Source organism: Devosia sp. A369 (genome assembly GCF_054489345.1).
Genome location: NZ_JBTMWV010000011.1, coordinates 1 through 56,543 on the forward strand (window position 1 = coordinate 1; position 56,543 = coordinate 56,543).

Annotated in this window: 50 protein-coding genes, 5 tRNA genes and 2 pseudogenes (1 of these 57 running past the window's edge); 30 read left to right on the top strand and 27 right to left on the bottom strand. The window is 63.1% G+C overall.

Annotated elements, in window-relative coordinates; all coding sequences use genetic code 11:
* Nucleotides 1-127: 127 nt before the first annotated feature.
* Nucleotides 128-1,303, top strand: a pseudogene (locus ACX3OZ_RS14175) (AAA family ATPase); the annotation flags it as partial.
* A 241-nt stretch (nt 1,304-1,544) separates the two neighbouring features.
* Here ACX3OZ_RS14175 and ACX3OZ_RS14180 read toward each other — a convergent pair.
* Together ACX3OZ_RS14180 and ACX3OZ_RS14185 are read right to left on the bottom strand one after the other, a co-directional pair.
* Nucleotides 1,545-1,763: a hypothetical protein gene (locus ACX3OZ_RS14180; RefSeq protein WP_459104728.1), complete on the bottom strand. Its 219-nt coding sequence runs from the start codon at nt 1,761-1,763 to the stop codon at nt 1,545-1,547.
* A gap of 581 nt (nt 1,764-2,344) precedes the next feature.
* Complete coding sequence (locus ACX3OZ_RS14185) at nt 2,345-2,800, bottom strand: hypothetical protein (RefSeq protein WP_459104729.1); 456 nt, start codon at nt 2,798-2,800, stop codon at nt 2,345-2,347.
* Between the two features lie 807 nt (nt 2,801-3,607).
* Here ACX3OZ_RS14185 and ACX3OZ_RS14190 point away from each other — a divergent pair.
* The gene (locus ACX3OZ_RS14190; RefSeq protein WP_459104730.1) at nt 3,608-3,940 is read left to right on the top strand and encodes a helix-turn-helix transcriptional regulator; all 333 of its coding nucleotides are present in this window, start codon (nt 3,608-3,610) and stop codon (nt 3,938-3,940) included.
* On the opposite strand, the gene ACX3OZ_RS14195 is transcribed toward ACX3OZ_RS14190, so the two are convergent.
* From ACX3OZ_RS14195 to ACX3OZ_RS14205, 3 genes are all read right to left on the bottom strand, one after another.
* On the bottom strand, nt 3,937-5,100 hold the full coding sequence (locus ACX3OZ_RS14195) for a tyrosine-type recombinase/integrase (protein ID WP_459104731.1): 1,164 nt from the start codon (nt 5,098-5,100) through the stop codon (nt 3,937-3,939). The two genes, ACX3OZ_RS14190 and ACX3OZ_RS14195, sit on opposite strands and share 4 nt — an antisense overlap.
* A 144-nt stretch (nt 5,101-5,244) precedes the next feature.
* Nucleotides 5,245-5,321: transfer RNA gene (locus tag ACX3OZ_RS14200), tRNA-Arg, on the bottom strand.
* Between the two features lie 43 nt (nt 5,322-5,364).
* Nucleotides 5,365-5,553: a hypothetical protein gene (locus tag ACX3OZ_RS14205; RefSeq protein ID WP_459094528.1), complete on the bottom strand. Its 189-nt coding sequence runs from the start codon at nt 5,551-5,553 to the stop codon at nt 5,365-5,367.
* 205 nt (nt 5,554-5,758) lie between these two features.
* Between ACX3OZ_RS14205 and ACX3OZ_RS14210 the strand changes: the two are divergent.
* Nucleotides 5,759-6,226: pseudogene (locus ACX3OZ_RS14210) on the top strand (transglycosylase SLT domain-containing protein); the annotation flags it as partial.
* A 168-nt stretch (nt 6,227-6,394) separates the two neighbouring features.
* Here ACX3OZ_RS14210 and ACX3OZ_RS14215 read toward each other — a convergent pair.
* Complete coding sequence (locus ACX3OZ_RS14215; protein WP_459104732.1) at nt 6,395-8,722, bottom strand: hybrid sensor histidine kinase/response regulator; 2,328 nt, start codon at nt 8,720-8,722, stop codon at nt 6,395-6,397.
* A gap of 243 nt (nt 8,723-8,965) precedes the next feature.
* Here ACX3OZ_RS14215 and polA point away from each other — a divergent pair, with 243 nt between their 5' ends.
* Nucleotides 8,966-11,881 (top strand): DNA polymerase I, encoded by a 2,916-nt coding sequence (gene polA, locus ACX3OZ_RS14220; RefSeq protein ID WP_459104733.1) that lies wholly within the window; start codon nt 8,966-8,968, stop codon nt 11,879-11,881.
* A 77-nt stretch (nt 11,882-11,958) separates the two neighbouring features.
* On the opposite strand, the gene ACX3OZ_RS14225 is transcribed toward polA, so the two are convergent.
* The 6 genes from ACX3OZ_RS14225 to ACX3OZ_RS14250 form a co-directional block, all read right to left on the bottom strand.
* Nucleotides 11,959-13,005 (bottom strand): type I restriction enzyme HsdR N-terminal domain-containing protein, encoded by a 1,047-nt coding sequence (locus ACX3OZ_RS14225; RefSeq protein WP_459094531.1) that lies wholly within the window; start codon nt 13,003-13,005, stop codon nt 11,959-11,961.
* Nucleotides 13,006-13,746: 741 nt separating this feature from the next.
* Nucleotides 13,747-14,166 carry a tRNA (adenosine(37)-N6)-threonylcarbamoyltransferase complex ATPase subunit type 1 TsaE gene (gene tsaE, locus ACX3OZ_RS14230; RefSeq protein ID WP_459094532.1) on the bottom strand — a complete coding sequence of 140 codons (420 nt, stop codon included), beginning with the start codon at nt 14,164-14,166 and terminating at the stop codon, nt 13,747-13,749.
* Entirely contained in the window at nt 14,166-16,559 is a 2,394-nt protein-coding gene (locus ACX3OZ_RS14235; protein ID WP_459104734.1) for a sensor histidine kinase, read from the bottom strand. Before ACX3OZ_RS14235 ends, tsaE begins: the two co-directional genes overlap by 1 nt.
* Nucleotides 16,560-17,093: 534 nt before the next feature.
* On the bottom strand, nt 17,094-18,497 hold the full coding sequence (gene ahcY / locus ACX3OZ_RS14240) for an adenosylhomocysteinase (protein WP_459094534.1): 1,404 nt from the start codon (nt 18,495-18,497) through the stop codon (nt 17,094-17,096).
* A 98-nt stretch (nt 18,498-18,595) separates the two neighbouring features.
* Entirely contained in the window at nt 18,596-19,102 is a 507-nt protein-coding gene (locus ACX3OZ_RS14245) for a DUF2937 family protein (protein WP_459094535.1), read from the bottom strand.
* Nucleotides 19,103-19,171: 69 nt separating this feature from the next.
* Complete coding sequence (locus tag ACX3OZ_RS14250; protein ID WP_459094536.1) at nt 19,172-19,858, bottom strand: TetR/AcrR family transcriptional regulator; 687 nt, start codon at nt 19,856-19,858, stop codon at nt 19,172-19,174.
* 149 nt (nt 19,859-20,007) lie between these two features.
* Here ACX3OZ_RS14250 and ACX3OZ_RS14255 point away from each other — a divergent pair, with 149 nt between their 5' ends.
* Nucleotides 20,008-20,922 carry a shikimate dehydrogenase gene (locus tag ACX3OZ_RS14255; protein WP_459094537.1) on the top strand — a complete coding sequence of 305 codons (915 nt, stop codon included), beginning with the start codon at nt 20,008-20,010 and terminating at the stop codon, nt 20,920-20,922.
* Between the two features lie 3 nt (nt 20,923-20,925).
* On the opposite strand, the gene ACX3OZ_RS14260 is transcribed toward ACX3OZ_RS14255, so the two are convergent.
* Nucleotides 20,926-21,597 carry a GntR family transcriptional regulator gene (locus ACX3OZ_RS14260; protein ID WP_459094538.1) on the bottom strand — a complete coding sequence of 224 codons (672 nt, stop codon included), beginning with the start codon at nt 21,595-21,597 and terminating at the stop codon, nt 20,926-20,928.
* A 246-nt stretch (nt 21,598-21,843) separates the two neighbouring features.
* On the opposite strand from ACX3OZ_RS14260, the gene dctP reads away from it, so the two are divergent.
* The 8 genes from dctP (at nt 21,844) to ACX3OZ_RS14300 (ending at nt 29,298) form a co-directional block, all read left to right on the top strand.
* Nucleotides 21,844-22,824 carry a TRAP transporter substrate-binding protein DctP gene (gene dctP, locus ACX3OZ_RS14265; protein WP_459094539.1) on the top strand — a complete coding sequence of 327 codons (981 nt, stop codon included), beginning with the start codon at nt 21,844-21,846 and terminating at the stop codon, nt 22,822-22,824.
* A gap of 84 nt (nt 22,825-22,908) precedes the next feature.
* Nucleotides 22,909-23,427 carry a TRAP transporter small permease gene (locus ACX3OZ_RS14270; protein WP_459094540.1) on the top strand — a complete coding sequence of 173 codons (519 nt, stop codon included), beginning with the start codon at nt 22,909-22,911 and terminating at the stop codon, nt 23,425-23,427.
* Nucleotides 23,424-24,725: a TRAP transporter large permease gene (locus tag ACX3OZ_RS14275; RefSeq protein ID WP_459094541.1), complete on the top strand. Its 1,302-nt coding sequence runs from the start codon at nt 23,424-23,426 to the stop codon at nt 24,723-24,725. The genes ACX3OZ_RS14270 and ACX3OZ_RS14275 overlap by 4 nt, the downstream gene beginning before the upstream one ends.
* 4 nt (nt 24,726-24,729) lie before the next feature.
* Nucleotides 24,730-25,167: a type II 3-dehydroquinate dehydratase gene (locus tag ACX3OZ_RS14280; protein ID WP_459094542.1), complete on the top strand. Its 438-nt coding sequence runs from the start codon at nt 24,730-24,732 to the stop codon at nt 25,165-25,167.
* A gap of 239 nt (nt 25,168-25,406) precedes the next feature.
* The gene (locus tag ACX3OZ_RS14285) at nt 25,407-26,252 is read left to right on the top strand and encodes a CoA transferase subunit A (RefSeq protein ID WP_459094543.1); all 846 of its coding nucleotides are present in this window, start codon (nt 25,407-25,409) and stop codon (nt 26,250-26,252) included.
* A gap of 2 nt (nt 26,253-26,254) precedes the next feature.
* Entirely contained in the window at nt 26,255-27,037 is a 783-nt protein-coding gene (locus ACX3OZ_RS14290; protein ID WP_459094544.1) for a CoA-transferase subunit beta, read from the top strand.
* 2 nt (nt 27,038-27,039) lie between these two features.
* Nucleotides 27,040-28,242 (top strand): 3-oxoadipyl-CoA thiolase, encoded by a 1,203-nt coding sequence (gene pcaF / locus ACX3OZ_RS14295; RefSeq protein ID WP_459104735.1) that lies wholly within the window; start codon nt 27,040-27,042, stop codon nt 28,240-28,242.
* Nucleotides 28,243-28,251: 9 nt separating this feature from the next.
* On the top strand, nt 28,252-29,298 hold the full coding sequence (locus ACX3OZ_RS14300) for a 3-carboxy-cis,cis-muconate cycloisomerase (RefSeq protein ID WP_459094546.1): 1,047 nt from the start codon (nt 28,252-28,254) through the stop codon (nt 29,296-29,298).
* A gap of 181 nt (nt 29,299-29,479) precedes the next feature.
* Here ACX3OZ_RS14300 and ACX3OZ_RS14305 read toward each other — a convergent pair whose 3' ends face one another.
* Both ACX3OZ_RS14305 and ACX3OZ_RS14310 read right to left on the bottom strand, forming a co-directional pair.
* Nucleotides 29,480-30,478 (bottom strand): LacI family DNA-binding transcriptional regulator, encoded by a 999-nt coding sequence (locus tag ACX3OZ_RS14305; protein WP_459094547.1) that lies wholly within the window; start codon nt 30,476-30,478, stop codon nt 29,480-29,482.
* Nucleotides 30,479-30,501: 23 nt separating this feature from the next.
* Nucleotides 30,502-31,509, bottom strand: a complete 1,008-nt coding sequence (locus ACX3OZ_RS14310; protein ID WP_459094548.1) for a Gfo/Idh/MocA family protein — start codon at nt 31,507-31,509, stop codon at nt 30,502-30,504.
* 108 nt (nt 31,510-31,617) lie between these two features.
* Between ACX3OZ_RS14310 and ACX3OZ_RS14315 the strand changes: the two genes are divergently transcribed.
* A complete protein-coding gene (locus ACX3OZ_RS14315; protein WP_459104736.1) occupies nt 31,618-32,346 on the top strand; it encodes a ThuA domain-containing protein in 729 nt (242 codons plus the stop codon).
* Nucleotides 32,347-32,370: 24 nt separating this feature from the next.
* Here the strand turns inward: ACX3OZ_RS14315 and ACX3OZ_RS14320 are convergent, their stop codons facing one another.
* Both ACX3OZ_RS14320 and ACX3OZ_RS14325 read right to left on the bottom strand, forming a co-directional pair.
* Nucleotides 32,371-33,402 (bottom strand): cation diffusion facilitator family transporter, encoded by a 1,032-nt coding sequence (locus ACX3OZ_RS14320; protein ID WP_459094550.1) that lies wholly within the window; start codon nt 33,400-33,402, stop codon nt 32,371-32,373.
* A 77-nt stretch (nt 33,403-33,479) separates the two neighbouring features.
* On the bottom strand, nt 33,480-33,794 hold the full coding sequence (locus tag ACX3OZ_RS14325) for an ArsR/SmtB family transcription factor (protein ID WP_459094551.1): 315 nt from the start codon (nt 33,792-33,794) through the stop codon (nt 33,480-33,482).
* Between the two features lie 136 nt (nt 33,795-33,930).
* On the opposite strand from ACX3OZ_RS14325, the gene ACX3OZ_RS14330 reads away from it, so the two are divergent.
* Nucleotides 33,931-34,920: an acrylyl-CoA reductase family protein gene (locus tag ACX3OZ_RS14330; RefSeq protein WP_459094552.1), complete on the top strand. Its 990-nt coding sequence runs from the start codon at nt 33,931-33,933 to the stop codon at nt 34,918-34,920.
* A gap of 181 nt (nt 34,921-35,101) precedes the next feature.
* Here the strand turns inward: ACX3OZ_RS14330 and ACX3OZ_RS14335 are convergent, their stop codons facing one another.
* Nucleotides 35,102-36,979, bottom strand: a complete 1,878-nt coding sequence (locus tag ACX3OZ_RS14335; RefSeq protein ID WP_459094553.1) for an ABC transporter ATP-binding protein — start codon at nt 36,977-36,979, stop codon at nt 35,102-35,104.
* Between the two features lie 294 nt (nt 36,980-37,273).
* Between ACX3OZ_RS14335 and ACX3OZ_RS14340 the strand changes: the two genes are divergently transcribed.
* A complete protein-coding gene (locus ACX3OZ_RS14340; RefSeq protein WP_459094554.1) occupies nt 37,274-37,648 on the top strand; it encodes a VOC family protein in 375 nt (124 codons plus the stop codon).
* Here ACX3OZ_RS14340 and ACX3OZ_RS14345 read toward each other — a convergent pair whose 3' ends face one another.
* The 5 genes from ACX3OZ_RS14345 to argB form a co-directional block, all read right to left on the bottom strand.
* Nucleotides 37,649-38,353 carry a pyrimidine 5'-nucleotidase gene (locus tag ACX3OZ_RS14345; RefSeq protein ID WP_459094555.1) on the bottom strand — a complete coding sequence of 235 codons (705 nt, stop codon included), beginning with the start codon at nt 38,351-38,353 and terminating at the stop codon, nt 37,649-37,651.
* Nucleotides 38,354-38,442: 89 nt separating this feature from the next.
* Nucleotides 38,443-39,681 carry a hypothetical protein gene (locus ACX3OZ_RS14350; protein WP_459094556.1) on the bottom strand — a complete coding sequence of 413 codons (1,239 nt, stop codon included), beginning with the start codon at nt 39,679-39,681 and terminating at the stop codon, nt 38,443-38,445.
* 181 nt (nt 39,682-39,862) lie between these two features.
* Complete coding sequence (gene ilvA, locus ACX3OZ_RS14355) at nt 39,863-41,389, bottom strand: threonine ammonia-lyase, biosynthetic (protein WP_459094557.1); 1,527 nt, start codon at nt 41,387-41,389, stop codon at nt 39,863-39,865.
* Between the two features lie 128 nt (nt 41,390-41,517).
* Nucleotides 41,518-42,201, bottom strand: coding sequence for an outer membrane protein (locus ACX3OZ_RS14360; RefSeq protein WP_459094558.1), 684 nt, complete (start codon nt 42,199-42,201; stop codon nt 41,518-41,520).
* Between the two features lie 125 nt (nt 42,202-42,326).
* Complete coding sequence (gene argB, locus ACX3OZ_RS14365; protein WP_459094559.1) at nt 42,327-43,229, bottom strand: acetylglutamate kinase; 903 nt, start codon at nt 43,227-43,229, stop codon at nt 42,327-42,329.
* Between the two features lie 166 nt (nt 43,230-43,395).
* Between argB and ACX3OZ_RS14370 the strand changes: the two genes are divergently transcribed.
* The 5 genes from ACX3OZ_RS14370 to ACX3OZ_RS14390 all read left to right on the top strand — a co-directional run bounded on the left by ACX3OZ_RS14370 (nt 43,396) and on the right by ACX3OZ_RS14390 (nt 46,717).
* Complete coding sequence (locus ACX3OZ_RS14370) at nt 43,396-43,950, top strand: sigma-70 family RNA polymerase sigma factor (RefSeq protein WP_459094560.1); 555 nt, start codon at nt 43,396-43,398, stop codon at nt 43,948-43,950.
* A complete protein-coding gene (locus tag ACX3OZ_RS14375; RefSeq protein ID WP_459094561.1) occupies nt 43,947-44,660 on the top strand; it encodes an anti-sigma factor in 714 nt (237 codons plus the stop codon). Before ACX3OZ_RS14370 ends, ACX3OZ_RS14375 begins: the two co-directional genes overlap by 4 nt.
* 114 nt (nt 44,661-44,774) lie before the next feature.
* A complete protein-coding gene (locus ACX3OZ_RS14380; RefSeq protein WP_459094802.1) occupies nt 44,775-45,305 on the top strand; it encodes a fasciclin domain-containing protein in 531 nt (176 codons plus the stop codon).
* Nucleotides 45,306-45,440: 135 nt separating this feature from the next.
* A complete protein-coding gene (msrB, locus tag ACX3OZ_RS14385; RefSeq protein WP_459104737.1) occupies nt 45,441-45,938 on the top strand; it encodes a peptide-methionine (R)-S-oxide reductase MsrB in 498 nt (165 codons plus the stop codon).
* Between the two features lie 71 nt (nt 45,939-46,009).
* Nucleotides 46,010-46,717, top strand: coding sequence for a type 1 glutamine amidotransferase (locus ACX3OZ_RS14390; protein WP_459104738.1), 708 nt, complete (start codon nt 46,010-46,012; stop codon nt 46,715-46,717).
* A gap of 9 nt (nt 46,718-46,726) precedes the next feature.
* On the opposite strand, the gene yihA is transcribed toward ACX3OZ_RS14390, so the two are convergent.
* The 4 genes from yihA to rpmH all read right to left on the bottom strand — a co-directional run bounded on the left by yihA (nt 46,727) and on the right by rpmH (nt 49,831).
* A complete protein-coding gene (gene yihA, locus ACX3OZ_RS14395; protein ID WP_459094564.1) occupies nt 46,727-47,371 on the bottom strand; it encodes a ribosome biogenesis GTP-binding protein YihA/YsxC in 645 nt (214 codons plus the stop codon).
* Nucleotides 47,372-47,448: 77 nt separating this feature from the next.
* On the bottom strand, nt 47,449-49,281 hold the full coding sequence (yidC, locus tag ACX3OZ_RS14400; RefSeq protein ID WP_459104739.1) for a membrane protein insertase YidC: 1,833 nt from the start codon (nt 49,279-49,281) through the stop codon (nt 47,449-47,451).
* On the bottom strand, nt 49,278-49,682 hold the full coding sequence (gene rnpA, locus ACX3OZ_RS14405) for a ribonuclease P protein component (protein ID WP_459094566.1): 405 nt from the start codon (nt 49,680-49,682) through the stop codon (nt 49,278-49,280). Before rnpA ends, yidC begins: the two co-directional genes overlap by 4 nt.
* A 14-nt stretch (nt 49,683-49,696) precedes the next feature.
* Nucleotides 49,697-49,831, bottom strand: coding sequence for a 50S ribosomal protein L34 (rpmH, locus tag ACX3OZ_RS14410; protein WP_046136922.1), 135 nt, complete (start codon nt 49,829-49,831; stop codon nt 49,697-49,699).
* 235 nt (nt 49,832-50,066) lie between these two features.
* Here rpmH and ACX3OZ_RS14415 point away from each other — a divergent pair, with 235 nt between their 5' ends.
* The 9 genes from ACX3OZ_RS14415 to ACX3OZ_RS14455 form a co-directional block, all read left to right on the top strand.
* Complete coding sequence (locus ACX3OZ_RS14415; RefSeq protein ID WP_459104740.1) at nt 50,067-51,491, top strand: FAD-dependent oxidoreductase; 1,425 nt, start codon at nt 50,067-50,069, stop codon at nt 51,489-51,491.
* Between the two features lie 56 nt (nt 51,492-51,547).
* Nucleotides 51,548-52,978 carry an ATP-binding protein gene (locus ACX3OZ_RS14420; protein ID WP_459104741.1) on the top strand — a complete coding sequence of 477 codons (1,431 nt, stop codon included), beginning with the start codon at nt 51,548-51,550 and terminating at the stop codon, nt 52,976-52,978.
* Nucleotides 52,979-53,204: 226 nt separating this feature from the next.
* Nucleotides 53,205-53,281 (top strand) — tRNA-Arg (locus ACX3OZ_RS14425).
* A gap of 82 nt (nt 53,282-53,363) precedes the next feature.
* A tRNA-Arg gene (locus ACX3OZ_RS14430) sits at nt 53,364-53,440 on the top strand.
* Between the two features lie 38 nt (nt 53,441-53,478).
* Nucleotides 53,479-53,555 (top strand) — tRNA-Arg (locus ACX3OZ_RS14435).
* Between the two features lie 5 nt (nt 53,556-53,560).
* Nucleotides 53,561-53,637: transfer RNA gene (locus ACX3OZ_RS14440), tRNA-Arg, on the top strand.
* A gap of 108 nt (nt 53,638-53,745) precedes the next feature.
* The gene (locus ACX3OZ_RS14445; protein ID WP_459104742.1) at nt 53,746-54,981 is read left to right on the top strand and encodes a hypothetical protein; all 1,236 of its coding nucleotides are present in this window, start codon (nt 53,746-53,748) and stop codon (nt 54,979-54,981) included.
* A gap of 195 nt (nt 54,982-55,176) precedes the next feature.
* Nucleotides 55,177-55,368 (top strand): hypothetical protein, encoded by a 192-nt coding sequence (locus ACX3OZ_RS14450; protein ID WP_459104743.1) that lies wholly within the window; start codon nt 55,177-55,179, stop codon nt 55,366-55,368.
* A gap of 18 nt (nt 55,369-55,386) precedes the next feature.
* Nucleotides 55,387-56,543, top strand: partial view of an ATP-binding protein gene (locus ACX3OZ_RS14455; RefSeq protein ID WP_459104744.1) — the beginning only. Its footprint extends 1,906 nt past the window's final position; 1,157 of the gene's 3,063 nt are visible here — the first part of the coding sequence; the start codon lies at nt 55,387-55,389; the stop codon falls past the right edge of the window.

A 56,543-nucleotide genomic window follows, 5' to 3' on the forward strand; every position in this document is an offset into this window, starting at 1 on the left:
CCACGGTATAGATCCCCAACCCTCCTGCAAGCGTCGCAGAAGGAAGATAGGTGGCCGACTTTTACGCCGCCCGAAGCGGGACTATCCCGCCGCTACCGTGGACTAATTTTGCACCGCCGCTCTCAGCCAGTTGCACGACGACCTCGATATCGAGGCGCGGGCCATCGACAGCTGGACCGCCCGGGCGGCACACGGCAAGAGCTTTCTGACCGACAAGACGGTCCTGCTGGTCGACGAGGCCGGCCTGCTGACCAGCCGGCAGATGAGCAAGCTGCTGGCTGAGGTTGATCGCGCGCAACAGGCTGGTCTGCAGGTGGCCGTCAGACTGGTCGGCGATCGCCGCCAGCTACAGCCGATTGGAGGACCCGGATTGCGAATTGTCGCCGATGCGATCGGTGTGCACCGCGTTGATACCATCGTGCGTCAGCGCCACGCCTGGGCGCGCGATGCCGTCACGGCCTTTGGCCGGGGCCGGGCTCCAGAAGCTTTGGCCGCCTTTGTCGAGCAGGATCTGCTGCACTATGGCAGCGGGCCAATAGACACCATCAATCGTATGGCGCAGGCTTGGCATCAGCGCCGACAACTCCACGGCGACACCGCGGTGCTGATGATCGCCAAGTCAAACCGGCAGGTTTTGGCCCTGAATGCTGCCGCCCGAAGCTTGCTGCAGGCACAGGGACAATTGCCCAATGACAGGGGGATGATCTTCCCGGCCGCCACGCCGTCGGGGCAAAGTCATGCCCTCGAATTGGTGCCGGGCGATGCGGTGCGCTTTCTCAAGCGCGTCGATGCTCTGGGCGTCATCAATGGCACGACCGGTATCATCGACAAGGTCGTGCGCACCGGCAACGAGCGGTTTGAAATCACGGTGCGGGTCGGCGGCCGAAAGCTCCGCTTTGCCCCGGGCGAATTGGCCGATGACAAGGGCCGGCTGCTACTGGCGCATGCCTACGCCAGCAGCTGCTATGGCGCGCAGGGCCTGACCACCGAGCACGCCTTCGTGCTGGCCGATCCGGGCATGGATCGGCATGATATTTTCGTTGCGGCCAGTCGTGCCCGTGAGGCAACCCATCTGTTCGTTGATCAGAAGGGTCTCGATAGTCGCGCCATGTCGGCGCGGCTATTGAATGATCGGCAACGTGAGGTTGGTGAACAGGAGCGCCTCAGCGTGCTGGCAGGCAAGTTCAGCGCGGCACGGGTGAAGGTTTCCACCCTCGATTATCTGCCGCCGGCGCAACCGCTTGAATATGGCCCGGAGCCCCAGCGCCAGAGAAATAATGCGCGCGAACTCAGCCGAGATTAGCGATCAGTCCGTGAACCGGCTCCGGGTTCAACCCCGATCGGCGGAGAGAGCTCAACACATCCCTAACTGGCCACCATGGCAGCGCGCGGTTTTCGGCCTACCCGAGCATAGACACCTCGGCAGACGAAACGACCTGCGTCTTTGCCGGCAGCTATATTGAGGTGATGAAGATGCGTGACGGCCTCCACCCAAAATGCCTTGGCTCCCCGCTCCAGCGGGTTTTCTTGTCCTAAACGAGGTTTTATCTCGTCGATTGCACGAGTGCGTAGCCGTTTCTTGTGATCGCGGCCTCAACCCATGCGGGCGACATTCCCAGCAGTTTGTCATCGGTCATGGTCGTGGCGAGATTGCGCCAGTCTAAGTGCCGTAAGTGGGCAGGAATCCCACCTAGCGGTCCATAAGGCAGCACCAGCAATTCGTGCTGCGTCTTTTCGCCATCGGCCGCAATAAACACATTCACCCGCAATCCAATCCCCGTCACGTCGTAAGGCTGAGCAGCGCGTATCCATTGCTTCCCATCTCAGCCTCGATAATCGGTCCAGCTGTTACAAGCAACCTATCGGACAGCGTCGTTACGGCCAGGTGGCGCCAGTTTAAATTCTGCAATGATTGCGGTATTGCCTCACTTTCGGACCCTTGCGGAAGCAGTAACAACTGTCGTTGCGTTCGCTCTTCATTTTCCGTGATAAAAACGACTATTCGCATACAAGCATCTCCGACCTCCACATCAATGAGCATAGTGGAGCGGCGGGCGCAACTTCAACAGTAACAGATAACTGTCGCGCGCTCGTGATGTCGTGTGCATGCTGGGCGAACAGTTTAGGTTCAAGGCACGGGCCCTTCCAGTGGTTTGGCCGATAAACACAGGTTCAGTGACGTTTGCAGGTCGTCAAAAATTTTGTGCTGCTGGAGCAATTGCGCTGCCGGCGGGCTTTCGTGCTGCTGGCGTATTCGGCGGACCCGCGATGATGAATTTTGGCGAAGCCAGCGCGGCTATTTTGGGCGACCGAAGATGGACGTCTTCTGCGTGCAACTGCTTTTTTACGCCGCTTGTTGGCGCGCGTCAGTAAGCGTAAGGGTCTCAAACTCCGCGTCGCTGCACAGCGGAGACCCATCAGACTTTCTGACTGACGGCACTCCTGTCGCATTGTAAAAAAGGACCAGCTCGTCACGGCGAATGGTTGGGTCAAGCCATTCCTCTGCGATATGCCAAACCGGCTTTTTCTTTCGATTAGGCGCAGAGTTTGGAGCGCCTCTAACACAGACATACCAACGCTGGGGGCCAAAGGCGTTTGCCCCAACGACTATTTTAGGTTTCGAAATCTGGATCGGTACGTCCGCGGCGACTTGCCGTTCCAGCGCTCGCGCGGCGCGCATTTTATAGTCGTCGGGATACGGGATGGTCTCGCCCGAAAATTGCAGAGTGCTAAAATTGGTATTCTGGGCGGAGCACCCACACAACAACGCTGCAACCAGTCCAATCAGCGCTGTCCGCATGTACATCTCCCTGGTTAGCTTTTGCCGCGGAACGAGTGAATGGCCCCACTCGCGGATGGCTGCCGCAAAACACTGGCAATTTTTGCTGAAATAGAATGATCGACGCTGCCCCCTAGGGGGGCACTCGACACAACTGTTATGGTGGTCCCGCTTCTTGAAAGGTTGGCCGTGAAGTGTATCTGGTCGCCAGAGATGCGGGTAATTATCTTCATCGCCATGCCCCTTGGTCAGATAATTTGTAGACGGGGACACGTTCTGTTTCAACGTCAATAACTGCCACAGTATGGCAAAGTGGGGCCAGAAATACCCGGACACGTTCCTCGTTCGTCGCCTGCATCATTCTCGGCCTAACTGTAGATGACCGGAGCGTCGTGGCACCAGCGTGTAGCCCGCTCCAAATGCTCGCATAGATCCTCAAGTTGGTGGCTGGGAGGTTCGAAAGGACTGCGTTTTGATTTCTTCTACAAAATTGCGTTTGCCACGATAGCGAATCCGGGTCAGCGTCGAAGGGCATGCAAGGGTCGGATCCTATCCAGCCCTTGCATGCCGCTCGGGGGCAGGTGCCGAAAACTCCCCGCATCGACCAGCGGTCGATCCCTGAAGCGTAGACCGCTGGTTGGTGCGGGACCCCAGGTTCTTCATGGCGTCAAAAACTATTGGCCCGCTGGCTGATGGCGCAATGCGCGCTGTACAGTCGGGCAGATCTAGAATGCGCCTGTGCACCGGCGCAATGTCTGTCGCTTGGATGCCCACGGCCTTGGCCCTGGGCACGCGCCAGGCCGTGGTTTGTGTTGAGGGCGGCGCGGTATGACCAGCACCTATCTCACCCGAAATCAGGTCGCTGAACGCTATCCAATTTCTGCCCATACCTTGGCAAAACTGGCGTCGCAGGGGAAGGGGCCGCGCTATTTCAAGCCCACAGACAAGTGCCTCTATCGGCCGGAAGACATAGAGGCCTGGATTGAAGCCGCAGCGGTGTTGCCTGTGACGGCCGAGCCGTCTGGCCCGCGCATCACCCCACCCGGCGGCCGCGGCAGAGCCAAGCCCCCACTGCGGGCCACGTTAACCGAAGCCTCGCAACGAAATGGCCGAAAATCCCTGCCGCCATCAATAAATTCCTGGCTGCGCCGGACCGATTAGGCTTCGACGCGGGCTCGACCACCCAAAACCTTGCCGTTCAGCGTGCCGGGTTGCGTTATGGCTCGCGCAGGGCGGTTTTTGGCCAGAGCCCGCAGTCGTGCGACGCTCTCGTCCACTCTTGGATGGCGGTAGCGCAACAGGCTTTTGATGTCGACGTGCCCGGAAAAATCCATCACCTGTTCGGATGTCCAGCCAGCATCAAAGCACCGCGAAATCGCCTCGTGCCGGAAGTCATGCCAGCGCAGCGTGCCAACCGAAACCAGGTCCACCCGCCCCATCCCTTGGGCGCGTTTCGCCGCCCGGGCGCGGGCATATTCGAACGCTTTTTTCAACATGTTACCAGTGACCTTGAACAGCTTGCCGCCCTGGGCACGGTGGGGCAGCGATTCAACGATGGCCTGCGCTCGTTCGGTCAGCAAAATATGGCGTCCGCGGCCATTCTTGGCGTCCGCCAACCAAATGGTACCGCCCTTGGCATCATAATCGGGCCATTCAACGCGCAACATTTCGCCGCGTCGACAGCCCGTTTCCATAGCAAACTGGGCCGCCAACGGCGCGATCGGATCCTGCGCCGCAACCAACTCGGCGAACAGCAGGGTTTCCTCTTCGGGCTGAATGCGGCGGATGCGCTCGTCAATCGCGCGCGGCGCCTTGACATATTCCAGGGGTGAGCGTGCCAGATCATACTTTCGCGCTGCGGCCTCAAACAGCGGCTTCATCAGGCGGATGTCTCGGCCAATCGTGTTGGGTTTGACCTGTTCCAGACGCTCGACAATCCAGTCTTCGAACATGTCTTCGCTGGCATCGACTAACGCGGTGGCGCACAGCATCACGTTATTGCGGCGAAAGGCGCGCAGGCGATACAACTCGCTAGCCACGCCTTTGACGCGCCGCTTGCCAGTTTCCAGCGCGGTAATCCCCTCGTCAATGACATCGCCCACGCTGGTGCGGTGGCCGATCAGGCGGTCGATCTTGTGACCGCGGTCCTGGTCGCCCAGCACCTGGCGGACAAAGCGCTTGGCGTCGTCGAGACCATCGAACGAGGCGTTGTGGGTGGGAAAGCCCTTGCGGCGAATTTTGACCTGGTACGAGGTCAAGCGTCCGTCTGTGGAAATCCGCTCATAAATATAGTCGGTGCCCGGGAGTTTATAGGTCGGCATGACGGTGTTCTTCTCGCGCTGTGCGAAAAAGGGTCGTCGACATTCCGAGGATTCGCAAGGGGTGCGCGTTGATTCGCCTGGCGGGTGTGGTCCCAAAACCTGTCCCAAACTTAATGTGTTACATCAAGGACTTAGGGCAAGTATTGGCGCACCCGACAGAATTCGAATCTGTGACCTCTGCCTTCGGAGGGCAGCGCTCTATCCAGCTGAGCTACGGGTGCATCCGTTGCGCGGGGACGGGCCACCGGCTGAACTGGGCGCAACCTAACCAAAGCCGGTGATCGGCGCAACGGGCGTTTTGGCCAAAATGCTGCGACTCCACAGCGGCCTCTCGCTGCCGTCGGGCTGCGGGATTGTCGCCCAGCCAACCGGCGTGCCGCCATGGCCGGCGGGGCAGGGGCCGTGGAGTATCGGCATGGCCTGCACGCCGTGCCGCACGGCCATTTCTGCCAAGACCGGAATCTGGCTATATCCGGGCTGCTGCCATCAATCTGCCATCAGACTGCCGTGATTGGGCCCTATCGCGCCAGAACGATGAATCCGCTAGAGTGGTGGCATGGCATTTCCAACCAATTTTTTCAGCAGCGCCCGCCGCCTTGGCGCCGCTAGCCTGCTGGCCCTGCTCGTATCCGGCTGCTCGATGAGTGCGCTCAAGCCGGCGCCCGGCCCGGCCACTGCGGCGCTGGCGGCCTTCGCCAGTCCTGAAGCCACGCCGGAAGGCCATGTCCCCGATGCGGCTTTGGTGCCCGAGGCGCCGGTGGCGCTGGCCTATGCCGGTGGCGCCTATGATGGGTTGGTGGCCCATTATGCCGCGCAATATGCGGTGCCCGAATCCCTGATACACCGCGTCATTCAGCGCGAAAGCAAATATAACGCCGCCGCCCGCAACGGACCCTATTATGGCCTGATGCAGATCAGCCACGCCACGGCCAAGGGCATGGGCTATGGCGGCTCGCCCGCCGGGCTGCTCGATGCCGAAACCAATCTGCGCTATGCCGTGCGCTATCTGGCGGGGGCCTATGTCACCGCCCACGGCAATTCCGATCAGGCCATGCGCTATTACGCCCGCGGCTTCTATTACGATGCCAAGCGCGCCGGCCTGCTCGAAAAATCCGGTCTGCGCTAGCCGCCAGCCGACGTCGTTTCAATAGTTGGCACGCAGCAAGCTGTCGTCCTTGCCCGGCAACCTAGCACGGGCAGCTGTCCGCATGGACCACCCGGACAAGCCGGGTGGTGACGATGGGGTGAGTGGGAGAATGACCCGGTGAAGCCGGGCTAGCCCAGTCTAAAATGCCTAATCTGCTGTGCGTCCGGCCAGCAGCAGGGCAATCTGGGTTGCCAGTTCGGCCTGCTGATAGGGCTTGGACAGGCGGGGCAGGTTGGTGGAGGTGCCGCTGGGCAGGTCGGCATAGCCGGTGGCCAGCAGGATCGGCAGGTTCGGCTGCAACTCGCGCGCGCGCTCGGCCAGCTCCACCCCGGTCATGCCCGGCATGGCATAGTCGGTGATCAGAGCGTCGATTTGCCGGCCGCTGCCGAGAATTTGCAGCGCCTCCTTGCCGGAATAGGCTTCCAGCGCCGTATGACCCAAATCCTGCACCATATCGACGGTGCTCATATTGATCAGGGCGTCATCATCCACCACCAGAATGACCGAGGCCGGCGGTGTGGATGGCTGTTCGGGCTTCACGGACAAAACCTCCTTGGTCGGGGACAGGGCGACGGGCAGCCACAATTGGGCGGTAGTGCCTTCGCCCAGCCGGCTATCGAGTTGCAGGGCGCCGCCGAGCTGCACGGCCAGTCCATGCACCATCGACAGGCCCAGACCGGTGCCCTTGCCCAGCTCCTTGGTTGAGAAAAATGGCTCAATTGCGCTCTTGAGCGTGGATTCATCCATGCCGGTGCCGGTGTCGCCGACGCTGAGGCGCAAAAACGGCCCCGACAGGTCCAGCCCGCTGGTGGCGCCGTCCCGCAGGCCGAGCACCAGCCGCAGCCGCCCACCCTCGGGCATGGCGTCGCGGGCATTGACCGCCAGGTTGAGAATGGCCAGTTCGAGCTGGTTGGCGTCGACCCGGGCCGGCGGCAGATCCGGCTCGATGGCGAAATCCACCGCGATCAGCGGCCCGATCGAGCGTTCGAGCAGCCCGCGCATGCCGTCGAGCAATTGCGCCAGATCGGTCGGGGCCGGGCGCAAATCCTGCCGCCGGGCAAAGGCCAGCAGCCGCGAGGTCAGCGACGCACCACGCTGCGCGCCCTGCAGCGCCCCATCGATGAAACGCTGCATTTGCGGATCATTGGGCAGGCGCTTGCGCAGCAATTCCAGATTGCCCTGGATGGCGGCCAGGAGATTGTTGAAGTCATGCGCCACGCCGCCGGTCAGTTGGCCGATGGTTTCCATCTTTTGCGCCTGCCGCAGCTGCTCCTCGGCCCGCCGCCGTTCGGTCATTTCGCGGAAAAACGCTGCCCCGCCGACGATTTCGCCATCGCCGCCGCGCAAGGGCGCATGCTGGCTTTCCAGCACCACCTGATTGCCGGTCAGCGTGTGCAGTTCGATTTCCTCGATCGGCCCGGAAATCCCGGCCAGCGCATCGCGCAGCCGCAGCTCGATGGTTTCGTTCTGGCCGTCGCCGACAATGCGCGCCAGCGAGCGCCCCAGCACCGCCGGCGCCGGCAGGCCGAAAATCCGCTCCATCACCGGGTTCCAGATCGTCACCCGGAAATTGGTGTCATAGGCGACAATGCCGGCCGGCACGCTGGTCAGCAGCAGCCCGGACAGCGCCCGCTCGCCACGCAGCGCCTGCTGGGTGCGCTCGCGTTCGGCCGCCACCGCTTCGAGCAGCTTTTCCCGCTCGGCCTCGGCCAGCTTGCGCGCGGTAATCTCCGAAGCCACGCCGATCAGCGTCTGCGGCTGGCCAAAGCGGTCGGTCAATACCCGGGCGCGCGCATCGATCCAGTGCACGCTGCCATCGGGCCAGTGAATGCGGTATTCCAGCACCAGATCGGCGCCTGCCATGGCGTCGTCAAAGCCGCGCTGTACCCGCTTTTGCTCGGGCAGCGCCACCGCCTCGATCAGATCGGCAAACAGCAGCGTCTCGTCGGGGCGGCGGCCGAAACAGGCCTTGAACTGGTCCGAGCCGGACAGCACCTGCTCGGCAATATCGAGTTCCCACGAGCCCATGCGCCCGGCCAGCAGCGCCGTTTGCAGCCGTTGCTCGGCCTCGCGCATGCCTTCGAGATCGCGCCGTGCCTGATATTGCCGACGGCGGCCCCGCAGCGCATTGTCCACCATGTTGAGCAGCGCCACCGGCTGCCACGTCCCCGCCAGCACCAGCACATTGCCCAGCGCCGAACAGGGCTCGCCCGCCAGTGGACCGAGGATGATCAAGGGGAAATCCGACCACGGCGCCTGACCCGCGATCCAGCCCTGCAGCGCCGCCAGCTCGGCGCCCTGCAAGACCGCGCTGGCGATGATGGCGAGGCCCGCGCCGCTCTGCATTTCCGCCAGCAGCCCATCCATCGTCGTGACGGCATCAACCTGGCGCCCGGCCTCGCGCAGCAACGCGATGGCCTGGGACCCGTCTTGCCCCTGTGGTGTCAGGATCAGTGCCCGTTCCGAACTGATCACGCCCGGTCATCTCCGCTTCTGGCCGCCACGCCGGCCGTCTATGGCGCCGCGTCGGGATGGGTTTGTCCCAGTGTAGGGCGTGCCGCCGCGCAATACACCCGCAAATCTGCCGGTGCTGCGCCGCCCCAGCCCGCAATTTCCGGGAACGCGGCCAGTTGTGCCCCGGTTCCCGTCCCCCAGGCCTTTTTGCCGGGGCCAAACTCGCCTAAAGTCGCGCCTCGCTCGTCGAATGGAATCGGTTTCATGCATTTGCTGCTTGTCGACGGCTCGGGCTATATTTTCCGCGCCTTTCACGCTCTGCCCCCGCTCAACCGCAAGTCCGATGGCTTGCCGGTCGGCTGCGTCCAGGGTTTCTGCAACATGCTGTGGAAGCTGATGGAGGATCTCAAGGGCGACGACGAGCCCACCCATATGGCCGTCATTTTCGACCATTCGGGCAAAACCTTCCGCGACGATTTCTATGCCGAATACAAGGCGCAGCGCCCGCCGGCGCCGGCGGACCTCGTACCGCAATTCCCGCTGACCCGCTCGGCCACCCGCGCCTATAATATCCCCTCCATCGAAATGGAGGGCTGGGAGGCCGATGACATCATCGCCACCTATGCCCGCATGGCCCGCGAGGCCGGCGGCAAGGTCACCATCGTCTCCTCCGACAAGGATCTGATGCAGATGGTCGAGCCCGATGGCTCGATCCGCATGCTCGACACCATTGCCCGCCCCGGCCAGCCGCCCTTGCGCTGGATCGGCGTCGATGAGGTGATCGCCAAATTCGGCGTCACCCCGGACAAGGTGATCGACGTGCAGGCGCTGTGCGGCGATAGCGTCGACAACGTCCCCGGCGTCCCCGGCATCGGCGTCAAGACCGCCGCCGAGCTGATCAATACCTATGGCACGCTGGAAACCCTGCTCGAGCGCGCCAGCGAGATCAAGCAGAACGCCCGCCGCGAAAAGCTCATCGCCAATGCCGACCTCGCCCGCATTTCCAAGCGCCTGGTGACGCTCGAACAGCAGGTGCCGGTTACCCTTGATCTGGGCGCGCTGTCGCGCCAGCCGGTCGAGCCGGGCAAGCTGTTTCCGTTCCTCAAGGCGATGGAATTTGCCACCCTCACCAAGCGCCTCGCCGGCCTGCTCGGCGCCGATCCCGACGTCTGGGAACCCGATCCCGAGATTGCCGCCAAACCCTCCAGCCCCATCGGCTTCAACAATGAAGCCCGCGCCGACGCTCGCGCCGCCCGCCACGAAGCCGCCGGTACTGCCGGCTCGCCTTTGGTGCTGCATGCCGCCGCCGAACATGAGCGCATCAAGGCCATTCCGTTCAATCCGGCCGCCTATGAAATCATCCGCGATGCCGCCCAGCTACAGCGCTGGATCGACGCCATCGAAATGACCGGCTATGTCGCCACCGACGTCGAAACCACCGGCCTCGATAACCAGACCGCCGATCTGGTCGGCCTGTCCTTTGCCATCCAGCCCGGCACCGGCGCCTATCTGCCGCTCGGCCACTCCGTGGGAGAGGGCGATATCTTTGGCGGCGGCCATGCCGAAGGCCAGATGGATATCCGGCTGGCGCTCGACATGCTGCGCCCGATCTTCGCCAATCCGGCGATCCTCAAAATCTTCCACAACGCCAAATACGATCTCGGCCTGCTCGCCCGCTATGACGTGCCGGTGAACTCCATCGATGACACGCTGCTGCTGAGCTATTCGCTCGACGGCCCGCAATACAACACCATGAGCGAGCTGGCCGATCACTGGCTCGGCGTGCCCGGCACCCCGATCAAGGAGCTGATCGGCTCCGGCAAATCCCAGATCACCTTCGCCCAGGTGCCGATCGACAAGGCCGCGCTCTATGCCGCTGAAGACAGCGACATGACCATCCGCCTGTGGCGCATCCTCAAGCCCCGCCTCGCCGCCGAGAGCATGACCACGGTCTATGAAACCCTCGAGCGCCCGCTGGCCCCGGTGCTGGGCCGCATGGAAGCCCGTGGCATTTCCATCGACCGGCAGATTCTCGCCCGCCTCTCGGGCGATTTCGCTCAGCGCGCCGCCGCCTTCGAGGCCGAGGCCTATGAGCTGGCCGGCTCCAATTTCAATCTCGGCTCGCCCAAGCAGCTCGGCGAAATCCTGTTTGATCGCATGGGGCTGGAAGGCGGCACCAAGACCAAGACCGGCGCCTGGTCCACCGGCGCGGATGTGCTGGAAGACCTCGCCCTCAAGGGCGTGCCGCTGGCCCGCACCATTGTCGACTGGCGCCAACTGACCAAGCTCAAGGGCACCTATACCGACGCATTGCCCGAATATATCAACGCCCGCACCAAGCGCGTCCACACCACCTATTCGCAGCACTCGGTGCTGACGGGTCGCCTCAGCTCCAACGATCCGAATTTGCAAAACATCCCCGTGCGCACCGCTGACGGCCGCAAGATCCGCACCGCCTTCGTCGCCGCCCCCGGAAAAATCCTGATTTCCGCCGACTACAGCCAGATCGAGCTGCGCGTTCTTGCCCATATCGCCGATATTCAGGCGCTCAAGGATGCCTTCGAGGAAGGCCTCGACATTCACGCCATGACCGCCAGCGAAATGTTCGGCGTCCCGGTCGAAGGCATGCCGTCCGATGTGCGCCGTCGCGCCAAGGCGATCAATTTCGGCATCATCTACGGCATTTCCGCTTTTGGCCTGGCCAATCAGCTCGGCATTCCGCGCGGCGAGGCGGGCGACTACATCAAGACCTATTTCGAGCGCTTCCCCGGCATCAAGGACTATATGGACGAGCAGCGCCGCCGGGTGAAAATCGACGGTTTCGTCACCACCATTTTTGGCCGCAAGATCAACTTCCCCAACGCCAATTCCAGCCACGCCGCCGAACGCAGCTTCGTCGAACGCGCCTCCATCAACGCCCCCATCCAGGGCTCCGCCGCCGACATCATCCGCCGCGCCATGATCCGCATGGAGCCCGAGCTGAAAAAGGCAGGCGTCGAAGCCGACATGCTGCTGCAAGTCCACGACGAACTGATCTTCGAAGTGCCCTTGGGCACCGAGGAGGTCGCCATGGCGGCGATCAAGCGCATCATGGAAGGCGCGGCGGAGCCGGCGGTACGGCTATCGGTGCCGATTCAGGTCGATGCCCATGCGGCGAATAATTGGGACGAGGCGCACTAGGTTTTGGTGTGACGCTGATGAAACAGCCCCCGGCTTTCGCCGGGGGCTTTCTGATTCACTTCATGAATTCGTACGTTCTACGCCGAGGCCGTGTAACCTCGGATCACATCCTTCAACGGACCTGCGAGGCTGAAGATGTCCTCGACCTGTTCGACGTCGTGGCGCACCGCCTCCTTGTTCGCGTCAAACACCATCACAAACTTCGTTTTCCCGTTGAAGTGCATCCGGGCGATCGGCTTGCGGTTATTGTCGTCGAACAGGATGGAGCAATAGGACTGCGCATCGCGCATGGTGATGCGCGAAACAGGCGCCACCTCGGCGGCAATGGCGCGGACGATATTGAAGCCGTGCAGTTCTTCCGGCGTCGTATCGAGCTTGCTTTCGTCCACCATCGGGACCTCATCCTCGGCTCCGCCGTCGAAAGCCACATCGATCTTCTGCTTGGCGCGTTGCCTGAACAGGTCGTCAAAGGCCCGTTTGACGATGGGTTTTAGGCCGTCCACAACCGCGCCGGTGAGCTTGCCGGTGTAAAAGCCGCGCGCCACGAAACGCACGAAATCCTCGTCGGGATTGGCCCATTGGGTTTCGATGACGCTCATTGCCCCACGCAGATATTTCAATGACGAGGCCGCAGCCTGAACATTCTCGATGCTGAAATTGCTTTTGTGGAATTTCTCCAGCTCTTTCAGATCGTTGTCGTCATAGGACAGCAGGTCGAATTTGAAGAAGGGTGTCGCATCCATCTTGTTGGGCGCATCCAGATCGGTGAAGAACCAGATATGCAGCCCATTGGTCAGGATGCCGATATTGGCATCGCAGGTGTGGAAGTAGCGGAATAGCTGGCTGAACTGTGCGTCGCGCAGATTGACCGAGACCGATTTGGCCTCCACCAGATATTCGATCCGGTTGCCTATCTTGATCGCATAGTCGATCTTTTCGCCCTTCTTCAGGCCGACGTCGGCGACGTATTCCGGAATAACCTGTGTCGGGTCAAAGACATCGAAGCCAAGGACCCGAAGAAACGGCATGACGATAGCGTTCTTGGTTGCTTCTTCGGTTTGCGCGATTGCCTGCGCGTTAATAGCCCGCTTCGCCAGATCGGCGACATCTTCCTTAAATGACATTATTGCCCCCACAATATTGGGAGCCTAGGTGGTGTCAGGACAGATGTAAACCAACGGATATTTGCGGCCCTCCCTGCACCATCACCACCCACGGTGTCACCCCGGGCCTGACCCGGGGCCCATCCCGGAAGCACCCCACAGCCGCTAGGTGGATCAAACCGTCACCCCCTCCCAACCTCCCCCATCAAGGGGGAGGTGTCGTTCTGTGGTTGTGACTAGATCGTGCCCAAACCCGATCTGATACCTCCCCCTTGATGGGGGAAGTTAGGAGGGGGTGGAGCCAAAGGCACCGCGCCACGGATACCCACCGCGCGTCACCCTCGGGCTTGACCCGAGGGCTCTACACTTCCGGCGGCAAGGTCAGTGCAACCCCCTCGGGTCAAGCCCGAGGGTGACGTGTCGTGGGTGAGGTAAAATGCTGAAACTTATCCATCTTATCCCCGCCCCCAAAACCTCCCGCATACTCCACCCATCTTCCGGGATACGGGCGGCGCTGCAGCGACCGGTGTCCGGATTGACGGTCGGGAGGGTGGAGGTCGCGCTCCGCCCTGGGCTGTGCGGATGGGGCATTCGGGCATGGGGCTACGGGTCCATGCTGGGGCTTGCGGTCTGCCTTCCGAGAAAAACCCGACGCCCCGAGGCGGTTCTCGTCTCATTATTTTAACTTAACCAGAGGCGAAAACCGCCTCGGGGCTCCGCTCGTCTTCTGAAACCCGCATTGCAGGCGGCGCTTGCGCACGCCTATCGGCGGGTCACCGAAACACTCCGTCCTTCGCCGCCGGGCGGAATCGCCAGCTCCACCACCAGCGTCGCCGCCGCGACCAGTTCCGGTGCCCGTTCGGCCCATTCGACCAGCACGATGGCATCGGGATTGTCGAGCAGGCCCAGTTCATCCACCTCGCGCGGATCGCCCAGCCGGTAGAGGTCGGCATGCAGCACCGGGCCCTTGGCCGTGTCGTAGGGCTGCACCAGCGCAAAAGTGGGGGAGGGCACGTCGAGCGCCGGATCGCCGGCCAGATGGCGGATGATGGCACGGGCCAGCGCCGTCTTGCCGGCGCCGAGATCGCCATTGAGCACCACGAGGTCGCCTGGCGCCAGCATGGCCGCCAGCGCGGCCCCGAGGGCGGCAGTCGCGGCGTCGTCGGCGAGCAGGCGCTCCATTATTCGGCGACGCCGGCCATGGCGCTGTCGCGCGGCAGGTTGACGATGATGCGGCTGCCGCGCGGCTCGCGCTTTTCGGCCGAGATGGTGCCGCCATGCAGATTGACGAAGGTCTTGACGATGGCGAGGCCAAGGCCGGCGCCGCGCTGGCGCCCCGAGGGGGTGTCGATGCGGGTCTGGATCGCGGCGCGCATTTCGGCGGTGATGCCGGGGCCTTCGTCTTCGATGACGAACAGCATGCGGTCGGCGCGATGGCTCACCGTCAGCCGGATTTCGCCACCCGGCGGCGAGAAGCGGGCCGCGTTGGACAACAGATTATACAGCACCTGCACGATGCGGGTGCCATCGGCGATGAAGGGCGGCATGCGGTCTTCGATATCGACCACCAGATTGATCGGCTTCTCGCCCGAAATTTCGGGGAAAGTGGCCGATAGCCCAGCCCGCGCCTTGTCGACCAGCGTCACCACATCGAGCAGTTCGGGGCGCAATTCGGCAATGCCGGCATCGACCGAAGCGAGGTCCAAAATATTGTCGATCAGCACGCCCAGCGTTACCGAGGAGGCGCGGATATAATCGATATAGGCACGCTGCCGCTCATTGAGCGAGCCGCCTTCGCTGCCGGCCAGCAGATCGGCGAAGCCGATAATATTGGTCAGCGGGCTGCGCAGCTCATAGGAGACATTTTCGACGAAAGCGTCCTTGAGCACGTCGGCGGCCACCAGCGCATCATTGCGCTCCTTGAGCACCTTCGAATAGCTGGCGCTCTCGGTGACGTCGAGAAAGGTCATCATGGTCTGCCCGTCGGGCAGGCGGGTGATGGCATAATCCAGCAGCCGCCCATCCGAGCGGTTGATCCGCCCGGTCTGGTCCGAACGGGTCGGATTGAGATCAATTATCCCCCGCTTCAAATCCCGCCATATAGTGGAGCCATCTTCTGGAATGGCGCGGCCCGAGGCCTCGGCGATCTGGTCGATATGGGGATTGTGGCCCAGTTCATTGACCGGCAGCTTCCATAGCGCCAGCAGGCGCGGATTGGACAGCGTCAGCCGGCCATTGGTGCCGAACACCGCCACCGCTTCGCTGAGCGCGTTGATGGTTTCGCGCTGCACATTGGAAAACGCCTTGTTGGTCGATTCCAGTTTGAGCCGTTCGGTGATGTCCTCGAACACATAGATCACCCCACCCGCCGGGCCGGCCGGTGCCGAGATCACCTTGATGGTGCGGCCATCGGGCAGATGCCAGGGCTCGTTCTCGTGCGGTTCCTTGCGGGCGTAGCTTTCCAGATGCTTGCTGCGCCAGATTTGATAATCCACCTGGCTGGGCAGCATGCCCTCGGTGCGCAGCTTGTCGAGAATGGCGCGCTCATCGAGCCCCGGCACCAGGAATTTGCGGTTCAAATTCCACAGCTGGGCATAGGCCTCGTTGAACTGGATCAGCTCGCGCCGAGCATTGAAAATGGCGATCGGCGTGGCCAGCGCGCCGATAATGCCGCCGATATGGGCAATGCCGGTTTCGGCGGGGCGGTTGGCCTCGTCTTCGACCGGACGCAGATAACCGGCACGGCCACCGGCGATGGGGAATTCCACCAGTTGATAGGGCCCCTGTCCGGGCCAGGCGACGGTCATGGTGCCCGGCTTGTCGTCTTGGGCGCAGGCCAGCAGATGCTGTCGCAATTGCGCGGTGTCGAGCAGTTCGGGCGGCGCGTTTTCAGTGCCCTTCTTGCCCAGCGTGCCGGCCAGCCGCAGATAGGCCGGATTGGCATAGATCAGCCGGTCGCTGTCATCGCGGGCAAAAGCCGGTTTGGTGAGCGCCGACAGAATGGCCCGGACACTGGCATGATCGCCGGTGGCGGCAGCGGCGACCAGGGTGGGCTCGGCGCCGGGCTGCAGGAAAGCGGGGCGCAGGCGCATCGCGGCGCCGCCGCCCAGCACCCAGCCATTGGCGCGGATCAGCCGGCCGTCGAGGGCATTCAGGCTCACGGCAAAGCCATGGCCATGCACGCGCAAATCTTCCAGCAGGCGCGCCAGCTTGTCGGCGTCGCCATGCGACAGCCAGCTGGAAAGCTTGAGTACGCTCGAGGGCTGGCGGCCGACCGGCAGCACCGAAGCGGCCTGACCGAGCAGGCGCGGCGCGCCGTCGCTATTGTCGGTCCACAAAATGGTGACTTCGCGGGTGCCCGACAGCAGCCCCTCATATTCATCGACCAGCGCCCGCAGCCCGGCGATCTGTTCGGCGGCGTGGCGGCGCGTCGCCTTGCCGTTGACCAGCGTGGTGCGCACCACCGCCATGGCCAGCAGGGCAAAGGCTCCGGCGCCCACGGCAACAGCCAGCGGCGCAGCACCCGCAAAGCTGGCCGCGTTGATGCCCTGCGCGAGGGCGGGGACCGCCGTCATCAGGGTAAGAGGGGCTGCCGCGACTACCGCGAATCCCCAATGCTTCCGGAAGTGATCCGGCGCCATGCGCTGCCCTCTAAGGTCAAAATTGTTGATGCCAGCCCGGATGCCGAGGCAATCCGGTACGCCTGCACAAAAAGAAGTGGCCAAACGCGGAGTCCATCTGGACTCCGGCCAACTCCGATCCGGTCACTTGTCCCCGAGCTCCCGAATCACCCTGACCATACCGGCCCGGTGAATCGGCTAAAAGAGGGTTAATGGCTGTGCTTTGATGGCAAAGGGGGGATATCGGGTCTTGACCGTGAACGAAGCAGCAACGTTCGCGAGCGCTTCGGCATGCTGGGCTCCACCCCCTCCCAACCTCCCCCATCAAGGGGGAGGTGCCGTCCGGTGGGTTAGGCTCGATCCAGCCAGAAACTCGATCGATACCCCCCCTTGATGGGGGAGGATAGGAGGGGGTGGGGCAGCAAACACCGCACAAGCAAACGCCCGCAGCCAAGGCCACGGGCGCTCGCGATTGCAAGTCGCAGTCGATTAGTAGCGGTATTCGCCCGACTTGAACGGCCCGTTCTGGCTGACGCCGATATAGTCGGCCTGGGTCTTGGTCAGCTTGGTCAGCTTGGCGCCGAGCTTGGCCAGATGCAGCTCGGCGACCTTTTCGTCGAGATGCTTGGGCAGCACATGCACCTTCTTTTCCAGCTTTTCGCCATTGGTCCACAGTTCGATCTGGGCCAGCGTCTGGTTGGCGAAGGAGGCGGACATGACAAAGCTCGGGTGACCGGTGGCGTTGCCGAGATTGACCAGGCGGCCTTCCGACAGCAGGATCAGACGCTTGCCATTGGGCTGCTCGATCAGGTCGACCTGCGGCTTCACATTGGTCCACTTGAAGTTGCGCAGGCCGAGCACGTCGATCTCGTTATCGAAATGGCCGATATTGCAGACGATGGCCATGTCCTTGAGATTGCGCATTTCGTCGACCATCAGCACGTCACGGTTGCCGGTGGCGGTGACGACGATGTCGGCGCGATGGGCAGCATCTTCGAGGGTCACGACCTCAAAGCCTTCCATGGCGGCCTGCAGCGCGCAGATCGGATCGACTTCGGTCACCAGAACGCGAGCGCCGGCGCCGCGCAGCGATTCAGCCGAGCCCTTGCCCACGTCGCCAAAGCCGCAAACGATGGCGACCTTGCCGGCCAGCATCACGTCGGTGCCGCGACGGATGGCGTCGACCAGCGATTCACGGGTGCCATACTTGTTGTCGAATTTCGACTTGGTCACCGAGTCATTGACGTTGATCGCCGGGAACGGCAGCTCGCCCTTGGCGTGCAACTGATAGAGGCGCATCACGCCGGTGGTGGTTTCTTCCGACACGCCGCGGATGGCGGCGCGGATATTGGAGAAGAAGCCGGGGGTCGATTCCAGGCGGCGCTTGATGGTGGCGAAGAAGATTTCTTCTTCCTCATTGCCCGGCTTGTCGAGAATGGAGATGTCCTTCTCGGCCTTGGCGCCATTGAGGATATACATGGTGGCGTCGCCGCCATCATCGAGGATCATGTTGGGGGTGAGGCCATTGCCCCAGTCCATCATGCGGTCGGTAAACGCCCAATATTCTTCCAGCGTTTCGCCCTTATGGGCAAATACCGGGATGCCGGCGGCAGCGATGGCGGCAGCGGCGTGGTCTTGGGTCGAGAAGATGTTGCAGCTGACCCAACGCACTTCGGCGCCGAGCGCGACCAGTGTCTCGATCAGCACGGCGGTCTGGATGGTCATATGCAGCGAGCCGGCGATGCGGGCGCCCTTGAGCGGCTGGGTCGCGGCATATTCCTCGCGGATCGACATCAGGCCGGGCATTTCGATTTCGGCGATGGTGATTTCCTTGCGGCCAAAATCGGCGAGGGAAATGTCCTTGACCGCATAATCGGTCGATTGGGTGGTCATCGGCAGGCTCCGGCAATTGCAATGGGGGATCGTGCTTCAGCTATACGCAAGCGCGCGGGCTGGATCAACGGGGGACATAAAGAAATGCTTATATGTGCTTACCGATAGGCTGCATAACGCCTGCGTTTGAACGGCAGCGTGAGGAAGCGCCACAGACCCGACAGCACCAGATAGCCCAGGATGAAACCGCCCCCGGCATAGAGAATGCCTTCCATGGTGACGGGGATGGCGGGCTGGTAGCTCTCCAGCGTGCGCCGGCCGATATCGCTATCGAGATAGGCCGGCAGCAATTGAAACCGCTCGACCGGATTGGCGCCTTCGATGCGGGCCAGCGTGGCGCTCAGCGTGTCATAGCGCTGGAAGGTTGCCGCCATCGAGCTGCCGCGTCCGGCGAGAAAACCGTCATTGGACGCCTCGTAGCGCTGCAGCGCCGCGATGCGATCAAGGCCACCCGCCACGGCCGCCCGGTCGAAATCCTCGGTGATCACACGCAGTTCGTCCACCGCGCCGCCCAGCCGCTGGGTATATTGCTGGGCATATTCGGGGAACTGGCTGAGCGCCATGGCCAGTCCCAAGCCGCCGACACCGGCAATGATGCGCCGCATAGATTCGCCTCCGCCTTGCCCGTGCTCAATGTGCGGGAGCGCCGGCCGTTCCGCAACCGGGGCGCGTCGTTACAGATCGCTCAGCTTGTCGGCCCGCACCACAAAGCGCTGCACCATGTCGATGGTCTGTCGGCGCAGCGACTCCTGATAGGCGGCGCTGCCGACATCCTTGCCGAAAATCTTGGAGAAGGTGGCGCGGTTGGAAACATTGAAGAAACACAGAGCGCTGATCTGCCAGTGGATTTCCAGCGGGTCGAGCCCGGCCCGGAACAGCCCAGCGGCGACGCCCTTGGCATAGACCGCCTCGATGCTGCCAATGGCGGTAACGTTGAGGTCGCGGATCACGCCCGAACCCTCGAGGTACTGCGCGTGATGGATATTCTCGATCATCACCATGCGGATGAATTCTTCATGCTGGTGATGGTGATCGAAGGTGAATTCCACCAGCCGCCGCAGCGCCTCCAGCGGTGGCAATCCGTCGATGTCGAGCTTGGCTTCGCCCTCGCGCACCTGGCGGTAGGCGTTTTCGAGGGCGCTGACATAGAGGCCCTCCTTGCTGCCGAAATAATAATAGATCATCCGCTTGGACGAGCGGGTCTTGGCGGCGATGTCATCGATGCGGGCGCCCGCCAAACCATTGAGCGCAAACTCCTGCGCCGCCACTTCGATGATGTTCTGCTTGGTGCCCTCAGGGTCTTGCGTGCGGGTGCCGCCGTCCCGTGCTTTGGATCGGGATGATGAAACTGGGGTGCTCATACAATCGCAGCCTTCCATGGCGGCAATTGACTAAACTAACCAGTTCGTACATTTTGCCGCAAATCGCCTTTCAGCATTTATCGGGTGCGGTGAGGGAAAGACAAGGCCGCTGCCGTTTTTCGGCGGCGGCGCATGGGGAGACCTGAGCTTTGCACATTGCCAGCAACCAGCCGGAGCCGCCGCTTCGTGGCACGGTTCTGCAGCACCGCCTGCCGCATCCCGACGGCATCACCATCGGGCTGGTGGGGCGGGGCATCGCTGCATCGCTGTCGCCGCTGATGCATGAGCGCGAAGGCCAGCGGCTCGGGCTCGACTATCGCTATCACCTGATTGATTTCGACCAGCTGCAACTCGATGACGCCCAGCTCCCCGAGATCCTGGCCGAGGCGCGCGAGCTCGGCTTTGCCGGCCTCAACATCACCTACCCCTTCAAGCAGGCCATCCTGCCGCTGCTCGATGATCTGGCGCCGGATGCGGCGGCCATCGGCGCCGTCAATACGGTGGTGCTGGGTGGCGCTAGGACGCTGGGGCACAACACCGATTGCTGGGGCTTTGCCGAAAGTTTTCGGCGCGGTCTGCCGGCGGTGAAGACCGACCTGGTGCTGCAACTGGGTTCCGGCGGCGCCGGGGCGGCGGTGGCGCGGGCGTTGCTGCAATGCGGTGTCCAGCGGCTGGCGATCTACGACACCGAGCCGGGCCGGGCGCAGGCACTGGCCGGCCGGTTGCGCAATTTGCTCGGCGCTGATGTCGAGGCCGTGGATGACGTGGCCGATATAGCCCCCCTGGCCGACGGCATCGTCAACGCCACGCCGGTCGGCATGACCAAATGCCCCGGCCTGCCCATCGCTGCGGCGCTGATCGAGCCGCATCACTTTGTCGCCGATGTGGTGTATTTCCCGCTCGAAACCGAGCTGATCCACCTCGCCCGGGCGCGTGGCTGTCAGGTGCTGCCCGGCGGCGGCATGGCGGTATTTCAAGCGGTGCGGGCGTTTGAACTCTTCGCCGGCGTGCAGCCAGACGCCGATGCCATGGCGGAAACATTTCGGGCGGCGGTTGCGGGCTAGGCCTTAGATCTTGCCCGTCGACAGCACATAGTCGACGCCGCTCTTGATGTGGCTGGTCAGCTTGCGGACGCTATTGTCGATGTCGCGCTGCATCGCCAGCTCGAACAATGCCTTGTGGTCATCCATCACCGCCGAGCCGCGAAAGCTCTCGGCCAGCATGTGGTAGCGGATGAAGCGATCGAACACCGAGGCGTGCAAATCCAGTAGCGTGCGCGAGCCGCAGGCCGAAATCAGGGCGTTGTGGAAGGCGAAGTCGTAGCGGACCCACTGGGCAGTGCGGTCCATGTCGCCGCTGAGCAATTGCGCCTCGACCACCGAGAGCTTGTGATGGGCGGCCACCACCCGGCCTTCCCAGTCGAGATCGCCAGTCTCCAGCGAGAGCCGTAGCGCGTGGCTTTCCAGCAGCAGCCGCAAATCGGCCACTTCGCGCAGATTATCCGCCGTTGCCGCCGCCACTTCAAAGCCGCGCTGGCCTTCGGCCATCACCAGATTTTCGCTGGCCAGCCGATTGAGAATTTCGCGCAGCGTGCTGACGCTGGCGCCATACTGGCTTTTGAGCGTGTCCAGCTTGAGCTTTCTCCCTGGGGGCAACTGGCCGGCTATAATGTCGTCGCGGATACGCCGGAACGCCAAATCGCCGACGCCTTCTTCCACTGTCTGTCTATCGTCGCTCAATGCCGCCTCCACTTGCCTTTCTTTTAGCCAATGGAACGACGCTCGTCAAAGTGATCCAGAAAAATCATAGAAAACAAAAATTACATGACTAAATGAAATTAAGCAGCTAGTTTGCAAGCGCTCCGAAGGGGCATTGACTTGAACGAACTATTTCGTACATTGTGCTTCAGGACGGAAAACGACGGTGTTCAACCGTGCGTCCGCTGAGGATGCCTGGGCTTACAGGCGACATTTGGGAGGATAACAATGCGTTTTGGATTTACGCGCCGCGCCGTGCTGCTTGGCAGCCTGCTGCTGGCCACTGTTGTGCCGGTCATGGCGCAGGACAAGCCGGTGCTGCGGTTTTCGGCAGTGTTCTCGGAGCAGGACATCCGCGCCGAGATGATGGATCTGTTCGCCGGCCAGATCGTCGACGACTTCACGCTTGAGCCCTATTACGGCGGCAATCTGTTCAAGCAGGGCACCGAACTGGTGGCGCTGCAGCGTGGCAATCTGGAAATGGGCAATATCGCGCCCCAGGATATTTCCAACCAAATCCCGGCCTGGTCGGTGCTGACTTCGGCCTATCTGTTCCGTGATGCGGCGCATCTGCGCACCTTCTTCGACAGCGATGTCGGCGCTGAATTCAAGCAGATGGCCGAAGACCAGCTCGGCGTTCACATCCTCGGGCCGACCTATTTCGGCGCCCGTCAGGTGGGCCTGCGCATCGACAAGGAAATCAAGACCCCGGCCGATATGGCCGGCATCAAGCTGCGCATGCCCGGCGGCGACGCTTGGCAGTTCCTCGGCACCTCGATCGGCGCCAACCCGACGCCAATGGCCTATGCCGAAGTCTATACGGGCCTCCAGACCGGCGCCATTGACGGCCAGGACAATCCGCTGCCCAACGTCGAGAACATGAAGTTCTACGAAGTGATGAAGCAGATCGTGCTGACCTCGCATCTGGTGGGCTATGACCTGCTGGTGATTTCGAGCGAAAAGTTCAACGCCATGACGCCCGAGCAGCAGGCCGAAGTGCAGGCCGCGGCAACCGCCGCGATTGACTTCAGCCAGAAGGCGCATCTGGATCGTGAAGCTGAACTGCTGACCCAGTTCGAAGCCGCCGGCCTCAAGATCTATGAGCCCGACCTCAACGCCTTCCGCAGCTATGCCCAGCAGATGTATCTGGACTCCGATCTGGCCAAGGACTGGCCGGCCGGCGTGGTTGAACGCATCAACGCACTCTGAGCTAGACTTCCGCCCCTCAGGGGTGGCGCGCGCAACTTGCGGCGCCGCCCCGTCCTTGGCAGACCTCCGCTCCGGAGCCAGACAATGAATCCTCGACTTGCCGGCCTCGGCGCGTGGTTATACGCCCGCGCCGAAAATATTCTCGCAGCCATGCTCGGCGTAATGTTCGCCGTCTTCATCCTGCAGATCGTCTTCCGCTACGTCATCAATCTGCCCATCGGCTGGACGCATGAAATCAGCGTCATGATGTGGCTGTGGATCGTGCTGTTCGGCACCGCCTTCGTGGTGCGCGACAGTGAAGAGATCCGCTTTGATATTTTCTATGCCGCAGTGGGCAATCGCACCCGGCGGGTCATGGTCTTTCTCACCGCCGTCACGCTGGTGGTGCTGTTCTCCATCTCGCTGCCGGCCGTGGTCGATTATGTGATGTTCATGAAGGTCGAAAAGACGGCCTATCTGAAAATCCGCTTCGATTATCTCTATTCCATCTATGCCATCTTCGCTGTGGCGATGATCGTTCGTCAGTTCTGGCTGGCCTGTCAGGCCGTCTGGGGCAAGGACAGCGAAGGCTTTGATCCAACCAAGGCAGGGTCGGGCGTATGACCATTTCCACTCAGTTTACCGCCGCGCTGATCCTGATCACGGCGCTGGCCTTTCTCGGTCTGCCGATGGGGCTGTCCATGCTCTGCGGCTCGATCCTCTATCTGCTGTTCACCGGCCAGGATATGGGCATCGTCGCCGAGCAGTTCCTCAACGGCATGTATTCCAACTACATCATGCTGGCCGTGCCGCTGTTCATCCTCGCCGCTGAAATCATGAATTCCGGCTCGCTCTCCGAGCGCCTGCTGCGCTGGTGCGATGCGGTGGTCGGCCGCTTCCGCGGCGGGCTGGCGCAGGTCAACGTGCTGCAATCCATCGTCTTTGCCGGCATGTCCGGTTCGGCTGTCGCCGATGCCGCCGGGTCGGGCAAGATGATGCAGCACATGATGACCAAGGACGGCAAATACACGCCGAGCTATGCCGCCGCGCTGACCGCCGTCACCGCCGTGATCGGGCCGATCATTCCGCCCTCCATTCCCATGGTGCTCTATGCGCTGGTGGCCGACACGTCCATTGGCTACCTATTCCTCGCCGGGGTCATTCCGGGCCTGCTGATGGCGGGCGTCATGATGGTGCAGATTGCCGTCACCGCCCGGGTCAAGAACTTCCCGGTCGAGCCGCCGGTGCCGTTCCGCAAGCTGCCCAAGATGACCTGGGAAGCCATGCCGGTGCTGATGATGCCGGTGGTGCTGATGTATGGCATTTACGGTGGCATCACGACGCCTACCGAAGCCGCTGCTGTGGCCGCCTTCTATGCGCTGGTCATCTCGATCATCGTCTATCGCAGTGTAAATGCTCGTGAATTCTACCTGTCGCTGCTGACCAGCGCCAAGACCACCGCCACCATCGGCATGCTGATCGCCGGGGCGCTGGTGTTCAACTATGTGGTGACGGTGGAGAATATTCCGCGCACCATCAGCGCGATCTTGATCGGTTGGAACCTCGATCCGATCACCTTCCTGATCATCGTCAACATCATGTTGCTGATCCTGGGTTGCGTGCTCGAAGGCACGACCATCCTGCTGGTCATTGTGCCGGTGCTGATCCCCACCGCCCAGGCGCTGGGCATCGACATGGTGCATTTCGGCCTGGTCGTTATCGTCAACATCATGCTCGGGCTGATCACGCCGCCCTATGGCTTGCTGCTGTTCATCATGACCAAGATATCGGGCTCACCGATGCGCAATATCGTGGCCGATGTGATGCCGTTCCTCGGCGGGTTGTTGGTGGCGCTGATGGTGTTCACCTTCGTCCCCGACATCGTGCTCTGGCTGCCGCGCCAATTCGGTTATGGGGGCTAAGAACATGCAGCCGCTCTATATTTTAAATGGTCCCAACCTCAATCGTCTCGGCAAGCGTGAGCCTTCCATCTATGGCACCACCACGCTGACCGAGGTGGAACAGCTCTGCCGCGATGCGGCGGGGCAGCACCCGGTCATTTTCCGCCAGACCAATAGCGAGGAAAACCTGATCAATTGGGTGCATGAGGCGATCGATGAGGGGGCGGGGATCATCATCAATCCCGCCGCTTTCACCTTCACCTCGCTGGCCCTGCTCGATGCGCTGAAAATGTTCGAGGGGCCGGTTATCGAGTTCCATATTTCCAATGTTCACAAGCGCGAGTCGATCTATCATCGCTCCTATGTGTCGATGCGGGCCGATGCGGTGCTGGTGGGGTTGGGGGCGCAGGGCTACGCGACAGCGGTGCAAGCCATGCTGAAAATGCTGGAAACCCGCCTCTAGCGCTAGCGGCGGCGATGGCCGAAAAAGACTTTGCGATAGAGGGGCTTGGCTGCGGTCAGGCCCCTTTTTCGTCCAAGCATGGGCTGCAAGCATGCTGCCACTTTTCTTGCGCTTATCTGCCCGGTGCATCTGTCAGGCCCATGATTTGGGCGATATGCGAACAAATATCGTAAATCGCACAAATCCGTTGACCGGGCGCGGTCCTTTCTGTTTGCTCCGGCATAAATCAGGAGAGCGCTATGGCCGAATTCTTGCCGCTTGCCGAGGCTGTCCGGCACAATCTGAACGATGGCGACATGGTCGCCTTCGAGGGCTTCACCCATCTCATTCCGCATGCCGCCGCGCATGAGGCGATCCGTCAGGGCTTCAAGGATTTGACCCTGCTGCGGATGACGCCGGACATCGTCTATGACCAGATGATCGGCATGGGCATGGCCAAGAAGGTGATCTTCTCCTATGCCGGCAATCCCGGCGTAGGTCTGCTGCGCCGGATGCGCGACGCCATCGAAAACCAATATCCGCGCGGCATCGAGACGGTGGAGCATTCCCACTCCGCCATGGCCCAGGCCTACGAAGCCGGCGCCGCTGGCCTGCCATTGGCAGTGTTCCGGGGCTATCGCGGCGCTGACCTGCCCAAGGTCAATCCGACCATCAAGTCCATCACCTGTCCCTATACCGGCGAAGAGCTGGCGACGGTGCCGGCGCATCGCCCGGACGTGACCTTCATCCATGCGCAAAAGGCCAACGCCAAGGGCGATGTGCTGATCGAGGGCATTGTCGGGGTGCAGAAGGAAGCGGCGTTGGCGGCCAAGCGGGTCGTGGTGACGGTCGAGGAAGTGGTGCCCGACTTCAAGGGCCTGCATCCTAATCTCTGCATCCTGCCGCATTGGACGATCAACGCCATCGCTGTGGTCAAGGGCGGGGCGCACCCCTCCTATACCCATGGCTATTATGCCCGCGACAACGCCACCTATCTGGCGTGGGACAAGATTTCGTCCGACCGTGAGCTGTTCGCGGCCTGGATGGACGAGCATGTGCTCAAGGCGACGCCCGAGGCGTTTGCCGACCGCATCAAGGGGCTGTGACCATGACCGACTTTACCCCCAATGAAATGATGACCATCGCCGCCGCGCGCCAGCTTTCCAGCAAGGATGTGTGCTTTGTCGGCATCGGCGCGCCATCGGCCGCCTGCAATGTGGCGCGACTGACCCATGCGCCCGACATCACGCTGATCTATGAGAGCGGCACCATCGGCACCGCACCCGATGTTTTGCCCTTGTCGATCGGCGATGGCGAATTATGCGAGACGGCGGTGTCGACTGTCTCGGTGCCCGAAATGTTCCGCTATTGGCTGCAGGGCGGCCGCGTTTCCATCGGCTTTCTGGGCGCGGCGCAGCTCGACCGCTTCGGCAATATCAACACCACGGTGATCGGCGATTATCACCACCCCAAGGTGCGGCTGCCCGGTGGCGGCGGCGCGCCCGAGATCGCTACCTCCTGCGGCGAAATCTACATCACGCTGAAACAGGCGCAGCGCTCGATGGTGGAGAAGGTGGATTTCTTCACCTCCTTCGGTCACGGCGAGGGCGGCGATCATCGCCAGCGGCTCGGCATCACCACCAAGGGGCCGACACTGCTGATCACCGATCTGGCGATCTGGCGGCCCGATCCCGAAACCAAGGAATTCGTGGTGCGCTCGCTGCATCGCGGCGTGACGCGTGACATGGTGCAGGAAACCTGCGGCTGGAAAGTGCGCTTTGCCGACGATCTGGACGAAACCCCGGTGCCGAGCGAACTCGAATTGACCACTTTGCGCGATTTGCAGGCGCGCACCGCCGCGGCCCATGGCGGCAGCAAGAAGGACAACTGAGCATGACGGAAGCGTATATCTGCGCCTATCTGCGCACCCCCATTGGCCGCTTTGGCGGCGCATTGTCCTCGGTGCGGCCCGACGATCTTGGGGCCATTCCGCTCAAGGCGCTGATGGCAGCGCATACTGGCGTCGACTGGGACGCGGTGGATGATGTGATCTTCGGCAATGCCAATCAGGCCGGCGAAGACAACCGCAACGTCGCCCGCATGAGCCTGCTGCTCGCCGGCCTGCCGGTGGGGGTGACCGGCACCACCATCAACCGGCTCTGCGGCTCGGGCATGGATGCGGTGATCGCTGCCGCCCGCGCCATCAAATCCGGCGAGGCCGAGCTGGTGATTGCCGGCGGCACCGAGTCGATGTCGCGTGCGCCCTTCGTGATGCCAAAAGCCGAAACGGCGTTTTCGCGCAACGCGGAAATCTATGACACCACCATCGGCTGGCGCTTCGTCAACAAGCAGATGAAGGCGCTCTATGGCGTCGATTCCATGCCTGAGACCGGCCAGAACGTGGCGCAGGATTTTGAGGTGAGCCGCGAGGCGCAGGACGCTTTCGCGCTGCGCAGCCAGGACAAGGCCGTGGCCGCGCAGGAAAATGGTCGGCTGGCGCGCGAAATCGTCCCGGTTAGCATTGCCCAGAAAAAGGGCGATCCGATCAGCGTCGACAAGGATGAGCATCCGCGCGCCGGGTCGAGCCTCGAAACGCTGGGCAAGCTGCGGCCGTTATTTCCCAATGGCTCGGTGACGGCCGGCAACGCCTCCGGCGTCAATGATGGTGCGGCAGCGCTGATTATCGCCAGCGAAGCCGCCGCCAAAAAGCATGGGCTCGTCCCGATTGCCCGCATTCTCGGCGGCGCTACCGCTGGCGTTGCACCGCGCATCATGGGCATGGGGCCGGCCCCGGCGACGCAGAAGCTGTGCGCCCGGCTGGGTCTGACGCCGGCGGATTTCGATATCATCGAACTCAACGAGGCCTTTGCCAGCCAGGGCATCGCCGTGTTGCGCGAACTGGGCATTGCCGAAGACGCCGACCATGTGAACCCCAACGGCGGCGCCATTGCGCTGGGCCATCCGCTCGGCATGAGCGGCGCACGCATCACCGGCACGGCAGCTTTGGAGCTGGCGCTGACCGGCAAGCGCCGGGCGCTGGCCACCATGTGCATTGGCGTCGGGCAGGGCATCGCCATCGGGCTTGAGCGGGTCTAGATTGCACGCATGAACAGCCAGCGCCCTTTGCTCGACGCCCTGACCGGCGATATCGAAACCGAAACCCTGCTCGCTGATCCGGCCCGGATCGCGGCCATGGTGCGGTTTGAGGCGGCGCTGGCACAAGCCGAAGCCGATGCCGGCCTGATCGGGGCTGACGCGGCGGCCGCCATTGCGGCCGGGCTGGTGGGGTTTGAGCCCGATTGGGACGATCTCGCTTCCGGCATGGCGCGCGATGGGGTGGTGGTGCCGGCGCTGGTAGCGCAGCTGCGCCGTCGCATCGCCGCGCCGCATGCCGAGGCTTTGCATAAGGGCGCGACCAGTCAGGACGTCATCGACACCGCACTGGTGCTGCAGCTGGCTGCGGTGATTGGCCTGTTCGAGACACGATTGTCCAGCCTGCTCGATGGCATCGACCTGCTGCTGGAGCGCCATGGCACCCAGCCCATGATGGCGCATACCCGCATGCAGCAGGCGTTGCCCTATAGTGTGGGGGCAAAACTCGCCACCTGGATTGCCCCGCTGCGGCGGCATCTGGTGGCGCTGGAAGCCTGCCGGCGCGGCTTGCTGGTGATCCAGCTCGGCGGGCCGATTGGCGACCGCAGCAGCTTTGGTGCGCAGGGCGAGGCCATTGCCCGATCCTTGGCGCGGCAGCTCGATCTGGGGCTGGCTGAACCGTGGCAGACGGCGCGCGACCCACTGGTGGGGTTTGCCTCGCTGCTGGCTCTGCTCAGCGGCACGCTGGGCAAGATCGGGGTCGATGTGACCTTGTTGGCGCAGAACGAGATTGGCGCGGTGGCCTTGGCCGGCGGTGGCGGCTCATCCTCGATGGCGCATAAATCCAATCCGGTGAACGCCGAGGTGCTGGTGGCGCTGGCGCGGTATAATGCCGGGCTGGTCGGGACCTTGCAGCAGGCCATGCTGCATGAAAATGAACGCTCCGGCGCCGCCTGGACGCTGGAATGGCTGACCCTGCCGCAGATCGTGGTGGCGACGGGGGCGAGTCTGCGGCTGGGCAATCTGCTGGTGGGGCAGCTGAGCTTTCCGGCGCGTTGAGGCGACTGAATTTAGAGAGCCGCGATAGGCTCCCTCCCCCTTGAGGGGAGGGCGGGGGTGGGGGTGTCGTGGTTCCCGCTGGCTCGGTGTGCTTGGAGGGCACGACACCCCCACCCTAACCCTCCCCTCAAGGGGGAGGGGATGGTATCGGGGCTCGCAATCGGCAGGGATAATATGGGCTCTAAACCCGAGGCAATGGCCCGGTGCTGCGGCCCCAGCGGACGACGCAGCTGATCGTGCGATGGACGCAAGCGTCGTTCGGATCGCGCTCGATGATCTCGGCCAGCGCCGCGCTGACCGCGCCCGGCGGCGGCATGATGGTGGTGATCGAGTGGCAGTCCCAATTGGCCAGGGCGACGCCGTCATGGCCGACAATGGCCAGGTCCTCGGGGACTTTGAGCCCCAGTGAAGCGGCGGCGTCCTGCACGCCGATGGCCATCAGGTCGTTGGCGCAGACGATCACGTCGGGGCGTGAGCGGCGGAGCAGCAAATCCGCTTCCTGGTAGCCAGACTCGTAGGAATAATCGCCATGCTCGACGATGGCGAAGGCCAGTCCATGCGCCGCGAGCGCGTCGGCAAACCAGCCCATGCGTTGCTTGTCGATATGGCTCGAGGCGCGGCCCGACAGATAGACGAAATGGCGACGGCCAAGGCCGACCAGATGTTCGACGATTTCCCCCGTGGCGGCGCTGGCATCGAGCCGCACCTCGGACAGGTCGCGCCCCGCCAGCGGTTCGGAGGAGGCGATCACCGGCACGGCGGAGCGGAAGATGCGCACCGCGTCGTCAATCGACACGGCGTCGGAATACAGCACCACATGATCGACCTGATAGGTCGAAGCCAGCCGCATCAGCTGGCTGCGATCGGCATGGTCGGCGCAGCGCAGCACCAGCGGCATGCGCTCCTGCTCCTGCAGCCTTGTGATCAGTTGGTCGAGCCCTTCGGCCTCGGCCGGATTGGCCACGGTATTGACCACCAGCGCCACCAGCCGCGACTGGCTGTTATTGAGCGAGCGGGCCATCGCATTGGGGCGAAAGCCATGCTCGTCGGCCAGCGCCAGAATGCGCGCCCGGGTCGTCGGCTTCATGCTGGAACCGGCAGAGAAGGCGCGCGAAATGGTGGCAGAGGACACGCCGGCAATTTTGGCCAGTTCGACCGACGTCAGTCCCTTGCGCTGCATGCCATCTCCTCGTCGCCCCTCGCTCAGGGCTGGCCCAGCTCTAGCGCAATCGGCGCGCCATCGCGAGCCGCCGATGCCTTGATGGCGTCCCACAACCGGGCAAAGCGCAGGCCATTGGCGACGGTGGAGGGATTGGCCAGCCGCCCGTCGCGCACCGCCTGGAAGGTGTGCATCGGCGTGTCGCGGGTTTCGCCTTCTTCGCGCGGCTCGGCCACGCCATCAATGCTGACCTCGCGCCATTTGCCCCAGGCGTCGATGCGGATGATGGCCTTGCTGTAAAAGAAGGTGATGGCGGAGGCGCAGCCCGGCGGGCCTTCGCCGGCGGCATTGAAGGTTACCAAGGCGCCATTGCTGAGCCGGGCGGCGACGGCAGTGGCCAGATCAACGGCGAGACCGCGATTATTGGTATAGGCCGAGACGCGTTCGAACTCGGCATCGGCCAGCACGCAGACGGTGTTCATCATGTGTGCGCCGGTATCGAACATGAAGCCGCCGCCGGAAATGGCGGGGTTCTGCTTCCACTGGCCGGCATAGTTGTTTTTCCAGCCCTCCCAGATCACCGCGTTGACGCTGACCAAATCGCCGAAATCGCCGCGCCGCGCCCGGTCGCGCGTGTCGTGCACCAGCGGCGACAGCCCGCCCTGAAAGGCAATCACCACGGTCCGGCCGGTGCGTTGCTCGGCCTCGACCAGTGCCAGCGCTTCGGCGACGGTGGTCACCATCGGCTTTTCCAGCAGCAGATCGTAGCCCGCCTCGATCACCGCCAGCGCATTGGCAGCGTGAAACACATGCGGCGTCGACACATAGACGGCGTCCATCTGGCCCTGCATCGCTGCCAGCATGGCGTCGGCATCGGGATATTCGGCGGGGCGGGGCGCGCCGGCGGCTTCGCAGGTATCGGCGAAGCGCTTCCGCGAAACGTCGCTGACTTCCGCGGTGGCGACGATGGCGACATCGTCCATGGCGGCCCAGCCGCGCGCATAATCGGCGGCCTTCAACCCGGCCCCGATGACTCCCAGACGCAAGACCATGCTCGTTCCTTCCCCAGCGCAAATTTCATATTGCCGGCCGAATGTAAACGTGTACATTTTGGCGCGTCAAGCTGGCAGATGACCAGTTTCGCCGACAGGAGGGCAGTCGTGACGATCCGCGTGACCATCTGGAATGAAGGGCGCCATGAGCAGCGCGATGCGGCGGTGGCCGCGATCTATCCCGACGGCATGGACGGCGCCATCGCCGCCGGCCTCAAGGGGCGCGACTTCACCATCGAGCGCCGGGGGCTCGACGATCCCGAACAGGGGCTGACCCAGGAACTGCTCGGTCGCACCGATGTGCTGACCTGGTGGGGCCATGTGGCGCATGACGAGGTGCGCGACGAGATCATCGACCGGGTGCAGCAGCGGGTACTGGCGGGCATGGGGCTGGTGGTGCTGCATTCGGGGCACCATTCCAAGATGTTCCGCCGCATGATGGGCACCAATTGCAACCTGGCCTGGCGCGAACTGCCCGAGGGCGATCTGGAGCGGGTCTGGGTCACCAATCCCGGCCATCCCATCGCCGATGGCGTGCCGCCATTTTTTGAGATTCCGCAGTCGGAAATGTATGGCGAGCCCTTCGACATTCCGGCGGCCGACGAGATCGTCTTCATGAGCTGGTACAAGGGCGGCGAGGTGTTCCGCTCGGGGCTGACCTTCCAGCGTGGGCTGGGGCGGATCTTCTATTTCTCGCCGGGCCACGAAACCTTCCCGATCTACCACCATCCCATGGTGCAGCATGTCATCGGCAATGGCATCGAATGGGCGATGCGGCCGCATAGTGGCGCACGCAAGCTGGACAATTGGCACCGCGCTGAGCCGATCCACCGCTGAGAGACTGGGGCGCGCTGCGCCGCGTTAGGGGATTTCACTATCCCAGGCGCAGGCCGGCGCGCTGCTGTCCCAGACGATTTCGACGGTGGCGTGGCTGATGCCATAGTCGGCGGAGAGCGCGGCTTTGACCGCCTGGGTCACCGCATTGGCATCAACGCCTGGATCGAGCAGGATTTCCAGCGTCGCCACCGGGCGGCCCGAGGTGATCGACCAGACATGGACGTGGCGCACTGCGGCGAGCCCCTTCACCTTGGCGACCAGCGCCGTGCTGAGATCTTCCACCACCACATTGCCGGGGGTGCCTTCCATCAGGATATGCAGCGAGTTGCGGAACAGCGCCCAGGCGCTGCGCAGCACCAGCAGGCTGACCAGCACGCTGAGAATGGGGTCGATCGGCATCCAGCCGGTCAGCCAGATGGTGATGGCGGCGGCGATAGCGGCGACCGAGCCGAGCAAATCGCCCAGCACATGCACCATGGCGCCGCGGATATTCACATGGTCCTTCTCGCCGCGCGACAGCACGAAGAACACCACCATATTGATCACCAGCCCGAGCACGGCGACGATGAACATCGGCCCGGCCAGCACCTCATGCGGCGTCATGAAGCGCTGGATGGCCTCATAGATGATCCAGCCGACCAGGGCGAACAGGGTCACCGCATTGATCAGCCCGGCCACCACTTCGAGCCGCATATAGCCGAAGGTGCGCTTGCCATCCGAGGCGCGGCGGCCGAAGCGGAAGGCGGCCCAGGCCAGCAGCAACGCCGCTGAATCGGTCAGCATGTGCCCGGCATCGGCGATCAGCGCCAGCGAGCCCGAGAGCATGCCGGCGATGATTTCGGCAACCATGAAGGTGGCGGTGAGCAGGAAGCCGATCAGCACCACACGTTCATTGCTGGCGCTGACAGTGGGGGCGTGGCTGTGGCCGGCGTGATCGTGATCCGCATGGTCGTGGTCGTGTGCGGCGTGATCATGCTCGTGGTCGTCATGCGGCGCGTGCTCATGGCCGGCATGGCTGTGGCTCATGCTGCCGGTTTTTTCGTGGTTGGCCGTCATCGCGCCGCTCCGATCAAATCTCGTCATATGAATACATGTTCATATGTTTGAATCAAGCACTTTGCGCAAGGCTGCGCTCAAGCGTCGCTGTCGGCCTCCTGCTCTTCCATGGCGTGCTCGATCATGTCGGTGAGCATATGGGCGATGTGCTCATCGGCGGTTTCGTAGAACACCTGCTTGTTCTGTCGTGTGCCGCGCACCAGCCGCGCGCCGCGCAACAGACGCAGATGGTGGCTGACCAGCGAGGGCGAGGCATTGACCGCCTTGGCGATGTCGCCCACCGCAATCGGCGCCGGCAGGCAGGCCAGCAGCACCCGCAATCGGGTGGGGTCGCCGAGCAGGCGATAGGTTTCGGCAATGACGGCGATCTGGCTGTCGCTGGGTGCGTTCACGGCAATCGTCTCGGTGGGGCAAGCTGGCTCAACAGGTAAGACGCTTTGCCGATATGCGCCAGAGCGCGGTGAGCGTATTGAAGTTTCCACGCCTCGCCGGGGAGGGCTAGGGTGGGGCGCATTGGAGGAGGATCTCATGAATTTCCGCGCATTGGTCACCGAGAGGGATGGTGACGGCAAGGTCAGCTCAGCGGTTCAGATGCTGGATGATGCTCGATTGCCCGAGGGCAATGTGACGGTCGATATCGACTGGGCCGGGCTCAACTACAAGGACGGGCTCTGCCTGACCGGTGGCGGCGGGCTGGTGCGCCTCTACCCCCATGTGGCGGGGATTGATTTTGCCGGTGTTGTGCGGGCCAGCGAGGACGCGCGCTATGGCGTCGGCGACAAGGTGGTGCTGACCGGCTGGCGGGTGGGGGAAACCCAATGGGGCGGCTATGCCGAGCGGGCGCGGGTCAATGGCGACTGGCTGGTGCCCCTGCCACAGGGCCTGAGCACGCGCGACGCAATGATTGTCGGCACGGCGGGGCTGACGGCGATGCTGGCAATTGATCGGCTGGAAGCGGCGGGGCTGACGCCGGCGGGCGAGGTGCTGGTGACCGGGGCGGCCGGTGGTGTGGGCACCATTGCCACCGCGCTGCTGGCGCGGCTGGGGTATCAGGTGGCGGCGCTGTCCGGGCGGCCGCAGCATGCCGAAGCGCTGCGTGCGCTGGGCGCGACCAGCATCATCGACCGGCATGAATTTCTGGCGCAGCCCGACAAGGTGCTGGAATCGGCGCGCTGGGATGCGGCGATCGACAGCGCCGGCGGCAAGGTGCTGGGCAAGCTGCTCAAGCAGATCAAATATGGCGGTGCGGTTGCCAGTCTCGGCAATGCCGGCGGCATCACGCTCGAAACCAATGTGCTGCCCTTCATCCTGCGGGGGGTGACGCTGATCGGCATCGATAGCGTGATGCAGCCTTATGCGACGCGCGTGGCGGCCTGGCGGCGGATTGCCGAGACTTTCGATCTGGCGGCGTATGCCGGATTGGTGCGCGAGGTGGGGCTGGAGGAATTGCCGGGGGCGGCGAGTGAGATTTTGGCGGGTGAGGTGAAGGGGCGGGTGTTGGTGCGGGTGGGGGTGTGAGCGTCTGAGCGCCCGAGCGCCTGAGCATGGGCGAGCGCAGCCCCCTCACCCTGCTTTTCTGCTGAACGCAGAAAAGCTGTCCCTCTCCCACAAGGGGGCGAGGGGGCTCCACTCTTGGACGGGCACTGAGCCCCCTTCTCCCCTCGTGGGAGAAGGTGCCCGAAGGGCGGATGAGGGGGCCCTACCGATACCCCGCCGCCTGCAGCTCGAACAACTCCGCGTAGCGGCCGCGGAGGGCGACGAGGTCTTCGTGCGAGCCGGATTCGAGGATCCCGCCATTGTCGAGCACCAGGATGCGGTCGGCCATGCGGACGGTCGAGAAGCGGTGGGAGATGATCACCGCGGTCTTGCCAGCGGCGAGGCTCTTGAAGCGGGAGAACACTTCGGACTCGGCCTTGGCGTCGAGGGCGGCGGTGGGCTCGTCGAGGATGATCAGATCGGCGTCGCGCATATAGGCGCGGGCGATGGCGACCTTCTGCCATTCGCCGCCGCTGAGGTCGCGGCCCTTTTTGAACAGGCGACCGAGCTGCTGGTTATAGCCCTCGGGCAGCTTGGCGATCACCGCATCGGCGAGGCTGCGCTCGGCGGCGTCTTCGATGCGGACCATGTCGTCCTGATCTTCGATGCGGCCCACCCCGATATTCTCGCGGGCGGAGAGGCTGTAGCGGATGAAATCCTGAAAGATCACCCCGATATGGGCGTGGATATCGGCGACGGCAAAATCCTTGAGGTCGATGCCATCAATGGTGATGCGGCCCTCATCGGGGTCATAGAGCCGGGTCAACAGCTTGACGATGGTGGTCTTGCCGGCGCCGTTTTCGCCGACCAGCGCCAGGGTTTCCCCGGCATGGAGGGTGAAGTTGAGGTGGCGGATCGCCCAATTGTCGGTGTCGGGATAGCGGAAGCCGACATCCTCGAAGGTGATGCCCTGGCGGATCGGCTGCGGGAACGGCTTGGGCGTGGCCGGCGACAGAATGGTCGGCTCGATTTCGAAAAAGCTGAACAGATCGTCGAGATACATCGACTGCCCGGCGATCTGGGTGAAGCCCAGCAAGATCTTCTGGAACAGGCCATTGAGGCGCAGGAACGAGCCGGACAGGAAGGCCAGATCGCCAATGGTGAAAGCGCCGGTGATGGTGCGCCAGACGATGAAGCCATAGGCGCCATAATAGGTCAGCGTCGAGATCGAGGAAAACACGGCGCCCCAAGCGGCGCGCTGGGTCGAAAGCTTGCGGTTTTCGAGATAGATCGCCTGCGCCAGCAGCTTGAAGCGGGCGATGAGGAAATCGCCCAAGCCGAATAGTTTGAGTTCCTTGGCGGTCTCGGCGCTGGCGCCGATATGGCGGATATATTCCAGCTCGCGGCGCTCGGGGGTGCGCCAGCGGCTCATGAAATAGGCCAAAGTGTTGAAACGGGTTTCGCCCCAGATGGCGGGCACGAAACTGAGCGGCAGCAGCAGGATCAGCCACGGCGCATAGGCAAAGAGGCCCAGCCCCAGCGTGACCACGGTGATCATGTCCTGCGCCTGGCCGAACATCTGGCTCAAGAGGGCGTTGCGGCCGGCGGCCTGGCGGCGGGCGCGCTCCAGCCGGTCCTGATATTCGGCGGATTCGAAATGGCGCAGGTCGAGTCGGGCGGCATGCGCCATCAGCTCGACGCTGACCGTGTTGGAATGCAGCTCGGACAGCACCGAGTCGACCAGGCCGGTGGCGCGGGCCAGCAGGTCGGAGACGATCACCAGCCCGAGTTCAAGGCCGAGCAGCACCAGCATGTGATCGAGTACACCCTCGCTCCACCAATCGGCAAAGCCGGGGCCGGGCGGGGTGATCTGGGTGAGGCGGATCACCTCGTCGATGATCAGCTTGCCGACATAGAGCATGGCGATGGGCTGCAGCGACGAAATCAGCCGCAGGCCGATGCTGGCGGCAGTCAGCCGCTTGCTGGTGCGCCAGATCTGCGCCACCAGCCGGCCAAGATGGCGCAAATTGTCGATCCGCTCGCGGAAGGTGGGGGCGGCATCGGGCGTCGGCGGCGGGCGGCGCCCGGGAAGGTCTGTCATACCAGCATGATAGCGGGGCGCGGGAGAGGGGGAAATAGCTTTGCGTGGGGGAATGATAAGGCACACGCATCAAAGCATGGGCACACGCAGGCCCCCTCACCCAGCTTTTCTGCTGAACGCAGAAAAGCTGTCCCTCTCCCTCAAGGGGCGAGGGGGGCTCCACTCTTTGGGGGCCACCGAGTTCCCTTCTCCCCTCGTGGGAGAAGGTGCCCGAAGGGCGGATGAGGGGGCGGCGCCGGTGAACCAGAGGCTGGCTGCCGCGTTTGCCTTGTTTCAGCGCGAAAGGATTTCGACATGCTCAAGGACAAGGATGCTGCCGCCATCGTGGCGGTCAAGGATATGGCGCGGGCGCGGGCGTTTTACGCCGAAACGCTGGGGCTCGATCTGCTCAGCGGGGACGACAATGTCGCCACCTTCCGCACCGGGGCGACCACGCTGGTGGTGTATGTTTCCGATTTCGCCGGCACCAACAAGGCCAATGCGGTGGCCTGGGGCGTCGGTGACCAGATCGCGCCCATCGCCGCCGCCCTCGCCGCCAAGGGTGTCAAATTCGAGCACTATCCGGCGATGGGGCTCGACTATGCCAACGGCATCCATTCGTCGGGCGACTTCAAGGCCGTCTGGTTCAAGGACCCGGACGGCAATATTTTGCATCTGAACAGCATGTAGCTAAGGCAGTTCGTGCAGGAACCGGGCCAGGTCGTCGGTGACGTGATGCACATGGGGGCCGGCGGCGCGGTCCAGTTCCCAGGTTTCGACCTGCGCATGATCATAATCGGCGCCGGCCACCACCTGCACCGTCGCCATGCCGACTTCATGCGGTACGACGAGGTTTTTCTCCAGGTCGTCGAACATCACGGCGCGGGTCGGGTCGATGCCATTGCTGGCGAAGAAGCCGTCATAGGCTTCGCGGTGCGGCTTGGGCACATAGGTCATGGCGCGGATGTCATAGACCGACTCGAACAGATCGTCGCCGCCCAGCCGGGTCAGCACCGCATGGGCATGGCCGGTATCGCCATTGGTCAGGATGAATTTGCGCCCCGGCAGCGCCTTGATGGCGGCGACCAGATCGGGATGCGGATCGACGGGGGAATAGTCGATGGCGTGGACGGTGTTGAGGAAATGATCGGGGTCGATCTCGTGCCGCAGCATCAGCCCGTTCAGCGTGGTGCCGAAATCGCGGTAATAGGATTTCTGCAAGGCGCGGGCGGCCTCGAAATCGAGCTGGGTGATGTCCATCACATAGCGGGTGATGCGGCTATCGATCTGCGCGAACAGATTGCAGCTGCGCGGATAGAGGGTGTTGTCGAGATCGAACACCCAATCGGTAATGTGGCTGAGGCTGGCGGGCGGTGGGGACGACAAATCATTCATGGTCGTCGAACACTACGCTAAATTCCTAAAAGTTTCACCCTGCGGGGCCACCCCGGCGTGAGCCGGGATGGCAGTGGGGCAAGGCGGCCTTACTTGGCAGTATTGGCTTCGATGACAAAGCCCAGGGCGGTGATCAGGCCGGCCGGGTTGGCGGCGGCGGCCATCAGCACCAGCAGCGAGGTCGGAGACGGCGGCGCGACCTTGATTTCAAGGCTCTGCGGATCATCGAGGAAGGCCGAGACCGGCGGGATCACGATGTCGTTGAGCGCGGGAATGCCGGACTGGGCCAGCAGCATCGGCAGCATGGCCTTGAGGCCGGCCACATAGCTGGCGCGGTCGGTGCCGGCTTCCTTGGCAAAATGCTCCAGCAGCTTGCCGGCCAGCGAGGCATCGTCATAACGCACCGAGGCGCTGACGATTGAGACGCCCTGCATCAGCGCCATGGCGCTCATCATCTGGGCCTGCGACTGCTCCTCGGTGAGCTCCTCGCCCGCCGTGCTGGTCTGCATCGCGGTGATCTGGTCGATCACTGCCGGGGTGAGGCCGGTTACGTGCATGGGGATGTTGAGGGCGCCCAGATCGGCGAAGTCGAACAGGAACTCGCTGATCTCCAACCGGCCATCGGCCATCGACCAGCTGGCATCCTGGGTGATGTCGCCGGAAATCGTGGTGAGGCCAAGCGCCTCGATGGTAGCGGCGGCATCGGGATCTTCCTCGCCGACGCTGGTGAGGTCGATGGCGATGCCATTGATCGCCAGGGTCGAGCCCAGATCGATCAGCTCGGCGCTGCCCTGGGCCGGATTGAAGGTCGAGAGGGCTTCAATGGAGTCGATCGACACCATTTCGGCGCCATCGCGGGTGATCAGCAGCGGGCCGGTGCTGAAGCCACCAACCAGCTGCAGCATGGCCACGGCCGAAACCGTGTCGCCGGCGGGGATGTAGAGATTGTCGGCGCGCATGTCGCTGAGGGTCAAATGCCCGACCGGCTCGCCAGCCTCGCCGAATTCGGTGTCGATATCGGGAATGGTGACGGATTTGGCGGTGTAGCTGCCATCGGCGGCTTCGACCACGCCAGAGAAGGTGATCTCGGTAGCAAGGCTGGTCGGCTCGGCATCGGCGTCGGCCATCGTGACGGTCACACCATCGACGGTGACGGTGTCACCATCCAGCGTCGCGGGGCCGAAGGCGAAGTCATAGCCCATGGTCTGGTAAACCGCAGCGACGCGATCGACGAAGGCCTGGGCGTCGAGTGCCATGGCCGGCGCCATCATGGCGGCGGTGGCGACGCCGCTGAGCAGCAGCAGGCGGACAGTCTGGGTGGTTCGCATCGTCATCTCCGGCGGTGTTGTTGTCATTTTGATTGTCGGGGCGGGCGCATTGCAACAATAGAACCAACGCCATATTGCGGCAGATGGCTCCTTGACCGTTGAATTGCAATAGATTCCGGCCACAAATAGGCCGTGCAGTTCTATTGTCGGTTTATGACAGCATAATGCAGCAAAGCGCGGTTTAGAGGTCCGTTTCCGGCTCCAGAAACTGCCGATAGGCCGGGTTGTCGGTCTCGTTCCAATAGGGAAAGCCGATGGCGTCGATATGGGCAATGAAGTCGGCCCGGGTCGCTGCCGGCACCTGCACCCCGACCAGCACGCGGCCATAGTCCGAGCCATGGTTGCGGTAGTGGAACAGCGAAATGTTCCAGGCATCGTTGAGCCCTTCGAGGAATTTCAGCAGCGCACCGGGGCGCTCGGGGAACTGGAAGCGATAGACCACCTCGTCCTCGATATCATTGACGCGGCCGCCGACCATGTGGCGGACATGCAGCTTGGCCACCTCATTGTCGGTGAGGTCGATGACCTGCAGGCCGCGATCTTCGAGCAGGCTGATGATCTCACGCTTTTCCGCATCGCCGCGCGTCAGCTTGATGCCGACGAAAATCTTGGCGGTGGCGCCATGGCCGAGGCGGTAATTGAACTCGGTGATCGGGCGCTGGCCCAACAGGCGGATAAAGGCGCGGTAGCTGCCCGGCTGTTCGGGAATGCCGACACAGAACAGCGCCTCGGCCCGCTCGCCGATTTCGGCACGCTCGGCCACATAGCGCAGCCGGTCGAAATTGACATTGGCACCCGAATTGATGGCGATCAGCGCGCCCTTGGGGGCCGCGCCGCTTTCCACCTGCCGCCGCAGCCCGGCCAGAGCCAGCGCGCCGGCCGGCTCGGCAATGGCGCGCATATTGTCGAAAATATCCTTGATCGCGGCGCAGATTTCGTCGGCGCTGACGGTGACGATGTCATCGAGCAATTCGCGGCACAGCCGGAAGGTCTCGTCGCCCACCTGGCGCACGGCGACGCCATCGGCAAACAGCCCGACTTCTTCCAGCACCACCGGATGGCCGGCGGCGATGGCGGCCTTCATGCTGGCGGCTTCTTCGGGCTCGACGCCGATGATCTTGATTTCGGGACGGAGGAATTTGACGAAGGCGGCAATGCCGGCGGCGAGGCCCCCGCCACCGACCGGCACATAGATGGCGCCGATTTCGCCCGGATGCTGGCGCAGCAATTCCATGCCGATGGTGCCCTGACCGGCGATCACGTCAGGATCATCGAACGGATGCACCACCACATAGCCATGCTTTTCCGCCAGTTCGGCGGCATGGAGGCGCGCGGCGTCAAAACCGTCGCCAAACAGCACGACTTCGCCGCCGAGGCGGCGCACGGCGTTCACTTTGATCGCCGGGGTTGTGGTCGGCATCACGATGATGGCGCGAATGCCCAGCCGGCTGGCCGACAGCGCCACGCCCTGGGCATGGTTGCCGGCCGAGGCGCAGATCACCCCGCGGAGCCGCTCCTCGGCGCTGAGCTGGGCGATGCGATTATGGGCGCCGCGAATCTTGAAGGAGAAGACCGGCTGCATGTCCTCGCGCTTGAGCAGCACCTCGACACCCAGGCGGGCGGAGAGCTGCTCCATCTTTTCGAGCGGGGTTTCCTCGGCCACTTCATAGACCGATGAGGTGAGGATGCGGCGGATATAGTCCTGCATGACGGCACTCCGGTAAGTGCCGCCGAGGGACGCCCGGGCGGCTGATTTGTCAACCGCCTCAATGGCACAGCCCTAACAGACAAGGCCGCCCACTGGGCGGCCTTGCAGCAAATTCTGGATTGGTGGCTTTAGAACTTCCAGGCGAGACCGGCGCGCACGACCGAGCCGCTCGGCTCGCTGGTGCCGGCCTTGACGCCGCCGCTGGTGACGTCATTGACGCCATAATGGGTCCAGGTCGCATTGAGGCGGGCCATCAGGTTTTCGGTGACCATCATGTCGACGCCCAGGCCGAGCTGCCAGCCGCCGGCGGTGTAGGTGGAGTCGGGCGTGCCGAAATGCGGGCTGAAATCGAAGCGCCCCCAGGTGTAACCCACCGTGGCATAGGCCAGCACATTGTTGGCCACCGGGTAGCCCAAGGTGGCGCGGACGGCGGTTTCCCACTTCAACGCGCCGTAATTCTTGCTGAGGTGTTCGAACTCGGTCGCCACATTGTTCACTTCGGCGTCGATGCCGAGCACGAACCAGTCATTGAGCTGCTGGCGATAGCCGGCGAAGATGCCGGCATTGCCGCCAATATCGCCGATCAGCAATTCGCCGGGCAGGCCGGTGTTGATTTCGTGGCTCTTCATCGCCACGAGGCTTCCCTGCGCGCCGACATAAAAGCCATCCCAGGCCGAATAGCTCGGCTGGTAGGACTGGTTGGTGACCGTGGGCAGGATCATGATGGTCTCGACCTGCTGGGCCTGAGCGCCGGCGACGGAAGCCATGAGGGTGGCGCCAACAAGGGCGGCAAGCTTGATTTCAGTACGCATGGAAAACCCCAGATAGTATTTGATGTAAATTGACACGCCGCAGCGCGGCGGGCCTATGCCCAAAGGGCCACACCCCGCGGAATAGCGGCGGAAAGTGGGAATTGGTTAGCAAATGGTGAACGCGATCAGCGAACGATCAGCGTGCCGGCGCCGAACTCGGTGAAGAGTTCCACCAAGACCACGTGGGGCATCTTGCCATTGAGGATCACCACGCCCTCGACGCCGTTATCCAGCGCCTCGAGACAGGTTTCCACCTTGGGAATCATGCCGCCGGAAATGGTGCCGTCGGCGATCAGTTCCTTGGCCTCGGCCACGCTCAGCTCGGGGATCAGCTTGCCGTTGCGATCCAGCACGCCCGGCACGTCGGTCAGGAACAGCAGGCGCTTGGCGCCGAGCGAGCCGGCAATGGCGCCGGCAAAAGTGTCGGCATTGATATTGTAGGTATTGCCATCGCGGCCGGGGGCTACGGGGGCGATGACCGGGATCATCTCCGAGCGCGCCAGCAGATCGAGCAGGGTGCGGTCGACATCGACCGGCTCGCCGACAAAGCCGAGATCGAGCACTTTCTCGATATTGGAGGTCGGGTCTTTCACCGTCTTCACGGCCTTTTTAGCGAAGACCATGTTGCCGTCCTTGCCGCACAACCCGATGGCCCATTCGCCCTCGGCATTGATCAGCGCGACGATTTCCTTGTTGATCGAACCGGCCAGCACCATTTCCACCACTTCCATGGTGCGCTGGTCGGTGACGCGGAGCCCGCCTTCGAATTTCGATTCGATGCCCAGCTTGGCCAGCATCGAGGCAATCTGCGGCCCGCCGCCATGCACTACGATCGGATTGACCTTGGACTGCTTGAGCAGCGCGATATCGCGGGCAAAGGCCTGGCCGAGCTTGGCGTCGCCCATGGCATGACCGCCATATTTCACCACGACGGTCTTGCCCTCATAGCGCTGCATATAGGGCAGCGCCTGCGCAAGAATCCCGGCATCATGGCTGAACCGGTCGGTCGAATTATCTTGGTCGGACATGGACGGCCCCATCCTGTTGGCAAGGCGGCAAAGATGCTTCGGGTCTAGAGCATAGCATCACAAAGGAAAAGCCGGTTCTATGGCATTTGCCCATTGATCCAATTCACGTTCTCCTGCGTTGTGGTGGCAGTGAGGAATCGGCAGGCGTCAGGAGGCTGCACTACCCATGTCCAGTCAGACGCCGCCATCGCGCGACATTGCCGACCTCATCGCCCGTTGCGCCCTGCGCGACCGCGCCGCCTTTCGCGTCCTCTATGACCGGACCAGCGCGAAACTCTTCGGCGTCACCCTGCGTATCTTGAGAGATCGAGCCGAGGCCGAAGAGGCGATCCAGGAAATCTATGTGAAGATCTGGCAGCGCGCCGATCGCTACGTGATGGGCAATACCAGCCCGATCAGCTGGCTGGTCGCCGTTGCCCGCAACCATGCGCTCGACATGCTGCGGGCGCGCCGCCCGGCCTCGGCCGATATCGACGCGGCGCTGGATATTGCCGATTCGGGGCCATCCCCGGAGCGGGCGGCCGAGGATAGCGACGAAAAACGCCGGATCGAGCACTGCCTGGGCACGCTCGAACCCGAGCGGGCCGATGCGGTGCGCGGCGCCTATCTCGATGGCTATAGCTACGAAGAACTGGCGTCCCGCCACGCCATACCCTTGAATACGATGCGGACCTGGTTGCGGCGGAGCCTGGTCAAACTGAAGGACTGTCTTTCGACATGAGCAGCAGCGGCGACAGCGATGGAGGTTTTGCCGGGCGCAATGCGCTGGTGGCCGAGTATGTGCTCGGCCTGCTGTCGGCTGCCGAGCATGCCCGTGTCGGCAGGCTGATCGAAGCCGATCCGGCCCTGCGCGCCGAGCATGATTTCTGGGTGGCGCGTTTTGCCGAGCTGGATGGTGAATTTGCTGAAGTGCCGGTGCCCCGTCCGCTGTTTGCCGCCATCGAAAAGCGGGTGTTTGGTGCGGCGACGGGCGGCGCGGCGGCGTTCTGGGACAATCTGATGGTCTGGCGCGGCATCGCTGCCGGGGCCATCGCTATTGCGGTCGCTGCCGTGGGCTTCAACCTGCTGCAGCCGGCGCCCGATGTCGGCGCGTTGACCACCCAATTGGTCGCCGCACTCGAAGCGGAGGGCAGCAATGTCAAATTCGTGGCGCTCTATGACGGCAGCGGCAATGTGCGGCTCACCGCCTTGTCGGGCGAGGCGGTGCCGGACCGCGATTTTGAACTCTGGGCCATCCAGGGCGGCAACGCGCCGGTGTCGATGGGCGTGATCCCGATCACCGATCGCAGCGCCGTCGCCGTCGCGCCGGCAATCATGGCGGGCTGGGGCGAAGGCTCGGTGCTGGCGATCACGCTGGAGCCCAAGGGTGGTTCCCCCAGCGGCGCGCCGACCGGCCCCATCGTCGCTCAGGGTGCGGTGACAAAAATCTGAAACTCTTCTTCGCGCCGTTCCGTACCTGCTGTTGTCCCTGCCGAATAGGGGAACGAAACACAGGAAGGAATGACTGCAATGACCCTCTCTCTCCGCGCTCTGTCCGTCGCCGCCATGCTCACCATCGCCTCGATCGGCGGCGCTATGGCCCAGGACAATCCGATGGTCGGCGGCGCCGCCATGTTTGCCGACAAGAACATTGTCGAGAACGCCGTGAACTCGGCCGATCACACCACGCTGGTCGCCGCCGTCAAGGCCGCCGGCCTGGTCGAGACGCTGTCGGGCGCTGGCCCGTTCACCGTGCTGGCCCCGGTCAACGCCGCCTTTGACGCCCTGCCGGCCGGTACGGTGGACAATTTGCTGAAGCCGGAAAACAAGGACATGCTGTCCACCATCCTGGCCTGTCATGTGATCCCGGCCAAGGCGCTGTCGGGTGACATTGCCGGCATGGTCAAGGCCGATGGCGGCGAGCATGTCGTCGATACCGTCGGCGGCTGCAAGCTGACCCTCAAGGATGTCGACGGCAAGATCACCGTTACCGATGAAAACGGCACCGTCGCCAATGTGACCATCCCCGACGTGATCCAGTCCAATGGCGTGATCCACGTCATCGACGCCGTGCTGACGCCAAAATCGGCCATGTAGCCACCAATGAGAGGTCGCGCATTGTGCGGCCTCTCACCATAACTTGACGTGTCATTGTCCCCTGGAGGGACGTAGAATAGCTGTCGAAACGCTTTCGCGCCCGCGGCGCGGCGGCAGGTTTGAAGGGAAGACGGAATGGCTGTCCTTGATCGTCGTCAGGTGTTGCTGGGCGGCACGGCTGTTGCCGCGCTCGCCGCCTATGCGGTGTTGCGTCCCACGGCCCCGGCGCAAGCCGCCGAAGGCAGTTTCCCATTCCAGCTGACGGATGCGGAATGGCAGGCACGGCTTGAGCCGGCCGCCTATCAGACGCTGCGCCACGAGGCCACCGAGATGCCGTTCAGCTCGCCGCTGGATGATGAGCATCGCGCCGGAACGTTCCACTGCGCCGGCTGCGATCAGGCGCTGTTCAATTCGGACACCAAATTCGACAGCGGCACCGGCTGGCCGAGCTTTTACACCTTTATCGACGGCGCGCTGGGCACGACGGAAGACAACACACTGTTCATGGCTCGGGTCGAAGTTCACTGCTCCAATTGCGGTGGGCATCAGGGGCATGTGTTCGAAGATGGTCCGCCCCCGACCGGGCTGCGTTACTGTATCAATGGCGTGGCGCTCCGGTTCCAGCCGGCCTAGTCTTTCGCCCCATTGCGGCCGATCTGGTTTTCCCGCTATGGCGGTGGGATCGGCCCTCTCGGGAACACTCCATGAAGCTTACCTTTATTCAGACCGGCGACGTGCCCGCGCCGCTGCGCGGCCAGTTCGGCCCCTATCACCGCATGTTTGAAACCATGTTCGACGCTACGGGGCAGGGGTTTAGCTATGAGGTCGTGCCGGTGTCCGATGGCGCTGCGCTGCCCGAGCCGGCGGCGCTGGAGGGTATTGTCATCACCGGGTCGCCGGCGGGAGTCTATGAGGACCATGCCTGGCTGGGACCGCTGCGCGACTTCATCCGCGACGCGTATGAAAGCAAGATCCCGATGCTGGGCATCTGTTTCGGCCATCAGATCATGGCCGACGCCTTGGGCGGGGATGTGCGCAAGTCCGAAAAGGGCTGGGGCCTTGGCCGCCATACCTACGCCGTCACCGCACGGCCCGCCTTCATGGCCGATGCGCCCGCCGCGCTGGCGGTGGCCTGCTCGCATCAGGATCAGGTGATTGTCCCGCCTGCCGAGGCCGAGGTGATCCTGGCATCAGACTTCACGCCCAATGCCGGGCTGGTCTATCGCAATGGGGCGGCGCTGAGTTTTCAGCCGCACCCCGAATTTGCCGATGACTATGCGCTGGCCCTGGCCGAGATGCGGCGCGGCCGGGTGGCCGACGAGCTTGTCGACCAGGCACTGGTCTCGGTGGCCACGCCTTCCAGCAGCCCTGTGCTGGCCGGCTATATCGCCCGCTTCTTCAAGGATCGCTGAGGCGAAGCCTCAGCTTTCCAGCAACATGGCGATTTCGGTGCGCAGGTCGCGCAACCCGTCGCCCTTATGCGATGAGGTCAGGATCACCCGCGGGTGGGCGGCCGGGCGCTTGAGAATGGCGGCCTGGGTGGCGGCGATGACATTTTCCAGATCCTTGGCCAGCGGCTTGTCGGCCTTGGTCAGGACGATCTGATAGCTCACGGCAGCCCGGTCCAGCTCGTTCATCACCGTCAGATCATTGTCCTTGGGGCCATGGCGGCCATCGACCAGCACATAGACCCGGCGCAGCGTGGCGCGGCCGGTGAGATATTGGTGGATCAGCTTGGTCCAGGCGCGGACCTTGTCCTCGGGGGCCTTGGCATAGCCATAGCCGGGCATGTCGACGATGCGCAGCTCTTCGCTCTGGCTCTCGAAGATATTGAGTTCCTGGGTGCGGCCAGGCGTGTTCGAGGTGCGGGCCAGGCTCGACGTGCCGGCCAGAGCATTGATCAGGCTCGACTTGCCGACATTGGAGCGGCCGGCAAAGGCGATCTCGACCTTGTCCATCGGCGGCAGGTCGGCGATGCGCACGCAGCCCTTGGTGAACAGGATCGGTCGCGCGAACAGCAGGCGGCCGCGTTCGATCATTTCGGGTTGGTAATCGACAGTGTTCATGGTGCTGCTCGCTTCAAACAATAAGCCCGCCGGAGGTGTCCGGCGGGCAATAGCAGGTCTGATCCGCTATGGCGATATCAGGGCTTGGTCGGCTCGGTCGACTTCGGCTTGCGCTTGAAGGCGTCGAGAATGTTGCCAAGCAGGTTCACCTCGGCGCCGTGGCGCTTCATGATGAAATATTGCTGGGTCACCGACAGCGTGTTGTTCCAGGCCCAGTAGATCACCAGACCCGCCGGGAAGGTGCCCAGCATGAAGGTGAAGATCACCGGCATCCAGTTGAAGATCATCGCCTGGGTCGGATCGGGCGGCGGCGGATTGAGCTTCATCTGCACCCACATGGTGATGCCCATGATGACGGGCCAGACGCCCAGATGCAGGAAGCTGCCGATGAAGGGCAGGGCGGTCGGATCCCACGGGATCAGGCCGAACAGGGTGAAGATATTGGTCGGATCGGGCGCCGCCAGATCCTGAATCCAGCCGAAAAACGGCGCATGGCGCATGTCGAGGCTGATGAAGATGACGGTGTAGAGGGCGAAGAACACCGGGATCTGGATCAGGATCGGCCAGCACCCGCTGAGCGGATTGATCTTTTCCTTCTTGTACAGCTCCATCATGGCCTGCTGCTGGGCCGGACGGTCGTCCTTGAAGCGCTCCTGGATCGACTTCATCTCCGGCTGCACGCGACGCATGGCGGCCATCGAGGCGAAGGAGCGGCTGGCCAGCGGGAAGAAGATGGCCTTGACGATCACGGTCACCGCCAGCACGGCAACGCCGAAATTGCCGATGATGGAGTTGAGGAAGGTCAGCAGATAATACATCGGCTTGGTGATGAAATGCAGCCAACCCCAGTCGATCAGCAGCTCGAGCCGGTCGAAACCATATTGCTGCTGATAGGCGGTGATGACGCTTTCTTCCTTGGCGCCGGCAAACAGATAGCTCTCATGGATCGCCGTGGCGCCCGGAGCGACGATGACCGGCGTCGTCTCGACAAAGCTGGTCTGGTAATCGTCATAGGCGCCGGTGTTCTTCCACGAGAACAGCGCATTCAGCGCGTTGCCGGGCTTGGCCAGCACGGCGGTCGCCCAGTATTTGTCCGAGAAGCCGAGCCAGCCGGTGGTGTTGTCGAAGCGGGCCTGCTGGTCTTTCTGCAGATCGCTATATTTCTTGGAAATCAGGTTGTTCGAGCCCAGTACGCCATGCGGGCCTTCATGCTGGATGAAGAAATTGGCAACGTGGGGCGTGCCGTGACGGGCGACGCGGGCATAGGGGAACAGGGCCACATCACCGGCACCGGTGTTTTCGACCGACTGGGTGACGGTAAACAGGTAATGCTCATCGACCGAGAAGGTGCGGTGAAAGATCAGCCCGGCGCCATTGTCCCAGCGCAGGATGACCGGCGTGGTCGCCGTCAGCGTCGTCGCGCCATTTTCGACCGTCCATACGCTCTTGCCATCGGGCAAGGCGACATTGGTGCCGCTGGCGGGGACCCAGCCCTGCTCGGCGAAATAGGCATTGGGCGCGCCGGCCGGGGTCAGCAGGGTAATGATCGGCGAATCTGGGTCGACAGTCTCGCGATACTGCTTGAGCTCGAGGTCATCGAGGCGGGCGCCGGTCAGGTTGATCGAGCCATGCAGGTCTTCGGTGTCGATGATGACGCGCTGGGTGGCGGCAATGGCCGCAGCGCGATCGGCATAGACCGCATTGCCATCGGCGGCCGGCACGGGGGCGCCATTGACATCGACCGTGGTGGTCGGGGTCGCCAAAGCGGCTTCGGCCTGCGCCTGCTCGGCAGCGATCTGGGCCTGCTGCTGGGCGCGCTCCATCTGTGGGCCAGCCACAAGGAACTGCCAGCCGAACAGCACGACCATGCTGAGCACGATGGCGATGATCACATTACGATTGTCGGTCATTGTCTGGGTTTCCGTGGGCCGCGGCCGGAAGAGTGGCGCTGGTCGGTCGATCTGGGAGTATGCACGCGCTCGATCAGCGCGCCCAAATCGGCAACCAGTTTGGCGAAGGGTTCGCTGAGCGCTTCCCGTCGTCCGACCAGCACATAGTCATGGTGAGGGATAAAGTCACGCGCGCATGCTGTCACAGCCGCGCGAAGGCGACGTTTTATGCGATTGCGCTGGGGAGAATTGCCGGTTTTTTTGGTGACGGTGAAGCCGATGCCAGCCGGAGCCTCATCAGCCGCGATCACCTGCAGCCCAAACGCAGAGCGCCCGGCGCGATTGCCCCGGGCAGCCCGTTGGAACTGGGAACGCTTGACCAGCCGACGCAGGGCGTCAGGCGTGTTCTCGCTGGCCGTCATCCGGCCACCGGACCTTAGGCCGTAAGCTTCTTGCGGCCGTCGCGGCGGCGCTTGTTGATGATCGCGCGACCGTCCTTGGTGGCCATACGGGCACGGAAACCGTGACGGCGGGCACGCACGAGCTGCGACGGCTGATAAGTACGCTTCATGACATCAAACCGCGCCGGGCACGGTTCCTCTGGTTTAGCTCTGCACAAGCAGGAATTTCAGACACACATCAAGCGCCAAGCGCCCACGGTGCGGGTTGGTGGCGTCTATAGGGAAAACCCGAGGCCAAGTCAACGCGCGGCACCACACTTCCTTGCATTGCTTCCCCCGTTGTTTTCGCGGCGATATCGCCCCATAAGACCCGACGCAAGCATTTCTTCTGGCCGTTGGCAGGTAATGGCGGACGCAATCAAACCTGATCTCTGTGTCATCGGCGCCGGCGCGCTCGGCGTCAGCCTGGCGCTCAGGGCAAGGCAGCGTGGCTTGAGCGTCGTGCTGGTGCAGGGCGCTACGCCCGAGGGCGATCCGGTTGCCGGCAGCCTGCGCCGCGCCACCCTGCTGGCCAGTGCCGAGCGAGCTGAGGCCATGCGCAGCGCCGGCCAGGTCGGCCTCAGCGCCGTCGAACCCAAACTCAATTTTCGCGCCATCACCGAGCATGCCGACGCTATTGCCGCCGCCGCCGCGCCGCGCGATGCGGCCGAGCGCCTGGCCGGGCTCGGGGTCACTATGCTCGCCGGCCCCGCCAGTTTTATCGACCGGCAGACGCTGCGCTGTGGCGATCACACCATCCGCGCCCGCCAGTTCGCGCTGGCCACCGGCGCGACGCCGCTGATTCCCCCGCTGCCGGGGCTGGAGCAGGTGAAATTCTTCACCGCCGACAGCATTGCCGACAATAGCCGCAAGCTCAGCCATCTGGTGGTGATCGGTGGCGAGCCGGCGGCCTTCGAACTGGCGCAGGCCTATCGCCGGCTCGGCGCCATGGTGACGCTGGTGCCGCAGGGCGGGTTGTTGCCGGGCTTTGATCCCGAATTGGTCGCCATCCTGCTGCGCGCGCTGCGCGAAGAGGGGGTGGTCATTCTCGATGATGCCGAAGTCTCCGCGATTCTGCCGCGCAGCCAGGGCACCGGCATTGCTTTGCGCCGATCCGGCGGCGAGGACAGCCTCGATGTCTCCCATATCCTCGTCGCCATGGGACGGGTGCCGCTGCTCGATGCCGAACTGTTGGACAAGGCCAAATTGCGCCGCGACCGCATGCGGCCCGAACTGCTGCAGCTTGGCCCCGATGGGCAGACCAGCAATGGCCGCATCACTGCCATTGGCGGCGCGGCCGGGGAGCACCAGCCCCATATCGGCGCGCACCAGGTGACGCTGCTGCTCGAACGCCTGCTGCGGCTCGGTCCCGGTCGGCTCGATGTCCAGCAGGTGCCGCGCCTCGTGGCCACCCAACCGGCGCTGGCCCAATTGGGTGGGCTGGAGGCCGGCGCCAAGCTGCGTCCGGGCCAGACGGTGTGGCGCAGCAATCTGGTGGAAACCGAAACAGCACAGGCCAGCGGCCAGCCAGCGGGCACGGTCAAGCTGATCGCCGCCGCCAATGGCGCCATCAGCAGCGCCGGGGCCGTCGGTGCCGACGCCGGGGAACTGGCCGCAATGCTGGCGCTGGCGATGGGGCGTGGCCTCAAGCTGGGCGAACTGGCCGGGCTGGCGCTGCCCCAGCCTAGCGCCGCTGCCGCGCTGGTGGAACTGGCCGAGCACTATCTGGCACAGCAGCCGCCGCGCCGCTGGCCGGCGCAGCTTCCCGCCCTGCTACGCCTGCGGCGCTGACGCATCCCCCATCCGGGGGCTTACGCCTTGTGCGGCTTTGCCTATAATGATGGGCAATGACAGTTCAACGCAGTGTCCTGCCCGGCCGGTTTTCCGGCCTTTCGATCAAGCTCATCGCCACCATCATCGCGGTGATTCTTCTGGTCGAAATCGTGGTCTATCTGCCATCGCTCGCCAGCTTCCGGGCAAACTGGCTGGAGGATCGGCTGCGCGTTAGCGTGGTGGCGGCCCGGGTGCTCGATGCCGTGCCCGACGTGATGGCACTGCCGCGTGAACTCACCGACCGGCTGCTGACCTCGGCCGGGGCCAATGCCATCGTCTATCGCCGGGAGGGGCAGAGCCAGCTGATCGAGCTGGCCAACCCCATCACCCCGGATGTGGTGGTGACGGCCGATATGCGGCAGGCCGATCTGATGACGCTGATCGCCGGCTCCATCGATACGCTGTTTGCCGGCCCCGGCCGCACCATGCGCATTATCGGTCAGGGCGATCTGGACGATACGCTGATCGAGCTGCTGATGCCCGAGCGGGCGCTGCGGCAGGACATGCTGGCCTATTCCCGCCAGATCGGGGTGATCTCGCTGGCCATCGCCGCCATCACCGCCGTGGTGCTGTATCTGCTGGCCAGCTATCTGCTCATCTATCCGGTGCGCCGGCTGACACAGAACATGCTGGCCTTCCGGCAGGCGCCCGAAAACGCCAGCCTCATCATCATCCCCTCGGCCCGCCGCGACGAAATCGGCATTGCCGAGCGCGAACTGGCGGCGATGGAGGCCGACATCTTCTCCATGCTGCGGCAGCGCCGCCATCTGGCCGATCTGGGGCTGGCCGTGGCCAAGATCAACCATGATCTGCGCAATACCCTGACCTCGGCGCAATTGCTCTCCGATCAGGTGGCGACGCTCGACGACCCCAAGGTGCAGCGGCTGGCGCCCCGGCTGGTCACCACGCTGGACAAGGCCATCGGCTTTGCCCAGTCGGTGCTCGATTATGGCCGCGAGAGCGCCGCCCCGCCGGTGATGGTGCCCGTCGAAATAGCGCCGCTGGTTGCCGATGCCGCCTTCGAGGCGCGGCTGGACGGCCACCCCAGCATCGTCTTCACCAATGCCACGCCGGAGGATCTGGTGCTCAAGGTCGATGCCACCCAGCTCGGCCGCGTGCTGCTCAACCTGCTCAAGAATGCCCGCGAGGCGCTGGAAGCCGCCGGCACCGCCATTGCGGCCCCCAGCATCGCCGTCACCACCACCGAGGATGCCGAGAGCGTCACCCTGTCGGTCACCGATAACGGCCCGGGCCTGCCGCCGCGGGCGCGTGCCAATCTGTTCGTCGCCTTCGAAGGCTCGGCGCGGGCCGGCGGCACCGGGCTGGGTCTGGCCATCGCCCGCGAGATTACCGAAGCGCATGGCGGCCAGCTGGTCTTTATCGATCAGCCCATCGGCACGCGCTTTGACCTGATTCTGCCGGCCGGCTTGCGTATCCGCCCTTGAGGCAGGGCGACTTATCCCCAGCACCGTGTCAGCGCAGGGCTTTGTTGTCGCAGGCGAATTGCCGAAAAGCCGCTTCCAGGGGGCGCGCCGGGCGCTAGTTGTGCGCAGTGGCAAGAAACTGTCATCTGTGCGCTTGCCAACCCCGAAATGCCCATGTATGGGTTGCGCCGCTTCAGACGGATATCACATCCAGTCCCGTCTGAACCGCCGATCTTGTCGGCAATGCGCGCCCGTAGCTCAGCTGGATAGAGCACCAGACTACGAATCTGGGGGTCGGACGTTCGAATCGTTCCGGGCGCGCCATTCATTTCAAGGACTGTCAGGCCAAATTGAACCTGGGTCGATTCCAAGGAGTCGTGGGTCGATGGCACTTGCACGAAGTTCCGGTCCCTTAGCTCAGTTGGATAGAGCATCGGCCTTCTAAGCCGGTTGTCGGTGGTTCGAGTCCACCAGGGATCACCAGCATTGCCAGGCGCGTCACTCGCGACGGCTACTAGTCTGCCTTCGTAGCTCAACTGGACAGAGCAGATCCGTCCTAAGGATACGGCTGGGGGTTCGAGTCCCTTCGAAGGCACCATCTATGGTCGCGTAGCTCAGCTGGATAGAGCGTCGGATTCCGATTCCGAAGGCCGGGGATTCGAATTCCTCCGCGATCACCAGTACTTTGGCTGTCCCCAGAAACCGAGTGGCCAGGTTGCCGCGACTCGCTTTAGTCCTCGTTCATGGTAACCCGCGAAGAACTCCATCACCTCGTCTGGTCGCAGCCCATGATCAAAGTCGGCGAGCGCTACAATGTATCGGGAAGCTATATGGCGCGTGTATGTGCCGCCCTAAACGTGCCGCGACCGGCGAGAGGTTACTGGGCAAAGCTGGCTGTCGGCAAAGCGCCGCCTACGGAGGATCTGCCGGCCACGCTTCCAGGCGATGCAGTTGCCTGGAACGAGAAAGGTGGACCGCTGGCATTGCCGGTACCTCCACGCCAGGCGATCGACGCCACCCCAAAGCAACGGGGGACGCGAACCAGTAAACCCGCGCCTACGATGCATTCCTTGGTCCGGAACTACAGAGGCGAGTTTCTTCGGTCCAGGCCGAAGGAGACCGGAGGTTACCTCAAGCCGTACAAGAAGCTTCTGCCATACGTAGTCGCTTCGGAGGCATGCCTGGAACGGGCCCTGAGCTTAGCCAGTAAGCTGTACAACGAGCTTGAGGCTGTCGGAGCCAGGGTGATCATCGCACCGGGAGATCGGCACTGGAACCAAGCCGCCGTCGACGAACGCGAATTCCCCCGTGAGAAGCGAGATCGCTATTCCTACAGCGGCCTTTGGTCACCTGCACGGCCAACGGTCGCCTTTTTTGAGGAAGCCGCGATCTCGATCGTCGTAATCGAGATGACCGAAGAAGTTCTGCTTCGCTATGCCGGTGGTGGCTACATCCGCGAGACCGAATACCAGGACAACCTGCGGAAATACCGGCGTGAACACACTTGGACGACAACCAAGCCGTTGCCGAGTGGCCGTATTCGTGTGGTTGCCCACTCCGCCGAAGGCGTCGACTGGTCGCTGACGTGGCAGGAAGATGGGGCTGCCTCCCTCGAGGCGTCGCTGCATGAGATCGCCGGCAAAATCCGGGAAGCTGTCCCGCAGGTTGCAAGCTTAGTCGAAGAGTCCAAGCGTCAAGCCCAGATCCGGCGCCAGGAATGGATGGCGGCCGAGGAAAGGCGAAGGCAGGCGGAAGACCAGCGACGAGTTGAGGAGTCGGTCAAGCAGAGCCGCGAACAACTCGGCCAAGTCATTGAGCAGTGGTCAGAGAGGACCGCAGTTGAACGGTTTTTCGATGAGCTATCCATAGCGATTGACCAGCTACCCGAATCCGATAGAGCGGCGATGGCCGCCCGTCTGCAGATGGCTCGAGAATTCATGGGCGCAACAGATCCTCTCCAATTCTTCGAGGGGTGGAAAACACCGCGCGAACGGTACCAGCCAATCTATCCGTCATCCGACTGAGAGCCCTACGGGCTTAGGGCCGGCTGCCAAACTCACTAGCTCGATCGACGCGAGAAAACGTGCCGCGGCCGGCTTGGCTTCCGGCTGCGGCCTGTCCGCCCCGAAACGCCAAACCAAATAGCGCTTGATTAAGTCCAGTTTCCGGACGACCGTACTATCTAACGCGCTGGATAGCTGGGTAGTCGGATAGCAAGAATGGCTAAGCCAAAAGGTGGCGATAAGGTGAAGCGTCAGCGAAAAGACGGGCGGAAATCTTTCCTCGCCTATCTTCAGCCGGATGTCATTCGCAGCTTGAAGGTTTCGGCATTGGATCAGGGCATTCCGGCCTATCGCATTGTCGAAGATGCTCTAAAAGACTGGCTCAAGGGCCAGCCGAAGGCCGACTGACAAATGGGGGATAGTGCTTTGGGAATACCGACCGTTTTCGATCTTTGTGAGCCACGCGCCGATATTCTCGGAGGCGGCATCGCTGATAGCGAATACGCGGCCAATCTCGCCAACGTTCTCACTGGCAAAGCATCCCAGGACTATCTGGATCCGGATCTGTTTTTCTCAAATTCCTACCCAACGGTAGGCTTGAAGCAGCTGTTAACCAACGTATGCGGCCGGCTTTCCGGCCGCGGTGAAAGCGTGTCCGCAGTTTTTCGCCTGGACACAGCATACGGCGGCGGCAAAACCCACGGACTGATAGCCCTTGTACATGCCGCAAGGGGCATGTTGGGCGTGGCGAACACCTCAGAATTCCTCTCGCCGTCTCTGCTGCCGACCGGAAGTGTTCGCATAGCGGCCTTTGATGGTGAGAACGCAGATCCTGCAAACGGTCGCCTAATGGGTGATGGCATCCGCGCCAAAACGCCCTGGGGCGAAATCGCATACCAACTGGCTGGAAAGGCCGGATACGAGATCATTCGGGCATCGGACGAAATGGTCGTCGCGCCTGGAGCCAGCACCATAGCGGAATTGTTCGGCAACGAGCCTGTTCTCGTCGTCCTCGACGAAATGGGTGAATACCTGCGCCGTGTTCAGTTCATGAATGGCCGTGAACAGTTTACTGCTTTCTTGAAGTCGCTTTTCTCAGCAATCGAAAGCCATCCCAACGCGGCGCTGGTGTACACACTGGCCGTGAGGCGCGATGGCGTTGCTATCGACGCTTTCAGTGCAGAGAACCAATTTCTTGTATCGGCCATGGCTGAGCTGGAGAGCGTCTCAGGGCGAAAAGCGACCAACCTCAATCCGACCAAAGATGACGAAACAGCCAAGGTCATCAGAAGACGACTATTTGGACGGGTCGATGACGAAGGTGCCGCCCAGGTAATCGAAGCATATAGAGTAGTTTGGACCCAGCACCGCGATGCGTTGCCCGATCTCGCGCGTCGCTCTGAAACGCTCGCCGATTTTGCGAACACCTACCCCTTCCACCCTGATGTTTTCGACACCCTGACGGGCAAGACGGCCACGTTGAGCGGGTTCCAGCGGGTGCGCGGCATGCTTCGCATTCTGGGTAGAGCGGTCGCCGGTGTTTGGGCCGACCGGCCTCAAGACGCGACAGCGATCCATCTCCA

Bases quoted from the DNA above. Each gene is read 5' to 3' on its own strand.
- ACX3OZ_RS14185 (WP_459104729.1), bottom strand. From the start codon at position 2,800: ATGCGGACAGCGCTGATTGGACTGGTTGCAGCGTTGTTGTGTGGGTGC.
- ACX3OZ_RS14190 (WP_459104730.1), top strand. From the start codon at position 3,608: ATGACCAGCACCTATCTCACCCGAAATCAGGTCGCTGAACGCTATCCA.
- ACX3OZ_RS14195 (WP_459104731.1), bottom strand. From the start codon at position 5,100: ATGCCGACCTATAAACTCCCGGGCACCGACTATATTTATGAGCGGATT.
- polA (WP_459104733.1), top strand. From the start codon at position 8,966: ATGCATTTGCTGCTTGTCGACGGCTCGGGCTATATTTTCCGCGCCTTT.
- ACX3OZ_RS14225 (WP_459094531.1), bottom strand. From the start codon at position 13,005: ATGTCATTTAAGGAAGATGTCGCCGATCTGGCGAAGCGGGCTATTAAC.
- tsaE (WP_459094532.1), bottom strand. From the start codon at position 14,166: ATGGAGCGCCTGCTCGCCGACGACGCCGCGACTGCCGCCCTCGGGGCC.
- ACX3OZ_RS14235 (WP_459104734.1), bottom strand. From the start codon at position 16,559: ATGACGGCGGTCCCCGCCCTCGCGCAGGGCATCAACGCGGCCAGCTTT.
- ahcY (WP_459094534.1), bottom strand. From the start codon at position 18,497: ATGACCACCCAATCGACCGATTATGCGGTCAAGGACATTTCCCTCGCC.
- ACX3OZ_RS14245 (WP_459094535.1), bottom strand. From the start codon at position 19,102: ATGCGGCGCATCATTGCCGGTGTCGGCGGCTTGGGACTGGCCATGGCG.
- ACX3OZ_RS14250 (WP_459094536.1), bottom strand. From the start codon at position 19,858: ATGAGCACCCCAGTTTCATCATCCCGATCCAAAGCACGGGACGGCGGC.
- dctP (WP_459094539.1), top strand. From the start codon at position 21,844: ATGCGTTTTGGATTTACGCGCCGCGCCGTGCTGCTTGGCAGCCTGCTG.
- ACX3OZ_RS14270 (WP_459094540.1), top strand. From the start codon at position 22,909: ATGAATCCTCGACTTGCCGGCCTCGGCGCGTGGTTATACGCCCGCGCC.
- ACX3OZ_RS14275 (WP_459094541.1), top strand. From the start codon at position 23,424: ATGACCATTTCCACTCAGTTTACCGCCGCGCTGATCCTGATCACGGCG.
- ACX3OZ_RS14280 (WP_459094542.1), top strand. From the start codon at position 24,730: ATGCAGCCGCTCTATATTTTAAATGGTCCCAACCTCAATCGTCTCGGC.
- ACX3OZ_RS14285 (WP_459094543.1), top strand. From the start codon at position 25,407: ATGGCCGAATTCTTGCCGCTTGCCGAGGCTGTCCGGCACAATCTGAAC.
- ACX3OZ_RS14290 (WP_459094544.1), top strand. From the start codon at position 26,255: ATGACCGACTTTACCCCCAATGAAATGATGACCATCGCCGCCGCGCGC.
- pcaF (WP_459104735.1), top strand. From the start codon at position 27,040: ATGACGGAAGCGTATATCTGCGCCTATCTGCGCACCCCCATTGGCCGC.
- ACX3OZ_RS14300 (WP_459094546.1), top strand. From the start codon at position 28,252: ATGAACAGCCAGCGCCCTTTGCTCGACGCCCTGACCGGCGATATCGAA.
- ACX3OZ_RS14305 (WP_459094547.1), bottom strand. From the start codon at position 30,478: ATGCAGCGCAAGGGACTGACGTCGGTCGAACTGGCCAAAATTGCCGGC.
- ACX3OZ_RS14310 (WP_459094548.1), bottom strand. From the start codon at position 31,509: ATGGTCTTGCGTCTGGGAGTCATCGGGGCCGGGTTGAAGGCCGCCGAT.
- ACX3OZ_RS14320 (WP_459094550.1), bottom strand. From the start codon at position 33,402: ATGACGGCCAACCACGAAAAAACCGGCAGCATGAGCCACAGCCATGCC.
- ACX3OZ_RS14330 (WP_459094552.1), top strand. From the start codon at position 33,931: ATGAATTTCCGCGCATTGGTCACCGAGAGGGATGGTGACGGCAAGGTC.
- ACX3OZ_RS14335 (WP_459094553.1), bottom strand. From the start codon at position 36,979: ATGACAGACCTTCCCGGGCGCCGCCCGCCGCCGACGCCCGATGCCGCC.
- ACX3OZ_RS14340 (WP_459094554.1), top strand. From the start codon at position 37,274: ATGCTCAAGGACAAGGATGCTGCCGCCATCGTGGCGGTCAAGGATATG.
- ACX3OZ_RS14345 (WP_459094555.1), bottom strand. From the start codon at position 38,353: ATGAATGATTTGTCGTCCCCACCGCCCGCCAGCCTCAGCCACATTACC.
- ACX3OZ_RS14350 (WP_459094556.1), bottom strand. From the start codon at position 39,681: ATGCGAACCACCCAGACTGTCCGCCTGCTGCTGCTCAGCGGCGTCGCC.
- ilvA (WP_459094557.1), bottom strand. From the start codon at position 41,389: ATGCAGGACTATATCCGCCGCATCCTCACCTCATCGGTCTATGAAGTG.
- ACX3OZ_RS14360 (WP_459094558.1), bottom strand. From the start codon at position 42,201: ATGCGTACTGAAATCAAGCTTGCCGCCCTTGTTGGCGCCACCCTCATG.
- argB (WP_459094559.1), bottom strand. From the start codon at position 43,229: ATGTCCGACCAAGATAATTCGACCGACCGGTTCAGCCATGATGCCGGG.
- ACX3OZ_RS14370 (WP_459094560.1), top strand. From the start codon at position 43,396: ATGTCCAGTCAGACGCCGCCATCGCGCGACATTGCCGACCTCATCGCC.
- ACX3OZ_RS14375 (WP_459094561.1), top strand. From the start codon at position 43,947: ATGAGCAGCAGCGGCGACAGCGATGGAGGTTTTGCCGGGCGCAATGCG.
- ACX3OZ_RS14380 (WP_459094802.1), top strand. From the start codon at position 44,775: ATGCTCACCATCGCCTCGATCGGCGGCGCTATGGCCCAGGACAATCCG.
- msrB (WP_459104737.1), top strand. From the start codon at position 45,441: ATGGCTGTCCTTGATCGTCGTCAGGTGTTGCTGGGCGGCACGGCTGTT.
- ACX3OZ_RS14390 (WP_459104738.1), top strand. From the start codon at position 46,010: ATGAAGCTTACCTTTATTCAGACCGGCGACGTGCCCGCGCCGCTGCGC.
- yihA (WP_459094564.1), bottom strand. From the start codon at position 47,371: ATGAACACTGTCGATTACCAACCCGAAATGATCGAACGCGGCCGCCTG.
- yidC (WP_459104739.1), bottom strand. From the start codon at position 49,281: ATGACCGACAATCGTAATGTGATCATCGCCATCGTGCTCAGCATGGTC.
- rnpA (WP_459094566.1), bottom strand. From the start codon at position 49,682: ATGACGGCCAGCGAGAACACGCCTGACGCCCTGCGTCGGCTGGTCAAG.
- rpmH (WP_046136922.1), bottom strand. From the start codon at position 49,831: ATGAAGCGTACTTATCAGCCGTCGCAGCTCGTGCGTGCCCGCCGTCAC.
- ACX3OZ_RS14415 (WP_459104740.1), top strand. From the start codon at position 50,067: ATGGCGGACGCAATCAAACCTGATCTCTGTGTCATCGGCGCCGGCGCG.
- ACX3OZ_RS14420 (WP_459104741.1), top strand. From the start codon at position 51,548: ATGACAGTTCAACGCAGTGTCCTGCCCGGCCGGTTTTCCGGCCTTTCG.
- ACX3OZ_RS14445 (WP_459104742.1), top strand. From the start codon at position 53,746: ATGATCAAAGTCGGCGAGCGCTACAATGTATCGGGAAGCTATATGGCG.
- ACX3OZ_RS14450 (WP_459104743.1), top strand. From the start codon at position 55,177: ATGGCTAAGCCAAAAGGTGGCGATAAGGTGAAGCGTCAGCGAAAAGAC.